Origin of the sequence: Salinigranum marinum, assembly GCF_024228675.1 — an archaeon.
In the GTDB taxonomy this organism is placed as follows: Archaea; Halobacteriota; Halobacteria; order Halobacteriales; family Haloferacaceae; genus Salinigranum; species Salinigranum marinum.
Genome location: NZ_CP100461.1, coordinates 173,014 through 229,452, shown reverse-complemented (window position 1 = coordinate 229,452; position 56,439 = coordinate 173,014). Strand labels below are relative to the sequence as shown.

The 56,439-nt window shown below is 64.8% G+C and carries 52 protein-coding genes (2 of these 52 cut by a window edge); 25 read left to right on the top strand and 27 right to left on the bottom strand.

Annotated features, from left to right (window positions below):
* On the top strand, positions 1–722 hold the 3' portion of the coding sequence (locus NKJ07_RS01000) for a lysylphosphatidylglycerol synthase transmembrane domain-containing protein (protein ID WP_318568755.1). It extends 415 nt beyond the left edge of the window; 722 of the gene's 1,137 nt are visible here — the last part of the coding sequence; its start codon lies off the left edge, out of view; its stop codon occupies positions 720–722.
* An 86-nt stretch (positions 723–808) separates the two neighbouring features.
* Here the strand turns inward: NKJ07_RS01000 and NKJ07_RS00995 are convergent, their stop codons facing one another.
* Positions 809–1,312, bottom strand: coding sequence for a metal-dependent hydrolase (locus NKJ07_RS00995; RefSeq protein ID WP_318568754.1), 504 nt, complete (start codon positions 1,310–1,312; stop codon positions 809–811).
* Positions 1,305–1,838, bottom strand: coding sequence for an OB-like fold-containing membrane protein (locus NKJ07_RS00990; protein WP_318568753.1), 534 nt, complete (start codon positions 1,836–1,838; stop codon positions 1,305–1,307). The genes NKJ07_RS00995 and NKJ07_RS00990 overlap by 8 nt, the downstream gene beginning before the upstream one ends.
* Positions 1,839–2,151: 313 nt before the next feature.
* On the opposite strand from NKJ07_RS00990, the gene NKJ07_RS00985 reads away from it, so the two are divergent.
* The 3 genes from NKJ07_RS00985 (at position 2,152) to NKJ07_RS00975 (ending at position 6,676) form a co-directional block, all read left to right on the top strand.
* Positions 2,152–4,017 carry an asparagine synthase-related protein gene (locus tag NKJ07_RS00985; RefSeq protein ID WP_318568752.1) on the top strand — a complete coding sequence of 622 codons (1,866 nt, stop codon included), beginning with the start codon at positions 2,152–2,154 and terminating at the stop codon, positions 4,015–4,017.
* Positions 4,018–4,120: 103 nt separating this feature from the next.
* Positions 4,121–5,038 carry a cobalamin-binding protein gene (locus NKJ07_RS00980; protein WP_318568751.1) on the top strand — a complete coding sequence of 306 codons (918 nt, stop codon included), beginning with the start codon at positions 4,121–4,123 and terminating at the stop codon, positions 5,036–5,038.
* Between the two features lie 84 nt (positions 5,039–5,122).
* Positions 5,123–6,676 (top strand): aryl-sulfate sulfotransferase, encoded by a 1,554-nt coding sequence (locus NKJ07_RS00975; RefSeq protein WP_318568750.1) that lies wholly within the window; start codon positions 5,123–5,125, stop codon positions 6,674–6,676.
* A gap of 48 nt (positions 6,677–6,724) precedes the next feature.
* On the opposite strand, the gene NKJ07_RS00970 is transcribed toward NKJ07_RS00975, so the two are convergent.
* The 4 genes from NKJ07_RS00970 to NKJ07_RS00955 are packed head-to-tail and all read right to left on the bottom strand — an operon-like array spanning position 6,725 to position 11,195.
* Positions 6,725–7,852, bottom strand: a complete 1,128-nt coding sequence (locus NKJ07_RS00970) for an ABC transporter ATP-binding protein (RefSeq protein WP_318568749.1) — start codon at positions 7,850–7,852, stop codon at positions 6,725–6,727.
* A gap of 2 nt (positions 7,853–7,854) precedes the next feature.
* Entirely contained in the window at positions 7,855–8,778 is a 924-nt protein-coding gene (locus tag NKJ07_RS00965; protein WP_318568748.1) for a carbohydrate ABC transporter permease, read from the bottom strand.
* Entirely contained in the window at positions 8,771–9,784 is a 1,014-nt protein-coding gene (locus tag NKJ07_RS00960; RefSeq protein WP_318568747.1) for a carbohydrate ABC transporter permease, read from the bottom strand. The genes NKJ07_RS00965 and NKJ07_RS00960 overlap by 8 nt, the downstream gene beginning before the upstream one ends.
* Positions 9,785–9,794: 10 nt before the next feature.
* Entirely contained in the window at positions 9,795–11,195 is a 1,401-nt protein-coding gene (locus NKJ07_RS00955) for an ABC transporter substrate-binding protein (RefSeq protein WP_318568746.1), read from the bottom strand.
* A gap of 412 nt (positions 11,196–11,607) precedes the next feature.
* Here NKJ07_RS00955 and NKJ07_RS00950 point away from each other — a divergent pair, with 412 nt between their 5' ends.
* The 3 genes from NKJ07_RS00950 to NKJ07_RS00940 all read left to right on the top strand — a co-directional run bounded on the left by NKJ07_RS00950 (position 11,608) and on the right by NKJ07_RS00940 (position 14,374).
* On the top strand, positions 11,608–11,907 hold the full coding sequence (locus tag NKJ07_RS00950; RefSeq protein ID WP_318568745.1) for a DUF8044 family membrane protein: 300 nt from the start codon (positions 11,608–11,610) through the stop codon (positions 11,905–11,907).
* The gene (locus tag NKJ07_RS00945; RefSeq protein WP_318568744.1) at positions 11,908–12,987 is read left to right on the top strand and encodes a DUF4350 domain-containing protein; all 1,080 of its coding nucleotides are present in this window, start codon (positions 11,908–11,910) and stop codon (positions 12,985–12,987) included.
* 1,105 nt (positions 12,988–14,092) lie between these two features.
* Positions 14,093–14,374 (top strand): HPr family phosphocarrier protein, encoded by a 282-nt coding sequence (locus tag NKJ07_RS00940; RefSeq protein WP_318568743.1) that lies wholly within the window; start codon positions 14,093–14,095, stop codon positions 14,372–14,374.
* An 11-nt stretch (positions 14,375–14,385) separates the two neighbouring features.
* On the opposite strand, the gene NKJ07_RS00935 is transcribed toward NKJ07_RS00940, so the two are convergent.
* From NKJ07_RS00935 to NKJ07_RS00910, 6 genes are all read right to left on the bottom strand, one after another.
* The gene (locus NKJ07_RS00935) at positions 14,386–14,847 is read right to left on the bottom strand and encodes a PTS sugar transporter subunit IIA (protein WP_318568742.1); all 462 of its coding nucleotides are present in this window, start codon (positions 14,845–14,847) and stop codon (positions 14,386–14,388) included.
* Between the two features lie 89 nt (positions 14,848–14,936).
* A complete protein-coding gene (locus NKJ07_RS00930; RefSeq protein WP_318570512.1) occupies positions 14,937–16,379 on the bottom strand; it encodes a PTS galactitol transporter subunit IIC in 1,443 nt (480 codons plus the stop codon).
* Between the two features lie 168 nt (positions 16,380–16,547).
* Positions 16,548–16,844 carry a PTS sugar transporter subunit IIB gene (locus tag NKJ07_RS00925; RefSeq protein ID WP_318568741.1) on the bottom strand — a complete coding sequence of 99 codons (297 nt, stop codon included), beginning with the start codon at positions 16,842–16,844 and terminating at the stop codon, positions 16,548–16,550.
* Positions 16,845–16,902: 58 nt separating this feature from the next.
* Entirely contained in the window at positions 16,903–17,580 is a 678-nt protein-coding gene (locus NKJ07_RS00920; RefSeq protein WP_318568740.1) for a triose-phosphate isomerase, read from the bottom strand.
* Positions 17,577–18,290 (bottom strand): class I fructose-bisphosphate aldolase, encoded by a 714-nt coding sequence (locus tag NKJ07_RS00915; RefSeq protein ID WP_318568739.1) that lies wholly within the window; start codon positions 18,288–18,290, stop codon positions 17,577–17,579. The genes NKJ07_RS00920 and NKJ07_RS00915 overlap by 4 nt, the downstream gene beginning before the upstream one ends.
* Positions 18,291–18,354: 64 nt before the next feature.
* Positions 18,355–18,780, bottom strand: coding sequence for a secondary thiamine-phosphate synthase enzyme YjbQ (locus NKJ07_RS00910; RefSeq protein WP_318568738.1), 426 nt, complete (start codon positions 18,778–18,780; stop codon positions 18,355–18,357).
* Between the two features lie 305 nt (positions 18,781–19,085).
* Here NKJ07_RS00910 and NKJ07_RS00905 point away from each other — a divergent pair, with 305 nt between their 5' ends.
* The 5 genes from NKJ07_RS00905 (at position 19,086) to NKJ07_RS00885 (ending at position 24,426) form a co-directional block, all read left to right on the top strand.
* Complete coding sequence (locus NKJ07_RS00905; protein WP_318568737.1) at positions 19,086–19,850, top strand: IclR family transcriptional regulator; 765 nt, start codon at positions 19,086–19,088, stop codon at positions 19,848–19,850.
* A 227-nt stretch (positions 19,851–20,077) separates the two neighbouring features.
* Positions 20,078–20,272 (top strand): hypothetical protein, encoded by a 195-nt coding sequence (locus tag NKJ07_RS00900; protein ID WP_318568736.1) that lies wholly within the window; start codon positions 20,078–20,080, stop codon positions 20,270–20,272.
* A gap of 616 nt (positions 20,273–20,888) precedes the next feature.
* On the top strand, positions 20,889–22,352 hold the full coding sequence (locus NKJ07_RS00895; protein WP_318568735.1) for an FGGY family carbohydrate kinase: 1,464 nt from the start codon (positions 20,889–20,891) through the stop codon (positions 22,350–22,352).
* Positions 22,353–22,951: 599 nt separating this feature from the next.
* Positions 22,952–23,968, top strand: coding sequence for an NAD(P)-dependent alcohol dehydrogenase (locus NKJ07_RS00890; RefSeq protein ID WP_318568734.1), 1,017 nt, complete (start codon positions 22,952–22,954; stop codon positions 23,966–23,968).
* A gap of 104 nt (positions 23,969–24,072) precedes the next feature.
* The gene (locus tag NKJ07_RS00885; protein WP_318568733.1) at positions 24,073–24,426 is read left to right on the top strand and encodes a DUF6713 family protein; all 354 of its coding nucleotides are present in this window, start codon (positions 24,073–24,075) and stop codon (positions 24,424–24,426) included.
* 251 nt (positions 24,427–24,677) lie between these two features.
* Here the strand turns inward: NKJ07_RS00885 and NKJ07_RS00880 are convergent, their stop codons facing one another.
* The 3 genes from NKJ07_RS00880 to NKJ07_RS00870 all read right to left on the bottom strand — a co-directional run bounded on the left by NKJ07_RS00880 (position 24,678) and on the right by NKJ07_RS00870 (position 28,073).
* Complete coding sequence (locus tag NKJ07_RS00880) at positions 24,678–25,202, bottom strand: DUF7342 family protein (RefSeq protein WP_318568732.1); 525 nt, start codon at positions 25,200–25,202, stop codon at positions 24,678–24,680.
* Positions 25,203–25,359: 157 nt separating this feature from the next.
* Positions 25,360–27,480: an outer membrane protein assembly factor BamB family protein gene (locus NKJ07_RS00875; RefSeq protein WP_318568731.1), complete on the bottom strand. Its 2,121-nt coding sequence runs from the start codon at positions 27,478–27,480 to the stop codon at positions 25,360–25,362.
* 218 nt (positions 27,481–27,698) lie between these two features.
* On the bottom strand, positions 27,699–28,073 hold the full coding sequence (locus NKJ07_RS00870) for a rhodanese-like domain-containing protein (RefSeq protein WP_318568730.1): 375 nt from the start codon (positions 28,071–28,073) through the stop codon (positions 27,699–27,701).
* A gap of 105 nt (positions 28,074–28,178) precedes the next feature.
* Here NKJ07_RS00870 and NKJ07_RS00865 point away from each other — a divergent pair, with 105 nt between their 5' ends.
* On the top strand, positions 28,179–29,735 hold the full coding sequence (locus NKJ07_RS00865) for an integrin alpha (protein ID WP_318568729.1): 1,557 nt from the start codon (positions 28,179–28,181) through the stop codon (positions 29,733–29,735).
* A 253-nt stretch (positions 29,736–29,988) separates the two neighbouring features.
* Positions 29,989–30,156 carry a hypothetical protein gene (locus tag NKJ07_RS00860; RefSeq protein ID WP_318568728.1) on the top strand — a complete coding sequence of 56 codons (168 nt, stop codon included), beginning with the start codon at positions 29,989–29,991 and terminating at the stop codon, positions 30,154–30,156.
* 642 nt (positions 30,157–30,798) lie between these two features.
* On the opposite strand, the gene NKJ07_RS00855 is transcribed toward NKJ07_RS00860, so the two are convergent.
* The 3 genes from NKJ07_RS00855 to NKJ07_RS00845 are packed head-to-tail and all read right to left on the bottom strand — an operon-like array spanning position 30,799 to position 33,259.
* A complete protein-coding gene (locus NKJ07_RS00855; RefSeq protein WP_318568727.1) occupies positions 30,799–31,515 on the bottom strand; it encodes a hypothetical protein in 717 nt (238 codons plus the stop codon).
* A 16-nt stretch (positions 31,516–31,531) separates the two neighbouring features.
* Entirely contained in the window at positions 31,532–31,849 is a 318-nt protein-coding gene (locus NKJ07_RS00850; protein ID WP_318568726.1) for a 2Fe-2S iron-sulfur cluster-binding protein, read from the bottom strand.
* Between the two features lie 6 nt (positions 31,850–31,855).
* On the bottom strand, positions 31,856–33,259 hold the full coding sequence (locus NKJ07_RS00845; protein WP_318568725.1) for a selenium-binding protein SBP56-related protein: 1,404 nt from the start codon (positions 33,257–33,259) through the stop codon (positions 31,856–31,858).
* A 140-nt stretch (positions 33,260–33,399) separates the two neighbouring features.
* Between NKJ07_RS00845 and NKJ07_RS00840 the strand changes: the two genes are divergently transcribed.
* Positions 33,400–34,131 carry a helix-turn-helix domain-containing protein gene (locus NKJ07_RS00840; RefSeq protein ID WP_318568724.1) on the top strand — a complete coding sequence of 244 codons (732 nt, stop codon included), beginning with the start codon at positions 33,400–33,402 and terminating at the stop codon, positions 34,129–34,131.
* Positions 34,132–34,314: 183 nt separating this feature from the next.
* On the opposite strand, the gene NKJ07_RS00835 is transcribed toward NKJ07_RS00840, so the two are convergent.
* The 4 genes from NKJ07_RS00835 to NKJ07_RS00820 form a co-directional block, all read right to left on the bottom strand.
* Positions 34,315–34,578, bottom strand: coding sequence for a hypothetical protein (locus NKJ07_RS00835; RefSeq protein WP_318568723.1), 264 nt, complete (start codon positions 34,576–34,578; stop codon positions 34,315–34,317).
* Positions 34,579–34,731: 153 nt separating this feature from the next.
* On the bottom strand, positions 34,732–35,853 hold the full coding sequence (locus NKJ07_RS00830) for a sensor histidine kinase (RefSeq protein WP_318568722.1): 1,122 nt from the start codon (positions 35,851–35,853) through the stop codon (positions 34,732–34,734).
* Positions 35,850–37,472 carry a bacterio-opsin activator domain-containing protein gene (locus NKJ07_RS00825; RefSeq protein WP_318568721.1) on the bottom strand — a complete coding sequence of 541 codons (1,623 nt, stop codon included), beginning with the start codon at positions 37,470–37,472 and terminating at the stop codon, positions 35,850–35,852. Before NKJ07_RS00825 ends, NKJ07_RS00830 begins: the two co-directional genes overlap by 4 nt.
* Before the next feature lie 88 nt (positions 37,473–37,560).
* Entirely contained in the window at positions 37,561–37,713 is a 153-nt protein-coding gene (locus tag NKJ07_RS00820; protein WP_318568720.1) for a DUF7331 family protein, read from the bottom strand.
* Positions 37,714–37,916: 203 nt separating this feature from the next.
* On the opposite strand from NKJ07_RS00820, the gene NKJ07_RS00815 reads away from it, so the two are divergent.
* Both NKJ07_RS00815 and NKJ07_RS00810 read left to right on the top strand, forming a co-directional pair.
* Positions 37,917–38,354: a hypothetical protein gene (locus NKJ07_RS00815; protein ID WP_318568719.1), complete on the top strand. Its 438-nt coding sequence runs from the start codon at positions 37,917–37,919 to the stop codon at positions 38,352–38,354.
* A 79-nt stretch (positions 38,355–38,433) separates the two neighbouring features.
* Positions 38,434–39,843, top strand: coding sequence for a PGF-pre-PGF domain-containing protein (locus tag NKJ07_RS00810; RefSeq protein WP_318568718.1), 1,410 nt, complete (start codon positions 38,434–38,436; stop codon positions 39,841–39,843).
* A gap of 94 nt (positions 39,844–39,937) precedes the next feature.
* Here the strand turns inward: NKJ07_RS00810 and NKJ07_RS00805 are convergent, their stop codons facing one another.
* Positions 39,938–41,746, bottom strand: coding sequence for a sensor histidine kinase (locus NKJ07_RS00805; RefSeq protein ID WP_318568717.1), 1,809 nt, complete (start codon positions 41,744–41,746; stop codon positions 39,938–39,940).
* A gap of 231 nt (positions 41,747–41,977) precedes the next feature.
* Between NKJ07_RS00805 and NKJ07_RS00800 the strand changes: the two genes are divergently transcribed.
* Positions 41,978–42,547: a response regulator gene (locus NKJ07_RS00800; protein WP_318568716.1), complete on the top strand. Its 570-nt coding sequence runs from the start codon at positions 41,978–41,980 to the stop codon at positions 42,545–42,547.
* A 27-nt stretch (positions 42,548–42,574) separates the two neighbouring features.
* On the opposite strand, the gene NKJ07_RS00795 is transcribed toward NKJ07_RS00800, so the two are convergent.
* Positions 42,575–43,279, bottom strand: a complete 705-nt coding sequence (locus tag NKJ07_RS00795; RefSeq protein ID WP_318568715.1) for an alpha/beta fold hydrolase — start codon at positions 43,277–43,279, stop codon at positions 42,575–42,577.
* A gap of 569 nt (positions 43,280–43,848) precedes the next feature.
* On the opposite strand from NKJ07_RS00795, the gene NKJ07_RS00790 reads away from it, so the two are divergent.
* From NKJ07_RS00790 to NKJ07_RS00775, 4 genes are all read left to right on the top strand, one after another.
* On the top strand, positions 43,849–44,127 hold the full coding sequence (locus NKJ07_RS00790; protein WP_318568714.1) for an amphi-Trp domain-containing protein: 279 nt from the start codon (positions 43,849–43,851) through the stop codon (positions 44,125–44,127).
* Between the two features lie 102 nt (positions 44,128–44,229).
* Positions 44,230–45,675: a DUF58 domain-containing protein gene (locus NKJ07_RS00785; RefSeq protein WP_318568713.1), complete on the top strand. Its 1,446-nt coding sequence runs from the start codon at positions 44,230–44,232 to the stop codon at positions 45,673–45,675.
* 85 nt (positions 45,676–45,760) lie between these two features.
* A complete protein-coding gene (locus tag NKJ07_RS00780) occupies positions 45,761–46,375 on the top strand; it encodes a DUF8163 family membrane protein (protein ID WP_318568712.1) in 615 nt (204 codons plus the stop codon).
* On the top strand, positions 46,372–47,373 hold the full coding sequence (locus tag NKJ07_RS00775) for a DUF7982 domain-containing protein (protein ID WP_318568711.1): 1,002 nt from the start codon (positions 46,372–46,374) through the stop codon (positions 47,371–47,373). The genes NKJ07_RS00780 and NKJ07_RS00775 overlap by 4 nt, the downstream gene beginning before the upstream one ends.
* A 186-nt stretch (positions 47,374–47,559) precedes the next feature.
* Here the strand turns inward: NKJ07_RS00775 and NKJ07_RS00770 are convergent, their stop codons facing one another.
* A complete protein-coding gene (locus NKJ07_RS00770) occupies positions 47,560–48,639 on the bottom strand; it encodes an AAA family ATPase (RefSeq protein ID WP_318568710.1) in 1,080 nt (359 codons plus the stop codon).
* A gap of 147 nt (positions 48,640–48,786) precedes the next feature.
* Here NKJ07_RS00770 and NKJ07_RS00765 point away from each other — a divergent pair, with 147 nt between their 5' ends.
* The 3 genes from NKJ07_RS00765 to NKJ07_RS00755 all read left to right on the top strand — a co-directional run bounded on the left by NKJ07_RS00765 (position 48,787) and on the right by NKJ07_RS00755 (position 52,392).
* Positions 48,787–49,827 carry an NAD-dependent epimerase/dehydratase family protein gene (locus NKJ07_RS00765; RefSeq protein WP_318568709.1) on the top strand — a complete coding sequence of 347 codons (1,041 nt, stop codon included), beginning with the start codon at positions 48,787–48,789 and terminating at the stop codon, positions 49,825–49,827.
* Between the two features lie 77 nt (positions 49,828–49,904).
* Positions 49,905–50,963, top strand: coding sequence for a DUF1616 domain-containing protein (locus NKJ07_RS00760; protein ID WP_318568708.1), 1,059 nt, complete (start codon positions 49,905–49,907; stop codon positions 50,961–50,963).
* 193 nt (positions 50,964–51,156) lie between these two features.
* On the top strand, positions 51,157–52,392 hold the full coding sequence (locus tag NKJ07_RS00755) for a glycosyltransferase family 2 protein (protein ID WP_318568707.1): 1,236 nt from the start codon (positions 51,157–51,159) through the stop codon (positions 52,390–52,392).
* A 679-nt stretch (positions 52,393–53,071) separates the two neighbouring features.
* Here NKJ07_RS00755 and NKJ07_RS00750 read toward each other — a convergent pair.
* Both NKJ07_RS00750 and NKJ07_RS00745 read right to left on the bottom strand, forming a co-directional pair.
* Positions 53,072–55,909: an outer membrane protein assembly factor BamB family protein gene (locus NKJ07_RS00750; RefSeq protein WP_318568706.1), complete on the bottom strand. Its 2,838-nt coding sequence runs from the start codon at positions 55,907–55,909 to the stop codon at positions 53,072–53,074.
* Positions 55,906–56,439 carry the final stretch of an outer membrane protein assembly factor BamB family protein gene (locus NKJ07_RS00745; RefSeq protein ID WP_318568705.1) on the bottom strand. The gene runs 702 nt beyond the window's last position, so only the last 534 of its 1,236 coding nucleotides appear in the window; the start codon falls outside the window, past its right edge; it ends in the stop codon at positions 55,906–55,908. The genes NKJ07_RS00750 and NKJ07_RS00745 overlap by 4 nt, the downstream gene beginning before the upstream one ends.

Here is a 56,439-nt window from a genome sequence, read left to right as displayed (position 1 = left end):
TGCTCGTGTTCGTCAGTGGACTGATGATGGTGATCACGCCGATGAAAGGCGGCGGCGTCTGGAAGGGCTGGCTCCTGAAGGACACCGACGACGTCCCGATCAGCCGCGTCGTCTCCGTCGTCGTCGCCGAGCGGGCGACCGACCTCCTGGCGCTGTCCGCACTGGCGTCGATCGGCGTCGTGCTGTACAACCGGTCGGCCGTCGCCGTCGGCGTGCTCGTCGCGTTCTTCCTCGCGATCATCCTCGTCGTCCAGTGGCGCGGGCTCTGCCTCGCCGTCTTGGAGGGGCTCGGGTCGCTTCCCGTCGTCGGCGACCACGCCGACCCACTGGTGACCGCCTACGAGGACTCCTACACGCTGTTCCAACTCCGGCCGCTCTCGGCTTCGTTCGGGCTGAGCCTCCTCGCGTGGGTGACCGAAGGGATGAGCCTCTGGTTCGTCCTCAGGGGATTCGACGTGCCCGCAAACCCGCTCGTCGGGCTGTCCGTGTTCGGCATCGGCTCGGTCGTCGGTGGCGTGAGCATGCTCCCCGGCGGCCTCGGTGCCGCGGAGGCGAGCATCGCCGGCCTGCTCGTCGCGTTCGGCTACGAACGTGCGACGGCCGCGAGCGCCACGATCGTCGTCCGCGTCGGGACGCTCTGGTACGGCGCGGCGTTCGGCGCGCTCGGATTCGCCCTGTTCAAACTCCGCCAGCGCGCCCGAGCACAGCCTGGAGAGTCCTGAGACGCGACGGTTGGTGGTGCCAGTCGCGGCCAGGGATGTGCGTCATGCTACTCCTGTCTCGAACACCGAAGCGTCCTCGTGAGAGGCTACTCCTGGCCTCCTGTCCGATCACGGATACGCGAGACGACGAAGACGCCGAGGGCGACCAGCGCAGCGACGACCGTCGGCTCGGGATCCGTGCTCAGATACAGCCCCGGGGTCGGCGGATGCAGACGCGAGATCGGCCACAGGACCGCATACGAGCGGCCCGAGGGATTCAACAAGAACGCGTCCGCGAGGAGGTGCGACGCCGCACCCATCCCCAAGAGGGCGGCGACGCGCCGGCGTTCCCGGTCCGTGACGAGGACGACGCCGACGGCGACGGAGACGGCGCTACCACCGAGCGTGTGGAGCGCGGACCACTCGAACGGGATCCCGAGCGCCGTGGCGGCGACGTCACTGTCGACGACGAGGCTGATCTTCACCAGGTCCGGGACGAACGCGCCGGCCATCGCCACCGTGACGTACGCCGGTGAGAGCCAGCGGAGCCGCCACGACAGGGCAGTCGCGAGCGCGTACGCGATGAGCGCGTGAGACAGCAAGTCAGGCATCCGAGTCGGTCACCTCCTCATGGGCGAACCGGCGACGAAGCCAGCGCACGGGCCGTCGCGGTGTCGTCCGTCGGACCAGCCCACGAGCGGGGTCGAACCGCCACTGTGTGGCGAGCCGAGCGAGCACCCACAGTCCCGCGAGAAACGAGATCGAGTAGGTGTACAGCGCACCAGCCGGGGACACGGCGAAGCTGTTCGTCGCACGGACGGCCCCCGACTCCCTCACCGTGCCGAACACCCTCAGCGTGTCCCCCTCCGCGACGGGGTGTGAGACGTCGGTGACAGTCACACGTCGGCTCGCCGTTCCGTACGACAGCTCGATCACGACCGGATCCGTCGCGACCACTCGGCCGCCGATCTCGACGTCGGTTCCCACGTACTCCGCCGGTGAGGGACCGATATCACTCGCATCGGGGTACGCGCCGACCGTCGGATCGGGCGCGAGCGATCCGAACCAAACGCAGAGGCCGAAGAGAACACCCAGAAGCACCACCACCGCGACGGCCTGTTGGAGGGCTTGTCCCATCGGTGTGAGCATGTGGTGGCTCTCACATGAACGCACCGTTCGGAGAGACGACAGTGGTGGGACGCCCAGACCCGCTCAGGCCACGAGTTAGCAAACGGATATTATCAAATAATTAACTCACGAGATAGTTTCAATGTTATTTCACTATCCGAGAAGCTAACTGTTTCCATACGAAATAAACTGATCAGTAGCGCTTTTGTCGGTCTTGTGCCCGGTATAGTTGGATATATGTCGCCATTCGGGGGAGGAGTTCGTGTAGGGTCAATTCATCGATAAAACAAGACTTTTGAGACAGCACCGTGGAATATCACAGATGGTAGGTCTGTGTGGTATCGTCGGCGATCGCGAGCACTCGATCGATGCGTTGACCGACGCACTGGTGACGACCAGTGACGAGGTGACTACCTCGTACAGCGACGCCCGTCTCGCGATCCGGACCCGCCACCATTCGAGCCCAGTGCCAAGTCCATTGGCCACGACCGGAGGCGAGACACTCGTGTGGGTCGTCGGGAACATCTGGGGGTACGAGGACTCGACGGGATATCACGCCCGTCAGAGTGGCGGCCCCGAGACGGTCGAACAGTTCTGTGCCCGACGGTATCGCGAGGACGGAATCGAGTTCGTCGAAGGACTGAACGGGACGTTCATGGCCGTGTTCTACGACCAGGCAGCCAGCGTTGTGTACATCGTCACGGACCGTCTGGCGACGCGCCCCGTCTTCTATGCTCGACCCAGTTCCGGCGAGTTCGTGTTCTCGACACACATCCAGTCGCTTCCCACCTATCCCAGTGTCGAGGCAGGGTTCGATGTCGAGTATCTCAGCGAGTACTTCTCGCTCGGATCGATCGGGGGAACAAAAACGCCGTTTACCGGCGTAGAGGAGTTGCTTCCGTCGTCGGTGACGGCTATCGATCTCGATACGGGCGATGTCGAGACGGAGCGCTACTGGCGACCACGGATCGAACCGCTCGACGAGCCGTTTTCGTACTTCGTCGACCAGTTCGTCGACCGGTTCGAAAAGGTCCTCTCGGAACGCGTTGATCCCGATCTACGGTACGGGTTACTGCTGAGCGGCGGGAGCGACTCGCGGGCGGTACTGGCCGGCCTCGACGACGATATCGACCTACGTACGTACCACTCGACGGGGTGGCAGAGTCGCGAGACACGGACTGCCAAGCGGGTGGCGGACGCCGCAGGCCGTGAGTTCCGATTGCTCACGCACGACCGTGACTCACACGAGCGAATGCTCGAAACCGTCCCCAAAACGATGAATTTCATCGGACGGTTCTGTGAGGCACACGTAACCACCTTCGACGAGCAACTCCGTGACGAAGTCGACGTTCTCATCTCCGGGCACGGAGCGGATACGCTGTTCAGAGATCACGCCTATCCGGTCTCACGGATCGAACTCGGCCCGCTCGGGGGTATCCAACTTCCGACTGTGAAGGAGGTCACGAGCGTCGAAGAGTTCGTCTCGAACCGCGCGAAAGAGCTGCCTGCGTACCTCAAGCACACCGAGAGCTTGACGGAGATTCTAGAGCGGAATATCACTGCCGGAGACGGTATCTCACACCACGGCGTTGCGTACGACTCGGTCAACGAACTCGTCTTCTTCGACGACTTCTATCCGTTTTCGAATAAATCTGACCACTTCTACCACGCGTTGAACGGAATAATGCCACATTGGAGCCCGTTCTTCGACAATCGGCTCGTCGACATCGCGCTCAAAATGCCGCTGAAACACCGGGGACGCAGGAATATCATCAACGCGACGACGGCGGAACTCGACGAGTCGATCGCCAAAATCCCTCATAGCTATACCGGCGTTCCGCTCACACAGTCGTTCCCTGTTACGTTCCTGTGGAGCCATGCAACTCACTTCAGACGGAGGTTCTTCCCGTCGGAGGAGCCGCCCGAACCGCACCTGTCACACGGGCCGTGGCTCGATGCCAACGGACTGATCCGCTCGCACTCGTTCGTCGAGGAGACACTCCGCGAGAAGGGCCCGATCCTCGACGCGCTCCCGTTCCTCAGCCGCGAGGATGCGGAGCGTTGCTATCAGGAACACCTGAACGGGGAAGACAACCACTTCGAGCTGTACACCTTGCTTTCGTTCCTGGAAATGCCCGCTGTCGAACGGCTGGCGGCGGTCGACGGACCGACTGCAGCGCCGAATTGACATCCTCTCTCGTCTGAAGACGTGAGCACCCCGGGCGTCGCCCTCCTGACTCTCCGACAGGACGACTCGCCGTACTTTTGATCTTCGCCTCCCGATAGCCCGCATGCGCGTCGTCTCGCTCCTCCCCTCGGCGACCGAGATCGTCCGTGCGCTCGGCGTCGATCCCGTCGGCGTCACCCACGAGTGCGACTACCCACCGGACGTCGAAACACTCCCGACGGTCGTCCACTCGACGATCGACACGACCGGGTCGAGCCAGGCCATCGACGACCAGGTACAGGACGCGACGAACGACGGTGGCGTCTACGAACTCGACCGTGAGCGCCTTCGCGAGTTGGATCCCGAGGTCGTCATCAGCCAGGGGCTCTGTGACGTCTGTGCCGTCGACGAGACGGTCGTCCGCGAGACCGTCGCCGACCTCGGACTCGACGCCGATATCATCGCCACCCATCCCCACAGGCTGTCGGATCTCTTCGACGACATCGAGCGGATCGGCCAGGCGATCGATCGAACGTCGAGGGCGCAGGCGCTCGTCTCGGAGCTCCGGACGCGCGTCGATCGGGTTCGGGCGTCGACCGAGGGAGTGGAGACGCCGACCGTGACGGTTCTCGACTGGCTCGATCCGGTGATGGTCAGCGGCCACTGGATGCCCGAACTCGTCGACCTCGCCGGCGGCGAGTTCCTCCTCGCCGACCCCGGCCAACGCTCGGGACCGGTCGAGTGGGCGACCCTGTGCGACGCCGACCCGGAGGTACTCGTGGCCGCGCCCTGTGGCTTCTCGCTCGCCCGGACGGTCGACGCGTTCGACGACCTCCGGATCCGCGACGGCTGGAACGAGTTACGGGCCGTCCGGGACGGCCGGGTCCACGCGATGGACGGCAATCACTACGTCAACCGCCCGGGTCCGCGGCTCGTGGACACGCTCGAACATCTCGCCGGTCTCCTCCACGCCGAGCGGTTCGATCCACCCCCGGAGGAGGTCGCTCAGTCGATTCCCAGCGCGACGGGGTATCCGAACTGACGACCGTCCTCACGCTCCAGGTGGGCCCCAGCCGCGACGACCGATCAGAAAGATCACACCGCTTGACCGACAATCACCGGTTCAATGAGACTCTCCCGCGGTGTGGTGTTCGTCCTCGTCGGCTGTCTCGTCCTCTCGACGACGCTCGCAGCCAGTGCCGCGACGGCACCGTCGCGCGACGTCTCCGCACGCACGCCAGGCGTCTCGGCGACCGACAGTAGCGACGACCCTGGATCGTACTCCTCCGCGGACGGACAGGCGACCGACCCCAGCGACCCATCGGCCACGACGCCCACTGCGAGTGACGCGCGCGGCCCACAGGTCCTCGTCGGTTCACAGGGCGGCGGCACGAACTGGCAGAAGCAGGGGAGCGTCTACCTGCTCGACGATCACGAGGTGGTCTGGAAGCTCAACGACCGTGACAGCTACTTCGACGTCACACGACTCGAAAACGGCAACGTCGTCGCGGCGTTCATGCACAACGGCTACGAGACGGGCTGTGACCCGTACGAGCCCCCGTGCACGAAGACTGGCTTCCGCGTCATCGACCCCTCGGCGGGCTCGCCCCCACCCGTCGTTTCGGAGTTCACGTTTCCCCTCCGCGGGCCGACCCACAGCGAGGTCCACGACGTCGAGCCACTCGGTGACGGCCGGTTCGTGTTCGCCGACATGGAGTACGAGCGCATCGCGATCGTCGAGAACGGGACCATCGAGTGGGAGTGGAACGCCGCCGACAGCGGCTTCTACGACGCCCCGCCCGACGTCACCCGGCGTGACTGGCTCCACATCAACGACGTGGACGTCATCGACGAGGACCGCTTTCTCGTCTCCGTCCGGAACGCCAACCAGCTCCTGATCGTCGAACGCGGCGAGGGCGTCGTCGAGGTGATCAACGCCGACACGGACGACACGGACGACGGCTCGTGTACCGTGGGCGGACAGCTCGCCGACTTCGACGACGACGGTCGCGTCAGGTGTGGCGACCCCAGCGTGATGAACCACCAGCACAACCCGCAGTGGCTCGGGCCTGGCCGGGTGCTGGTGGCCGACAGCGAGAACGACCGCGTCGTCGAACTTCGGCGAACCGACGACGGATGGGAGGAGACGTGGACGCTCGCGAACGCCGGTGGACTCCGGCTCCAGTGGCCCCGCGACGCCGACCGCCTCCCGAACGGGAACACGCTCGTGACCGACTCGCTGAACCGGCGGATCTTCGAGGTGACGCCCGCGGGCGAGGTCGTCTGGAGCTACGGCACGCCCCTGATCCCCTACGAGGCCGACCCGATGCCCGTCGGCGAGACCGCGGGAGCGTACGAGTCGCCCGAGGCGACCGTGACGCCGCCCGTGACGGACGCGACGCCGTGGAAGAACGAAACGACCCCGACCGGTACCGACGCGACCGGTGTGTCCACGTCTGCGTCACCGACTGAGACTTCCCAGCCGTCGCCTCCCGAGACCGACGGCGACTCGGGCATCAGCGCCGCCGACATCCCCGGGCTGTCGCTCCTGCTCGTCGGGATCAAGGCCGTGATCCCGCGGCTCCCGATCTGGTTCGGCGAGTTCCAACTCCTCGTCACGATCTGTTCGCTCGGCCTCGTGGTCGTCGGGGTCGTCGACCACAGGCGCGGCCGGGAGTGACCGACGCTACGAGACGGGCGGGGGAAAAACGCGGCCCCGCGCGGGCGATTAGCCGGAGACGAGCGCCGCGACGTCGGCGTCCGCGTCGTCCGTCTTCGTCTTCAGCGACGCACCCGTCTCCGGATCGAACAGGTACAGCGCCTCCTCTTCGAACGTAAAGCGGATGGTCTGGCCCGCCTCCGGGCGGATGGCGCTGTCGATGCGGGCGGTGAGTTCCTGTCCGGCGAGTTCGAGGTAGAGGAAGTTCTCGTTGCCCATGTGTTCGGCGACGGTGACCGTCGCCTCCGTGCCGCCCTCGCCGTGTGGGACGAGTCCCACGTCCTCGGGGCGGATGCCGACCCTGACGCGGTCGTGTCCGTCGAGCACGGTCGGGTCCGAGAGATCGTAGCTGAACCCGCCCGGTCCCGAGAGGCTCCGCCCGTCGACGGTCGCGGTGAAGAGGTTGATGCTCGGGCTGCCGATGAAGTCCGCGACGAACTCGTTGGTGGGCGAGAGGTACACCTCCTCGGGGCGGCCGACCTGCTGGAGCACGCCGCCGTTCATGACGGCGATGCGGTCGCCCATCGCCATCGCCTCGGTCTGGTCGTGCGTGACGTACACCGTCGTCGTGCCGAGGGTGTGCTGGAGTTCCTGCAGTTCGGTCCGCATCTGCGCGCGGAGTTTGGCGTCCAGGTTCGAAAGCGGCTCGTCCATGAGGAAAACCTCGGGTTCGCGGATGATCGCCCGCCCGAGCGCGACGCGCTGTTGCTGGCCCCCCGATAGTTCCTTGGGCTTGTCGCCGAGCAGTTCGGAGATGCCGAGCATCTCGGCGGTCTCCTCGACGCGCGTGTCGATCTCGGCGGATGATAACTGCGTCGAGAGCCGGAGCCCGAAGCCGATGTTCTTCCGCACGCTCATGTGCGGGTAGAGCGCGTAGTTCTGGAACACCATGGCGACGTCGCGGTCGCGCGCGCGGAGCGGCGTCACGTCGGTCGCGCCGAACATGATCGTCCCCGACGTCACGTCTTCGAGCCCCGCGATACAGCGGAGCGTCGTGGTCTTGCCACACCCCGAGGGGCCGACGAGGACGAGGAACTCCCCGTCGTCGATTTCGAGGTCGATGTCCTCGACGGCGACGACCGACTCGGCGCCGTCACCGAACTCCTTCCGTAGCGTCTGTAACTGGATTCCTGACATGGTTACTCCTTGACCGACCCCGCGAGGATCCCGCTGACGAACTGTTTCTGTAAGAATAAGAACAGGACGAAGATCGGCACGACCGAGAGCGTCGCCGCGACCATGATCTGGTCGTAGTAGACGCGCTGGGCGCCGACGAGCTGGTTGATCGCCACGGGAATGGTGTACTTGCTCTGTTCGAGGATGACCAGCGGGAACAGAAAGAGGTTCCACTGGAACAGAAAGAGGATGATCGCGAGCGCCGCGAGCGACGACTTCATCGTCGGCAGGGCGATCTTGTAGTACAGCTGGAACTCCGTCGCGCCGTCCATCCGCGCCGATTCGAGCAGCGCGTCGGGGATCGACTTCATGTTCTGGCGCATGAGGAAGATCCCCAGCGGGTTCGCGGCCCACGGGAGGATGATCGCCCAGTAGGTGTTGGTCATGTCGAGCTGGCTCATGAGCAAGAACAACGGGATCACCAGCAGCTGAATCGGCAAAATGAGCGTCGCCAGGATGGCGTAGAAGATGGGCTTTTTGAACCGGAACTCGTACTTCGCGAAGGCGAAGCCGGCCATCGAACACAGAAGCAGCGACAACAGCGTGTACACCACGGCGATGAAGACGCTGTTCTCGATCGCGCCGGGGTTCCACAGGTGCCAGAAGTCGTACGCGAAGTAGACCGGGCCGAGCTGGATGTACTCTTGCATCTGGCCGATAGAACCGACGAACTGGACGTTCTCGCGCGCCTGGAGCGACTGGAAGTTCGAGAGAAAAGCGTCCCCGGGCAGGAGCCGCGGGTCGGTCGACGAGAGGAACTCCGACTCGGGGAGCGTCGACGCGACGAAGATCCAGTACAGCGGCACCAGCGTCACCACTGTCCCCAGCAGGATGAACGTGTACGTGAGGAACTGCCAGGCGCCCTCCCGACGGGTCGACTCACGCACCGTCCTCACCTCCGACGCGCAGCTGGATCATCGAGAGGACGCTCACGACGCCAATGAGGACGTACGTCAGCGCGCTCGCGTAACCCAGCCGGAAGTCGATAAAGGCCGTCTGATAGATGTACTGGACGATGGTGATCGTCGACTCCAGGGGCGCGCCGCCGCCGTTGATGATGACGGGCTCGGAGAACAGCTTGAACGTCCCGATGGTGGAGGTGACGAAGACGAACAACAGGACGGGTCGCAGCTGCGGGACGGTCACGTACCGGAACTTCTCGATCCGGTTCGCGCCGTCGATCTCCGCGGCCTCGTACAGCTGCTGGGGGATGTTCTGCAGCCCCGCGAGCAGGATGATCATGTTGTAGCCCGTCCAGCGCCACGTGACGGCGCCGACGATGGTCATGCGCGACCAGAACTCGCTGGTGAGCCACGGGATCGGCCCCAGCCCGACCGACGTCAGGAGGTAGTTGACCAGCCCGGCGTCCTGCATCATCAGGAGGAACACCGTCGAGTACGCCACCAGGTTCGCCGACACCGGGAGCGCGAGCGCGGTGCGGAAGAAGCCGCGGAACCGGACGAACGACGCGTCCAGCGCGACCGCGAACAACAGCGCGAGCGCCACCATCAGCGGCACCTGCACGACGAGGATGAACACGGTGTTGAAAAGCGCCTGGTGGAACAGCGTGTCCGAGAACATCGCCGTGTAGTTCTGCAGGCCGACGAACTGGAGGTCGGCGATGCTGACGAGCCGGTAGGAGAGAAACTGCGTGTCGATCCACAGCAGCGTCTCCCCGCCGACGCCCTGAAACCGGAAGAAGGAGAGATAGAGCGTGTAGACGATGGGGAAGGCGAGGAAGACGGCGAAGAGGACGATAGCCGGCAGCAAGAACAGGTAGCCGACGGTCGTGTCGCTCGCGCTCGGCAGTCGCTCGGAGACGGCCTGCCGCAGGAACCGAACCCTGTCGCTCACCGAGGCTGGCACTGTGACCGTCGTCTCACGAATCGCCATGGCGACCGCCTCAGGCGAGGTCCCGACCGGTTCGGTCGGCGACCTGCTGTGCGGCCGCGTCGACGGCCTCCTTGGCCGTCTTGCTGCCCGTCATCATGTCGCGGAAGTGCGTGTTGATGGCTTTCGTCACTTCGGGGGTGTCGACCGTGAAGCGGTACGGCGAGATGTTCGGCGCGATATCCGCGAACAGTCGCCCGGCGGACTGCCCACCGAGGAACTCGTTGGACGCGTCGAACGCGTCGTTCTCGTAGGCGGGGCGGAGCGCCGGGAAGATGCCGAACTCCTCGTACATCGTGATCTGGTGCTCCGCCTGGCCGAGGGTGAACGCCATGTAGTCCCACGCGCGGCGGGCTTTCGCGTCGGAGACCTGCTGGGGGATCGTGACGTTCGACCCGCCCCAGTTTGTCGCTCTCGACCCGCCGGACTCGATGGCCGGCGGCTTGAACACGCCCCACTGCCCGGACGTGTCGCCGAGTTCCGCCTTGAGCGTCCCCTCCATCCACGCGCCCGCGGTGAGGCTCGCGGTCGTTCCCTCCCCGAACGCCGTGAACCACGACGACGACCACGACGCGAGGTCGTTGGCGACGCCCGAGTCGCGGATTCGCTTCAGGATGCGGGCGACCTGGAGGCTCTTGTCCGAGTTGATGTTCACCGCGCCGTTCTCGGTGAATGGCTGGCCGCCGATCTGGCGGTACATCATGCGCCAGAGGCCGTCGTAGTCGTTCGACGGGAGGTTCAGGAGGTACTGGTCGTCGGGGAGCTTCTGGCCCTCCTCGATGTACTGGTCCCACGTCTCCACGCTCGATACGTCGACGCCGTGTTCGTCCATCACGTCACGCCGGTAGAACGTGCCGACGGGACCGATGTCCCACGGGAGAGCGAACGTGCCGCCGTCTTTCTCCAGGGGGCCCCACTTGCCCGCGACGAACTTGTCCTTGATCCCGGCCTCGCCGAGCCACGCGGAGACGTCCCGCAACCCACCGGTGTCGACCCACGAGGCGGCGTCGACGCTCTCCATCATCGCCGCGGCGGGCGCCCCCGACCCCGACAGGAGCGTGGACTTGAACTTGTCCTTCATGTCGGCCCGGCCGATCTGCGTGATCGACACCTGCCCGCCGTTTGCCTCCTCGTACGGTTCGTCGATGAGGTCGAGCGATTTGGCCGCGACGTCCCAGCCCCACACTTTGATCTCGGAAGCCATCTGCGGTCCGCTCTCCGTCGACTCGCCACCGGACGACGCCGTCGACTCGCCGCCCGACGACTGGGTCGAACCGCCGCTCCCGCCGGAAGACTGCGTCTCGGTCCCTGGGGCCTCACCGGTCCCCGCACAGCCTGCGAGACCGGCGACGCCACCGACGCCGAGGAGTTTGAGTAGCCGTCGCCGGTCGATCGTGTCACGTGGCTTGGTCATGGTGATTCCGCTTTACCGTTTGAATTTCTACACTTATAGATAACGATTGTTCACTGACTTTCACGCCGTCTGTCACGGCGTCTCGCGCGCGCGAATCAGGTCTCTCACGGCCTGAAACGGCTACCCTGTGCGACTTCGATTAGCGAACTTCGCAATCGTCGGGTCTCGACGTACTCTCGCCTCTCCGGTCACGAGGGGGACTTCGGTGACGAGCGTCGGTCCCGGTCTCCGTCCCGACGGAACCACAGTACTCCCCCACCGTCGCGGCGATGGCGACGCCGAGGCCGAGCCAGTGTCTTTATAAAACGAACGGAGGATACCCACGACTTTACAATCCACCGTCGATCGTATACCCACAGAACACTGTCCACTCGACCGATGCGTTAACAATCGCGGACCGTAACTACCGAGTGTGGTAACGAACCGACGGCAGCAGTTCGTACACGCGCAGACGGCCTGGATGCTCGTCACGGCGCTCGTCCTCGCACTCCTCGACAGCCTCTCGTACGAACTGTTCTTCGTCGTCTCGCTCATCGGCTTCCTCGTCGTCACGGAACTCACCGAGCCGTTCCAGATCACGCCACGGTGGCGGCGACGGATCCGGTGGCTCATCCCGCCCGCGCTGCTCGGCTTTGCCTACATCGTCGTTCGGCGGATCCTCGCCATCCTGCCCGACGAACTCGTGTCGACCGCACTGGGGGTGCTCGTGTAGATGTCAGCCATACCGTCGTGGCTCCGGTCTCCCCGGGCGTTGCTCGTCGTCTTGCTCGTCGTCATGCTGAGTACAGTGGTGTTCGCCGCGAGCACGTCGACCGCGGCGTTCGGGGCGTACAACGCCGCCTGGGACGGCTCGTCACAACTCCAAGAGCAGGCCGCGGCGGTCGATACCCAGAGTCAGATCGCACTCAACACCTCGGTGTACGAAACGACCACCCCCGATGGAACAGTGGCGGTGATCCTCACACCCGATCGGGCGTACACCCCCCAAGAGGTCGCACGGGTGCGAGCGTTCGTGAACGACGGCGGGACGCTCGTCGTGGCCGAGGACTTCGGCCAGTACTCGAACCCGCTGCTCGACGCACTCGGCGTCAACACGAGCGTCGACGGGCGACTGCTCCGTGACGAACGCTACTACTACCAGTCGCCGAACATCACGGTCGCCACCGACGTAGAACAGAGCCAACTGACGACCGGCGTCGACCAGCTCACGCTCAACCACGGGACGGCACTCGTGGCGAACACGAGCGAGGAGAGCGAGACGGAGATCCTGGTGAACTCCTCGTCGTTCGCGTACTTCGACGAGAACCGAAACGCAGCGTTCGACGAGAACGAGACGATCGGTCCGCGTCCCGTCGCCACGGCCGAACCGGTCGGTGCGGGTCGCGTGATCGTCATCGCCGACCCGAGCATGATGATCAACGCAATGCTCGAACGCCCGGGGAACCAGCAGTTCGTTCGAAATGTCTTCGCCGACCACGACCGTGTCGTGCTCGACTACTCGCACAACGAGGCGCTGCCACCGCTCAGCCAGGCCATTATTTTGATCCGTGACTCGGGCCCCCTGCAAGCGATTCTGGGACTAGTGGGCGTTGCGGCCGTCGCGGTCGCGAGTCGTCAACGGGGACTTGTCAGGGCCGTCCGTGGCACGTCGGGTCAGGAGGACGCCGACGCGGATCCGGCCGAGATCGAAGACCTCGTTGCCTACCTCCGACACGAACACCCCGAGTGGGACGAAGACCGCCTCGAACGCGTCGCCCGGTCGCGACGGCAGAACGGGCGCTCCGAAGAGTGATCCGTCATTCTTCGTTCGGTGCCTCGAGGTAGGTCTCAAGCTCGTCGACGACGGTCTGGATTGTAGTACTCAAGCTCTTTTTTCGAAGGAGTGCCTTTCGGATGGCCGACAATTGTCCCGATGATGTTCGCCCGGGTCGTATCGTCGAGGACACTGAACGCCTCAATCGGGTTGAGGCCAGTCCTTTGACCCGTCGGAGAGAGTACGGAGGCGTCGGGTTAGGACATGCTATCCAGTAGTTTGTGGGTATCTCTGATGATCATTTCGGTGAAATACGAAGTGGTAAGGTAACCGCCTCAGTGTTTCGCACGATTGCGAGGCGGAAGCCCACGACGTCAGTCGTGAGTTACTGACCGATGGGAATTCACCAAACTCCACGCGCAGGTACGCTACGAGGCCACGGAGAAGGTCATCGACGTCGACGAATATCGCTGAGCGCAGAATCGATCCCCACTTTGACAGACGGCGAAACAGCCTGGAGAGAACCCCGAAGTACGGCGCACCGTCGAGTGAGACAATCAAATGTTTTTGGAATCATTCATACATTCGAGTGAGAGACCTAGTTCGGCTGTTCGGCAGCAGCATACTCTCAAATTGAAAACAGCGCCGATCACCGTCCGCGGTATCCATGCCCGAGACACGCCCGCCGCTTCGTCCGACAACGAGTGTGACTGATGGGCCGTATACCGCGGAGAAATCACGTCGCACACGGCTCAATTCATACGGAACGAGATTCGATCGATACGTATCCGCTGGCGTCGACCCCCACGTCTTTTTTGCCATCTCATCGAACCGCTCTCGGGCTTCAGGATCGGCTCTAGCGGCCGCTTGACGAGACCGCTACGACCGCAGATCCGCTTGCTTCACCACCTCGGAAGCTCGGGAGCAAGGCGTCGACAACAGGCACTTCACTGAGGGAACCGCGAGAAGTTACAGCGTCTACGTCTGCGCGTCGATTCATACGATAGCTCATATCAGTTGACGATATTTATCCAACTTATTTTGTCTAATACTGATTGGATCACCTACTCGGTTCAGGAGGACCGTTCGTCGACCGGAAAGATTAGTATATCCTAGTAATGACTTGCCACTGGTTGTCGCTCACATGCCTACTGCACAGCACTGCGTCACGGTCATACACGAGACGGGATTGCATGCGCGTCCAGCGTCGAAATTCGTTCAGACTGCAGCTGGGTTCGATTCCGAGATCCGCATCGGCCGGCCGACCGACGGCGAGACGGTGGACGCCAAGAGCAGTATCCAGGTTCTTTCACTCGGCATCGAGCAGGGGGAAGACTTAGAGATAACCGCCGACGGTGCGGACAGTGGAGACGCCGTCGAACGGCTTGTGGAACTCGTCGAGAACGACTTCGAGCTGGAGGGGTGAGTCGAAGTGCCTCAGGCGTCGCCCTCGATACAGCGGTCGACCACGAGGCCCAATAGTCCATCGCCGTCGCGTCGACGGACGAGCGTCGCGAACTCGTCCGCCTGAAACAACTTCGCCAGGTTCGACAGGAAGGTGGTGTATCCCTCCGTTTCGTTCACGAGGAGGAGGATCACGACCTCGACCTCGACCGTTTGATCGGGATCGTCCATACTTGTGAACTCGATTACCTCACCCGGGGGGGCGAGACCGACGAGAGCGGCCGCTTCGGTGACGAAATCCGGGTCGGCGTGTGGGATCGCGATCCCGAACCCCTTCGTGGGGACGTCGAGTCCAGTCGGGTGGTTCGCCTCGCGTTCGAGGAGGGCGTCGACGTAGCCTTCCTCGGCGTAGCCCCGATCGATGGCGTACTCGCCGAGCCGTGTCAGTACATCCTCGTCACTTCCGCCGGCTAGGGTAATACTCTCGGTTCGCATCGACTCGTTATTCACCGAGGCGGCAGAAAAAGCCACGCATCAAGAGCGCAACAGCGAGCAAAAAATACGTCTCCAGTCCCCAGTCGGGTTCAGTCGTCCGACTGTATCTCGGCGCCAGTGGTCTCGACCGGTCCCCCGATCTTGTTCGGGAGGAGGCCGCCGCCCTTGCCCGTGTGGCGGCGCTGGACCGTCTCCTCGGCCTTCTCCTCGGAGGCGCCGGCGACCATGTACATTCGCTTGGGCCACGTCCGGAGCGCGGCCCAGATACCGATGGCGGTGACGAAGCCGATGACCAACCCGACGGGCGCGGGGATGAGCGCGAGAAGGCCCGTCGCAGGTGTCCCCGCATCGCCGAGGGGTGCGGTGATAAGACTCCGTCCACCGAGGTCGAACCCAGCGCTTCCGGCGGCGCGGGTCAGCAGTGGCGCGGCAGCCGTCGCGATGTAGTGGGTTGGGATGAGGAGGATCGTCCCGGTGACGACCATCTTCACCACGTTCCCGTTCATGATCGGCACCATCAGCGCGAACATGAAGGGGAAGGTCGCGAGGTCGACGCCCCAGAGGACCTCGTTGCCCGGCAGGATGACCGACATGACGATGGCGATGGGGACGATCAGGAGGCTCGACGCGATGACGGACTCGTGGCCGATGAGGATGGCCGAGTCGAGGCCGATAGCCATGTCGCGGCCCTCGAACCGGGAGGTCATGTAGTCACGGATCGACTGCGACAGCGGGTTCAATCCCTCCATGAGAATGCCGACCATCATCGGGAGGATATGCATGACCGCGGCGAACGCAACGCCAGCACCGAGGATCGTGTACCAGTTCTCTGCCACGAAGAGCGCGTTGCTGTACGCCGCGATCCCGATAACCAGCCCGATGACGAGTCCGAGGAAGATCGGCTCGCCGAGGAGCCCGAGCCGGTCCTGGATGGCGTCGGGATCGGCCTCCATGTCGCCGAGCGGCGTCTTATCGACCGCCCAGTGGATCGGAATAGCGGCGACAGCGAACGGTGCCGACAGGCCGTGCGGGATCGAGATTCCCGGGGTGTCGAACGTCTCCTCAACCGCTGGCTGCGTCCAGTCCGCGGCGACGAGGACGAACACCCCGAGCACCAGCCCCACTCCGACCGAGTAGACCCAGTTGTTCGTGCTCATGTAGACGAGGCCGCCGATGAAGGCGAAGTGCCAGTAGTTCCAGATGTCCACGTCGAGCGTGTAGGTAAACCCGATGGCGAACAAGAAGAGATTCAACCCGACGAACAGCGGGATCATCCAGACGCCGATTTCGGCGATCCCGAACGCGATGGCCGCCCCGGCGGGCCAGCCAACGTCGACCGCTGGGAGCGTGATCCCACTCACGTCCACCATTCGCTGTGCGAGCGGACTGATGTTCTCTGCGAACAGTCCGATGACGAGGTTGATCCCGATGAAGCCTACGCCGATGAGGACAGACGAACGCGCCGCCTTCCCGGTGTCGACCCGAAACAACTTGGCGATGACGAAGATGATGATCGGCAACAGGACACTCACGCCGAGTCCCTGAATGACGCTGTTTATCGAGTTCAACAACGAATCGATGCCCGACTGCAGCAGGATCTCCTGTGTAACCATGATGTATGCTGTCACCCATCTAGCGAAGGTAGGACATCTGTGTTAAGTATTACTATCGATCGTGAAGGTCGCGGCCGACGGAGCGCATCACTCCGAGAGAGCGGCGGCGATCTCGTCGAGTACCTCGTCCTCGCCGATACCGGTCATGAACGCCGTCGTCTGGATGATCGGTACGTCGAAGCGGTCCTCGCTGAGCGACGTCGTCGTTACGATAAGGTCGAAGTCGCCCGACGAGACCTTGCTCTGTGCCTCGGTCGCCTTCCCCTTGGCGATCGTGCCGACGTCGACCCCGCGCTCGGGGAGCTGTTCCTTTAGCGCCTCTTTCACCACGGTCGACGTTGCAACGGACGTCCCACATACCACCAGAACGTTCTTTTTCGACATGTGTACACATCATACTGTGGCAGATCCCCTAATAAAACCCCGTACCGGCGCGGCGAGGTCAGGGGAACGCGGCGGCGATCTCCCGGAGTAGTCCTTCCGGGTCGGTCGCCAGCGAGACGGCCGACGCCGCCCCGGTCGCGTCGGCACCCTGTTCGAAGGCGAGACGGACGTCCTCGGCAGTCGAGATGCCGCCGCCGACGAGCACGCGCGTTCGTGGGTTCTCCTCGTCGATCATCGCGAGGAACGCGCGGACGCGGTCGGGATGCGTCTGCGTGATCGCACGGTCCGAGGAGATGTCGCCGGGCATCTCGTAGATCACCGAGTCCGGGTCGAACTCGGCGACGGCGCGTCCCATCTCGATGCTGTCGACGCAGACGATCGAGTCCATGCCGAGGTCGCGACAGCGCTCGATCTTCCAGACGAGGTCGGTCAGCGTGTCGCGGTTCTCCGCGTGGTTGATCACGACCCCGTCGGCGCCAGCGTCGGCGAGCGTCTCGGGGAGGATCTTCCCCATGCCCCGTCCGGGTTCGGTCGCGTGCATGAACGGGGCGGTCACGGTCACGTCAGTCTCCGCAGCGATCAGCCGCAGATCGGGGAGCTGTGGCGTGAGGACGAACCGTGCGCTGGTCTCGGCTTCCAGTTGTTCGAGCATCCGCGCGAACGCGACCGCGTGGTCACCCCAGGTGTCGGGGTATACCTTGAGGTTAACTTGGAAGTGTGGATACGGGAGGTTCATAGCTGGGTGGCAGCCTCCTCGACCGTCGTGTCGCCGTGAACGATCGACGAGAGCGCATCGATGACCGCTGCGGGATCGTCGCGTTGCCAGATGTTCCGTCCGAACATGACGCCGAGCGCGCCGGCGTCACAGGCACCACGGACCATCTCGAGGACCTCACGATCGGTGTCGACGGCCGGCCCACCGGCGATGTACATCGGCTGTGGCGCGTTCGCCGCGATGGGCTCGAATCCGGCCGTGGGGTAAGGACTCTTCAGGATGTCAGCACCGAGTTCGAAGGCGAGACGGTTCGCGTGCGCGAGCAAGTCGGGATCGAACTCGTCGGTCACACGGTTCCCCCACAGCGTCGGTTCGACGACGAGCGGGATGTCGGCCGCTCGGCACGCTTCGCTCGCCCGTGCGACGAACTCGGCGTTTTCTTTCAGGACGCCGGGCTCGTCCCGTCCGTAGACGAGCGCGACCTTCGCGGCGTCAGCGACTTCCGCAGCGTCCGCGGCGCTGAACACCTGTGTGTGAATCTCGGCGTCCTCGTGCTGGCCAGGGAGCGTCGAGTCGTACAACAGGTCGATCGTTCCGATAGTGTGGACGTCCGCAGCGGCGATGCGTGACTCGAACCGGCGCAGGAACGGGACCGAGGCGAGGATCCCATCGGGGTCCGCCTCGAGCACGTGGTCGAGCGTCTCGCCAGGGTCTTCGAAGCCGTCGTACACGCCCCAGTGGAGTCCATGGTCGAGTGCGACGATAACGGATCGTCCGAAGGACGCGTCCGTCATCTCACTGGAGTACCGTGACCTCGATCGTTCGCTCACGCGGCCCACACAGCTCGAAGAACATGACCTCCTCCCACGTTCCGAGGTCAAGTTCCCCCTCTCGCAGGAGCAAGAGGACGGGCCGTTTGATCGCTGCCGAGAGGAGGTGTGCGTGGGCGTTCGGTTGTTCGCCTGCGTTGATGTGGTCGAGATCGTGGTAATAGCCGTCGTCCGGCGGGGCGATCTCTTTGAACCAGTCGATCATGTCGTCCAGCAGTTTCTCCTCGTACTCGTTGGTGGACAGTGCCGCCGAAGTGTGTGGCGTCGAAACGTAGACGAGCGCATCGTTCACGCCCGATTCGTCGAGCGTCGCTTCGACCTCCGGCGTCACGTTCAGTATTTCGAACCGGCGATCGCTCGAGATACTAAGTTGGTACGTACTTAGCTCCATGTCGCTCAGAACAAGGGCGGCTGACAAATAACTTGTCGTCTCAACGCCGGCCGGAGTGTTACCTGGCTTCGCCGTCCTGCACCGATGAGCGGATCTCCGACCGCTCGGACTCCCCCACATGACTCGGCTCGACGAGTCCTCATTTCCTTTTTCAGAACGGGCTCTCATTCGGATTCACGCCGGTCGAACTACTGTTCGACTCTGATTCGCATCGGTTCGTCGCTAGATCCGCACTGCAGAAATACTGAACAAGTGTTCTGAAAGCAAGAACAACACTTTTTATGATTGAATCAAAAGGGACGTTCATGAAGAACGAGCCAAAAAACCCGGTCACGACGAGCCAGAAAACGATCCGTTTACTCGACGAACTCAGGAGGATGGGCAGCGCGGGGGTGACAGAACTCGCATCGGCCGTCGAAATGAACAAGAGCACCGTCCACAACCACCTGAGTACGCTCGTGTCCGAGGAGATGGTCGTCCAGCGTGGTACCGAATACACACTGGGTCTGCGGCTCCTGGAGTTCGGCGGACGCGCACGCGATCAGCAGGCCCTCTACAGTATCTCGGTACCGGAGATCGAACGACTCGCCGCCCAGACCGGTGAACTCGCGAACCTGGTCGTCGAGGAGTACGGCCACGGCGTCTACCTCGTCTGTAAAAAAGGCGACAAGGCGGTCAATCTCGACATCTATCCCGGCGTGCGGCGGCCGCTCCACCTCACGGCCTCCGGGAAGGCGATTCTCGCACACGTCTCCGTCGAACGACTCGACGAGATCGTCGAGCGGCACGGGCTCCCGGCGAAGACAGACAAGAGCATCACCGACAGGGATCAACTGCTGGACCAGTTGCAGGTGGTCAGGGACCGCGGATTCGCGGTCGACGACGAGGAACACATCAGCGGTCTCCGCTGCATCGGTGCGCCGATCATGGGTGAAGACCAGAGCGTCCTCGGAGCCGTCAGTATCTCGGTTCCCGTAACCCGGATGGACGACGACGAGTTTTATAACGAGATCCCGGATATGGTGCGGAGCGCGACGAACGTCATCGAACTCCACGTCCAGAACTCCTGACGCGGACGCTGCCCGTATTTTACGATCGTACGTCTGTAATGCCTTCGTCTGACCGCGTCGGGAATCTTTTTTCGAATACAGAACGATTATTCTTTTATCAAACACAGATCGCGGGCTGGCGTCCACCACACGGACGGCCAGACGCACGCGACGGAGGCGGTCCGGAGACATCATCGCACTGATCGAATCCTCAGAGGTGACCAACGAAATCGAGGCGCGTGAGGACGGTGCCGTTCGGGAGATACACCGTCCCGAGGACGGAGGAGACGGTCTACCACGGTCCCGCGAAACGGCGCGACGACGCGACCAAGGTCGTGGGTGACATCCCCGTGAGCAGTCCCGAGCAGACGACGAGCCACTGCTGTCCACAGGATCGGAAACCCGCGTCGTCAGCGGGAACGAACTTCGCCGACCAATTCTGACGCCTCGGGGCCGACGATCTGTGCGCTTAGTAATGTCCCACTGTCACGACCGGCGACGAGTCGGACGAACTCCGCGGTTCCGTCGGCGATCATAGGAGATCAAACGAGTGTGCTGAATTAGTGAGCACTGGACGCGACCATGTGGACCTCGATCACGATCGGGGGCCCGCTCTCACCGAAGAAGTTCCACTTCGATCCTGATCTCCACCTGCCCAGGAGGTGGGCCCCAACGAGAATGAGAGTTGAGGGTGTGGTGACCGCGTCAGGAACTCTGTACAACCATGTTGGTGTAATGTTTGGCGCACGCCGACATCGATCACGAGTGGTCGAAGTTCCTTGCGTCGTATCTCGTCGTGATCCACTCGGTCAATGCGGGTGAATTCGGTTTTTATATTACAGAATAGCTGTTCTACTTTGTGAATACTTGGTCTGTGCGTATTTTACATGTAGTAACCACGATATCTAATTATTCCGCAAATTAGTAACAGTATCTCTAAATATTATTCAATTATTTTACGATTTTGGTCGTTTAAATTTGCCTGCTGATATTTGATTCTACGAAACGTTTCCTCTGCTGCCGGGTAAAGTACATGAGTTTCCGGTGGGAGTTACCGGCATGGATTCGCCCCACCTTGTAGGGATCTATCTCAGCCCATCTACCATACACGTGGGAGCGTACGATCTGGACGGCGAGATGATCGCCAACGGGAAGGCGGAGGTGACGGACCAGACGACCGTCGCGTGGGAACGAGCACTTCGGGAGGCGACGCCGTCACTTCCGCGGAACGGGGTGTGTTCTGTCGCGAGCACGTCCGGGACGACGCTCCTCGTCGACGAGTACGGCGAGCCGATATTCCCACCGCAGATGTACTACGAGAGTGCACCCGAGCAGTCCGAGTATCTCGAGACCATGGTCGACACCGAGGACGTGAGCGGCATGGATATCGCGCTCTCGCCCACTGCCCCTCTCTCGAAGATACTTCGTCTCCGAGAGGAACACCCCGAGCAGTTCGCGAAGGTTGAGTGGATACTGAGTCCGACGACGTGGCTGTTGTACCGGCTCTACTACGGGAGTTCCACCAGATGGAGAGATATCGAGACCGACTGGACAAACGCCCTGAAGTTCGGAGCTGACGTGACGGCGTCAGTTCCCGAGTGGTTCGAGTCTCTCTACGAGTGCGTCGACCTCGACCCAGAGCTCTTACCGACCATTCGGCCACCAGGTTCGTTTGTCGGAACAGCCGACAGTGAACTCGCCCAGCGCACGGGATTGGACAACCTCCGTCTCTTTCAGGGCCTGACCGACGGAAACGCGTTCGTACTCGCGAACGGCTGTTTCGAACCGGGCGATTTCAGCGTCACGTTCGGCGGAGCGAGCGTGGTGAAGTACGTCTCCGAGACCATCAAACCACACGAGGCGCTGTACTACCACCGCCACCCGCTCAAGGGGTATCTCTCGGGGGCGGCGTTCGACAGCGGAGAGGCGCTGCGATGGTTCTTCGACAGAGTTCTCCAGACCACGCCAGAGCGCGGTCTCGAACTTGCGCGGTCGACGTCTCCCGGCGAAGAGTACGAGATGTTTCTCGAAGGGAACCGCGGCCCGTTCTTCGACCAACGGATCGGGGGTTCACTCCTCGGACTGCGGTATGACCGGTCGCTGTCGACCGAGACCGTTCACGGGAAATTGGCTCGCGGGCTCACGACGGGCATTATCCTCGCGGAGTGGACGTACATCTCGCTCATCGAAGAACACTTCGACACGACCATCGACGAGGTCCGCCTGCTGAACGACGACGCTCCGACGCCGGACGACACGTACGAGTGGTGGAACGAGCATCGGGCGTCGATCTGGGGCCGCTCGATCATCGAGATGGAGCCACGGACCATCGCAGGGCTCGTGATTCCGGCGACGCTCATTTCGTCGGTGTACAACTCACCCGAGGAGGCGAAGGACCGACTCCTCCGGCGACGAGACATCGTCGAACCGGAACGAGAGATCACCGAACACTACGCAGACACTCGAGAGTCGTACTTCGACCAGTGGCGAGATATCGCCACGCTCTATCGCCACGAGTCCTGACCAGAGAGTCTGGTGGTCTCAACTGATCGTGTACCGGATCGAAGACCAGGCGTGAACTACCCACGACTGACGTCGTGGGCTTCCGCCTCGAACTTCTGTGACCCGACCAGAAGAGGGTAGGTTATAAACACGGCAGCGCGGATTTTCGTGCCGTTCGGCGCGACCGATATCCGAGTCTGCGGGCAGTGATCTTGAATTAATCACGCAATATTATTCGAGAGAGTATTCCTGCACGGTGTCCAGTTCCTCGAACGGGATGGGGCCGATTAGGCGACCGAATGTGTCCAACTGCGTACTGAGAAATACGGCCTCTCAGTCTCCGAGTCATCGTGCAATGATGACGTTTATGTGATCGCTGTCTTCCGGTCTGAATCATTCGCGTGGCTGTATACTGACGAGCGAAACGTTATCGAAAATGAAATCATCACCCTCGTGAAGAAGGTGAACTACGTTCGTCATCCGTGGGTTAACAGTCGGGCTATTGCCATCCATTATATTGTTTTATCTGCGCATATCTATCTGGCTGTTCGATTTCGCCACGAAAACTCGTGAGCAGGGCAGCGGAGTTCATGCTCTCACACGTCGTACCGTACTCCGCGATGACAACGAGTGTCGGAGAGAAGTCAACCCAGGGCCGAACGCAGATGCGAGCCGTCGTGGCCGGGGCGTACGGCTCACCGGATGTCCTTCACGTGGACGAGGTGGCGAAGCCGGTGCCTGACGACGACGAGGTGCTTGTTCGGGTTCGGGCGGCGGTCGTCGGGCCGCCAGACTCGGCCGCGCGCGAGGGCAGTCCCTTCCCGATTCGGTTCTTCAGCGGTCTGAGACGACCCAACGGGATACCTGGCGACGTGTTCGCTGGGGAGATCGAGGCGGTCGGCCAGGACGTCGTGCAGTTCGCACCGGGCGACGCCGTGTTCGGCACGACCGCGCCTGGAAGCGGTGCACACGCCGAGTACCTCTGCCTGCCCGAAAACGGAGCCGTGACGATCATGCCGTCGAACCTCACGTACGACGAAGCCGCGGCCGTCTGTGACGGCGGATTGACCGCGATGGCGTTCGTGAAAGATCACGCGCACGTCCAGGCGGGCGACTCCGTCCTCATCAACGGCGCGTCCGGATCGGTCGGGACGGCCGCCGTCCAACTCGCGACGGAGTTCGGTGCGACGGTCACCGGCGTCTGCAGTACCGCGAAGGTCGAGTTCGTGCGGTCGCTCGGCGCCGAGACGGTGATCGACTACACGCGCACGGACTTCACGACGACCGGTGCGACGTACGACGTGATCTTCGATGCCGTGGGGAAGCGCTCGTACCCCGAGTGCAAAGCGTCGCTCACCACGGGTGGTCGCTACCTGACGACGGTCCCTTCCGTGGGGATCCTGCTCCGGATGGTCTGGACCCGGGTGGTCGGCGACAGGCGGGCGATCTTCGCGGCCACCGGGCTGTCATCGAAGCGCACGAAACGCTCACACCTCGTTGCACTGCGAGATCTCGTCGAAAGAGGACAGTTCCGTCCGGTGATCGACCGAACGTACTCGCTCGACGACATCGCCGACGCACACCGATACGTCGACGTCGGCCACAAGACTGGCAGCGTCGTCGTCACGATGGATTGATCGGCGGGTTCGGGCAGCCACTGGCGTGGAGAACGAGCCTGTGGTTGTGGCCGCGCCGACGTTGCCCGCTAAATCTCTTATAATTTAGCGAGCAACTCTCCGACATGGTCACCGTATCAGCAGTGCTGTTCTCGGGGGTGGTCGCGTTTTTGCTCGTCCACGAACTCGATGCGATTCGCCAGCGCGAATGGCGGTTCTTCTTCGCACCGATGGGAACTGACGACGAAACCGCGTATCGGCTGTTCATCGGTCTGCACGCGCCGCTGTTCGTCCTACTGCTGGTGTACGCGGAGTCACCAGCGTTTCAGCTGGGTGTGGCTTCGTTCGCGATCGTCCACGGACTCTTGCATCTCGGTCTCCGGAGTCATCCCCTGATCGAGTTCGACAACTGGTTCTCCCGGTTCTGGATCGTCGGTGGGTCTCTGCTCGGCGCTCTCCACATTGTTCTCGTGCTGTGACCCGATCAAGAACACAATCGAAGGGCCGACACGCGCCGAGTCGTCCTGCTTCACAAACCATCAGTACTCTGTATGATCGGTCGCACCGTATTCCGGGAGATCAAGTTCGACCCTGGGAGATACAGAGCGCATCTCTTCACGTACTCGAACGAACGCACAACTGCAGGTTAGCCGTCATTCAACCGCGAGACGTGGGGCAGTCAGTTGCTATCCCCTTCGGGGAATCCTCGCCCTTTAGGGCGGGGAGGATGTCAAGCCGGAAGCAGATGCCCGTCGTTCTGGGAGAGCTGGCGCGCGAGTTCGTACAGCTGGATGTCTCGAATCACGCCCTGCCACTCGCTGACTGCAGTCATCCGCTCGTGGATCGTTTCGTGATCACCCTGGTCGAACACCGAGACAGTTGCCGGATCCCTCGTCTCGAACCGTGCTTCGTACTCCGTCCGCTGCGCTTCGAGCGCCTCCACACGGTCGATGATCGCTTCGACGGAGAGCTCGGTTGCGATCCGGCTGGCGTCCTGCCATTCGAGGTATCCCTCGTTTCGTTCGTAGGTCGCCGGGCGACTCTCTCTGTTGGCTCGGGCGATGCCCATCTCCGTGAGACGGTCGAGGTGCTTTTTCGCGGCGTTTGGCGAGCAGTCGGCAAGCTCGGCGATCTCGGTGTACGCAGTCGGAGACGTCACCCCGAGAACGACGTCGTAGACGCGATCGAACGTGTCTGTTCCCGTCTGCCACCGTCGCTGGGTATCAGACTCGGGGGCTGGATCGAACTCGGTCATACCTCTCTCGGTGGTCGTTATCAATATATTTTCGTATTTCTCAGATATATGTGAGTAAGGGCTGTCTCGGAGATGACACCGATACTCGTCGATGCCGTGTCTCCGACCACACGTACCTGCGTGGAGTTCGATTGACCGGGGCCCAGGACGGGGTCTCTCACCGGTAGGCCAGTACGTTCCCGTCGGGACTCGTGACGTACAGTCGGTCACCAGTGAGGTACGGACCGGTGTCGATCCCCCCCCGGCCGGGGAGCGAAACGCGGAGTTCCTCCTCGCCGGCCGCAGCATCGAACGCGACGAGCTCGGCGCGCTGTGTCGTCGCGTACACTCGCCCCCCGGCGACGATGGGGTCGCGCAGAATCGACTCTGTCGGGCGTTCCCAGACGAGTGATCCGTTCCGTCGGTCCAGACCGTAGGCGACGTCCCCGCTCCCGGCGTACACCCGGTCGGTGTCGACCGCGGGGGCCGACCACCAGAAGTCCGCCTCGAAGTAGAAGCCTCGTTGGCCAGTGCCCGCGTCGAACGCGACGACGCCCCCGTTGGTGCCCGTGGCGTAGACAGTTCCGTCGGCGACCGCCAGCGCCGACCCGACACCGAAGGGGGCAGCCGTGCGCCACTGCTCCGTGCCGTCCTCGTGGTCGAGGGCCGCGACGGTCCCGCCGTGGGCGATGAACAGTGACCCGTCCGCCAGGCTGACAGCGCTCACGTCCCCGCGCCCGAGCACTCGTTCCCATCGGAGGGCGCCGGTGGTGGCGTCGGCGGCGACGACGACGGCGACATCGTCGACGTCGAGCGAGACGTAGACGGTGTCGTCGGCCACGACCGGCGACGCCACGTCCTCGTCGGCGAAGGCGCGCAGCCGCCAGTGTTCGGTCCCGTCCGCCGTCGAGAGTGCCAGCAGTCCCGCCCGCGTCGGTGCGTAGACGACCGGCCCCGCGACGGTCGGCGCCGCTCCGGGCGTCTGGACAGACACGGACCAGCGGGTCGTACCGTCCGTCGAGTCGAGTGCCGTGACCGACTCGTCAGCCGCCACGACGACGACCGAGTCACCCGCGACCGGCATCGAGGGGCGAAAGAAGTCCCGCTCGGAACTCCACTCCAGGGCCCCCTCGATGGGCCCGTCGACTGTCATCGACCCGGTCCGAGCCGCGTCACCGCGTCGGAGCGCGGCGGGTGTCTCGACCGAGGCGGGACCAGTGCCAACGGTCGTCGCCCGCCGAGGCTGGGCCCCGGCCGCGCGCGCCGCGAACCCGTCGTCACCGGTCAGTCCGACGTCCAGCACGCAGTCCCCGAGGAAGTCCGGGTCCCTGACGCCCGCGTCGAAGCAGGCCCGTTCGGCCGCCTGGCGCTTCTCATCGTCGAGTTCCGGTGGCGGTGCCGCGGGGAACGAGCGGTCGGTGTACGTCGCCGTCGACTCGCCATCGGCGTAGGCGAACAGCGAGCTCTCAGCGTCGATTCGCCAGTCCGCGGCGAAGTCGCCGTAGAGCCCCTCGAACGTCTCCGCGACGGCCTCGCCGCCGCGCGTGACGAGGTCGTCGCCCGCGTCTCCGTTGCCATTCCCGAGCAACCCCTGGAATTCGCCGGCCCGTCCGTCGGGGTGTGCGACCGTCAGGTCCAGGGATCGCCCGACGGTGACAGCGACCACGGTGCCGTCGGCCCAGACGAGGCCGACCACGTCTTCGCTCCGGAGGATGGCCCCGCCGTCGAGTTCGATGACCTCGCCGACTGGTACCACCCTCGCGACGCCGTCGACGAGCAACAGGTCCCGATCCCCGCCCTCGGCGGACACCTGGACCTCGCTCGCACCCACCCGGGCGGCGACCGCCGTGAGCACCGACACCCGCTCGCTGTCGCCCCATGGCTCCATCCGGACCTGGACGGCCAGGTCGTCGCTCGTCGATTCGAGCGCGACGAACTCGCCGGCGCCCATGAAGTCGTACCGGTTCCCGTCGACGGTGCGAACGTGAGGATCACCGAACAGCGTGCCACAAGTGCCGGCGGCGTCGCCGCCGGGCGTCCCTGTCGCCGTCACGACGACCGGGGAGTTCTCGTGGTAGGCCTCGAAGAGATCCCGTATCGGCTGGCACGGGTCGACGCCGGTGAGAGTGACCGTGAGCGGGCCAACCGACCCGCTCACCGATCCGCCGTCGCCGTCACTACCGCCGCCATCGTCGCCCGGCCCACGGGCCTGACAGCCCGCGAGCCCGCCCACGAGAGCCCCGCTTCCGACCGCTTTCAACAACCACCGCCGACGTAGTTGACCGTCCTCCCTGTACATACACCGCGTACTATCCTAGAAATAATATAATTTCGCGTGGGATAGATTTTCGAGCACAAGACAGAGCTGTTCGGCATCGAAGTCGAGGGAGTGAACCCTGCGTACACCAGCTAACGATGTTCGTTGTGTGGGTTCCAGTCTCGCGGACGGGCAATTGATCTGGGACGAAGACGGTGGCTTGCCACCCAATCGCCCGCCGACGGAGCTGTCGATACGGCCTACCGGAGGCTCCAGAGGAGCGACCGAAGCTTGTAGCCCAGCGAGCCGTTCTGGTACCCGGTCCACCCGCTCATGCCGCCGAGTAGCGTCGACGCGTCGTACCCCTCGTCTCTGAGGATCCTCGTCGCCCGCTTGGCGACGACGCCCATCTTGCACACGACGACCACGTCTCTGTCGGTCGGTATGTCGCTTAATCGGTCGCGCAGTGCCGACTCGTCCCCGCGGCGCAGATCGTTATACACTGGGACGTTGTAGCTACGGTCGATCGCACCCGAGTCGAACGCCGCCTCCGGGCGGATGTCGAGGAGGAACGGCTCGCCTCCCGACGCCGACCCGAGACGGTCGTCCAGTTCCGCTGGACGGATACTGCTCATCGAGTTAGTGTTGTATTTGGGAAACAAAACTGTGGTGTTTGCGACCGTTTTCAGCATCGAGTAGCAGGCGTATAACGAAGCGAGTGAAATGCCAACTAACATCATATGGCTGGGACCCAGCCCGTCCGTGTTCTCCTCGCACCCGTTGTGGTCGCCACACTGGTCGTCCTCGCGGGCTGCAGTGGCTTCGCCGGCGTCGCATCGAAGTCCACCGATTCGTCGACACCGGCGGCGCAGTCATCGCCATCGGCGAGCGCTGACACCGCGGCACAGGTCGACGGGGCGGTGTCCCGACTGCCAGCGGCTGAGCCCCTCAACGGGACGCGGAGCCTCGCCGACGCGGACGTCACCGTTCGCGGTGTCGGTGCGGACGAACTGGGCTTCGGGGCGGCCGTCGGTGACGTAAACGGTGACGGCACGCCGGACCTCGTCGTGGGTGCGCCGTTTCACAACACCAGCGAAGTCCGTTCGGGGGCCGTGTTCGTGTTCTTCGGACCGGTCGCCCCCGGGGATCTGACTGTCGAAGACGCTGACGTCCAGCTACTGGGCGAAGGCCGCGGTGACTGGGCCGGTAACAGCATCGCCATCGCCGACGTGAGCGACGACGGTGTCGGTGACCTGATCATCGGGGCACCCCGTCATGGTCCCGACAATCCCGGCGGGGTGTACGTCGTCTACGGTGGACCGTACCTGAACGGAACGGCCTCGCTCGGGACGGCCAACGCGACGCTCACCGGAGCCGTACCCGACTCGCTCGCCGGCTACTCGGTCGCTGCAGCGAACGTCACTGGGGGGGCCGCGGCAGATGTCGTGATCGGCGCGCCACGGGCGAACGATTCGGGCCCGAATTCGGGCGCGGTCTACCTCGTCGACGGACAGAACGTGGAAACGACGGGATCGCTGACCCAAGCGGACGCCACCTTCTCGGGCGCGACTGCTGAGGACCGCGCCGGGCGGGCAGTAGAGGTCGCTGGCGACGTCGACGGCGACGACCATCCCGACCTCGTGATCGGCGCCAGAGGGGCCGACGGCGCGTCGAACGGATCGGGCGCGGCCTACCTCGTCACCACGACGGCGTACCCCGAGCGCGCTTCGCTCGCCGACGCCGCGGTCACGCTCGCCGGGGTCGACTCGAACGACGATGCCGGGTTCGACGTGTCCGGCGCGGGTGACGTGAACGGTGACGGACTCGCAGATGTCCTCGTCGGTGCCCCGCTGAGCGATGCTGGTGGGAGGACCGCCGGTGCAGTCTACGTTGTCCACGGCTCGTCTGATCTCCCGGAGACGGTGAGCCTCTCGGACGCCGCGGTCAAGTTCCGTGGAGCGCCGGGCGACCGTGCGGGGTACTCGGCGAACGGCGTCGGCGACGTCACGTGCGACGGGACCGACGACGTCCTGGTCGGTGCCCCGGGGAACGATACCGGCGGGGAAGACGCTGGGGCGGCGTACCTCGTTGCCGGCGGGACGGGTGGCGAGAGGTCCCCCTCGAACGCGACGGCGACGCTCACCGGTGCGGCTCCCGGCGATCAGGTCGGGAGAGTCGACGCACTCGTCGCCGTCTCGGGCGAGGAGACGACGGGACTGGTCGTCGGTGCGCCGTTCGGGGAGGCTCCGCCCAGCGTCCACGTCGTCTACGCGGGGTGCGCTGCGTCGGATGGCTAGTGCAAGAGACGATCCCACAGGGTCGAACGCAGGGGGAGTCGATCGAGCCAGACGTGTCGCGGTGGACCTTGCCTGCGGTCTCGGTCTGCGCGGCGGACCGTTCGGTTATCGGAAACGTGTCGCCGCCGCCTACGACCTCCACACCACGAGTAAACGACTCGACGACGAAGATGGCGGCATCGACGCCGACGAATGGGACGCAGTAGCCCCAGCGGAATCGCATCCGAGCGAACGAGACGAGGACACGCAGTAGATGCAGCCAGAGCGCGGCGACATCGTCCGGAGTTCTGACGCGTTCAAACTCGGCGACGACCGGCAACGGCCGAGGCTCATAGTCAAGCTTGACGCCCACGAGGAAACCACGTTCGTCACTGAATACGAGATGGTACGAAAGACCCTCCGACCGGACGAATTTCGGTGACACTCGTCGTCGTCCCGCACCGCACGCGGGACGACGACTCGTTCTGTCTGGTCACAAACCGTGAGGTCTCGATTGAGTTCGCCGAACCACTTGCGGAGGCGTACCGGCGTCGCTGGGGGATAGAGACGTCTTACCGGAAGATCGGTGAGTTCCTTCCGCGAACGTCGTCGCCGACGTTCGCGGTGCGGTTGTTCGAGTTTCTGTTCGCGGTGTCGTTGTACAACCTCTGGATTCTAGTGTGTCTCTGTTTGGCCGAGAAGCGAGAGCTCACGGATCGACCAGCCGTGTCAACAGCTCTGTTTCGGCTGTTCGTGCTGTCGCTTCCGGACGGATAGGAAGAGATGCGGCGGCTGACCCGGGCGGCCCGGGTCAGCACGCCGCTTCCGACTGGCAAGGCTTTTTCAGCCTCTCTCGAGGCTCTCTGACCGCCTGACGAACGTGTGTGGCTACGGAGCGAACGCCGGTTGGTCGAGCTCGATACACTCATCTCGGTCGGTAATCGATCGAATCCGTTCCGAGGTTCGGCACCTACTGGTCAGTCGTGGGTCACTGACGAGCGAGCGGAATCACGACCAGTTCATCGTCCGGGCGAGGCTCTCGCCCCGAATTTTCCGTAACCGGGATGAGTGCGAGAAGGGTGACCTACGCCGGCATGATGCTCGCAACGTGTCGACGCCGTGCCTCCCGGGTGCCGACGGCGAGCAGGACGCCCCCGACGAGCGCCAGCAGGCCGGCTTCGGCGGTGGGCGACACGCCGGCGACGACTCCCCACCCCGCCGCGACACCGACGACGAACCCCGTCTGGACGGCGAGAACCGCGGCGAGGGCGTACCGACGGCCGGCGGGAGCGTACAGCGACCCGACGGCGGCCGTCTCGGCGGCGGCGTGCCCGGCGACGAGGAGGGCGCCCACCAGCCCGAGTGCCGCATCGGCGGCGTAGACGGTGGCGAGGACGACACCTTCGAGGCCGCGGTGGAGCGTGACGGCCCCCAGCGCGGCGTCCGCACAGGTACCGCAGTCCGTGATCGCCGCACCGCGGGCGAGGTAGACGACGCCAACGCCCGCTGCGAGGCCGACGAGGGTCGCTGCCGCCGCCTGGGTGACGGCGAGCGCCAGCGCCGCGGCGCCGAGCGCGAACACGAGAGCTGGAAGCGCCGCTCGTCCCGGCGACCACGGAAGCCGGCCGTACGCGCCCAGGACGAACCCGCCGCCGAGCAGACTGACGAGGACGACGCCAGCGACGACGAGCGGGAAGGAAAGCCCCGTCGCGGCGGCGGTCACGCCGTGGGCGGACGACGGTGTCGACAGGAGGGCGACACCGAGTGCGGCGGCGGCCGCGCGTCGGGCGATCGAACTCATTTCCACGGGGTCGGACTCATTTCCACGGGTTCGGCACGAGGTCGGCCTGGATCTCCGCACCCACCTCGATCCGGCAGTCAGAGCGCGGTTCAGCCACACAGAGCAGGAGGTACCCCTCCTGTCGGTGTTGGGGTTTCAGCCCCCGCGGGCGTTCGACGTGAACGAGGTCACCCTCCAGCAGGCGTCCGGTGCAGGTGGCGCAGGCACCGTACAGACAGCCGTAGGGGACGCCGAGGCCTGCACGCTCGGTCGCGTCGGTGACCGTCTCGCCCTCCCGGACCTCGACGGTCGCCTCCCGGCCGTCACGCCACTCCAGAGTGACTGCGTGGGGCATCAGTGGCTACTGCCAGACGTCGCTGGTACAGTCGCCACCGGGCCAGCGAATCTCGTGGGCGCGGGCCGGGCCCCCGGGGGCATCGCCGAAGTCGACGACGAACTCTTCGTCGAGTTCCATCCGGCCTTCCTCGGGGTACACGTCCGCTTTCATCATCAGCGACCCCTGTTCGCCGATCTCGGGGTAGAACTGGTTGTCCCACGAGGAGAACAGGGAGGTGGTCCAGTAGAGCCGTCGGCCGTCCCGGGAGAGCTGGAGCATCTGGGGCGCGCCGCGGACGTCGTGGCCGCCGACGGACTGGCGCTCGGCGAAGTTCCCCCCGACCCAGCACTGGTCGACCAACCGCGGGTTCCCCGTGTCGCTGATGTCGTACATCCGCACGTCGCCGTGGAGCCAGTTCGAGAAGAACATGTACTGGTCGTCGAGCGACAGGAGGATGTCCGTCACCAGTCCCGGCACGGGCATGTCCCAGTCGGGGTGCTCGCGGTCTTCGATGTCGATGACCTTCTCCCACTCCCAGCGTCCGTCCTCCGCCTCCCAAAAGCGGAGGATGTTCGAAGAGAGCGCGGCGCCGACGTAGCCCTCGGTCTCCTCGGGGTTGTGGGGCATCCGGATCTCGAGCGGGATGAGCCCCTCCTCGCCGAACGTCAGCGTCTGCTGGTGTTCTTTGGTCTCCCAGTCCCAGACGTGGATGCTGTCGCCGTACTTCCCGGCTTCGACGTCGTCCAGGTCGAAGCCCGGGTAGTAGGTTTCCGGCGCGGCCCACTCAGTCGACAGCATCACGCCGTGTCGGGGCTGATACCAGTAGTCGTAGTTCATCTCCATGTCGCCGCGGTCGATCTCCCAGTGGCCGTCGATGGAGAAGTCGTCCTGATCGAGCTGGAGGAAGCCACCGGGGAGTTCGCCGTCGGCGTTCCCGAGCATACTGATGACGATTTTCCCCTCGGGAACGCAGTGGACCGTGTGCGGCGCCGAGAGGTCGTGCTCGAACACCTCCTCCGGTTCGATGACCTTCTCGATCGTCGGGCTCCGCGGGTCGGAGGCGTCGATGATGTGGATTCGAGAGGAGCGCTGGCCGGGGACGATCAGGTGGTCCCGAACCAGGCCGTCGGCGTGACACGAGGACGAGCAGGTGTTCCAGCCGAAGTGGTGGAGTTCGTCGCCCTTGTTCGGCATCTCGACCGTGTCGATCAGTTCGCTGTACGTCTCGGACTCCGGGTCGACGTCGACGACGCCGACGAAGTCGGGCTCGTCCACGTCCGTGCCGACCCGGAGCCCCATGACGAAGGCAGTCTTCTCGCGTTCGGACTCGGTGCGCATCGCCGCCGGCGTCGGATATCCCGGCCCCTCTACCTCGTGATGTTCGTGGCTGTGTGCCTCGGTCGACTGACTGGGTTCGTCGGTGCTCATGGTAGGCACCAACAAGGCCGCATTACTCATAAATAATAGTTTAGTTGTCGACTGACAACCGAGGAGGGAAGTCTTTTGGGCTCGCCGGCGTAGTTCGACGGTGTGTTACCAAGTCTCCACGACGAACCGGAGCGTCCGTGATGCGCGAGTTCACGTTCAGCATCGACTACGAGGCCGGTACCGATCCGATGATGGACGTGTTCATCGACCACCCGTCGCTCGTCGCGCGGGGATTACACGGCTGTGTGAACGACGATGACTTCTGGCGCGTCGAACGTCTCAGCGGGCCGCCGGTGGCGCTCGACGCGGTCGAACGGCTCCACCTCGACGAGGACGTCCGGACGGAGTCAGTGACCGAGACGGACTGCCTCGCCACGGAACACCACGAGGTCATAGAGCGATCAGACGGGGAGCGGGTGTTCTACACGTACGTCGAGAGAATCAGCGGCGGCAAATCCGTCCAGACGCTCGCCGGTCAGTATCTCCCGCGTGGGTCGCTCCTCTGTTCCCGCCGGTCGGAGGGCCGACACGAGTGGCGCATCCTGATGCGGTCGGACGAGAAGGTCGGCCTGCTCTACGACGCCCTCAGCGCGAACTTGCGGTCCGAGCTCTCGTTCCACATGGGTCACCTCCGGGACGCCGACCGGTGGGGGCACGACTCGCTCGGGACGGTCTCGCTCGACCCCAACCAGCGGACGGCGTTACGCGCGGCCGCCCGCCACGGATACTACCGGGCGCCGAGCGAGATCACGCTCGAGGAACTGGCGTCGAAACTGGAGATCCCGCGGTCGACGCTCTCGTACCGACTGCGACGCGCCGAAGAACAGCTCGTCACCGAGTACCTGAACGGCGTATCAGTAACCCACGACTGAAGTCGTGGGCTTCCGCCTTGCGCTTGTGTGAAACGGTTCGCGCGCTCGACGAGGTGGTCCGTCTCTCACGACCGACGGCGGTCGTGCGAAGACATCGCGCGCCAGCGGGGTTCGTCACACTCGTCTGCAACTGCATCTGCGGCTTCGGTTACCTAGTCCATCGATAGCCCCGGCTGCCTCGTGTTACGCGTAGACTCCCGGTGGGGGGTACACGTCGTTCCCCTTCCCATCGAGCGATGCGTAGACTCCCGGCGGGGGGTACACGTCGTTCCCCTTCCCATCGAGCGACGCGAAGAGGTCATCCCCGTGCGGATCGTCGCCCATCCCGTCTATGGGTTCGGCCGCGACTGTCCCGACGGTGCCAGCGATCCCGGCCGTCAGCACGACCGCGACGAGGAGTGTTCTGAGTGCAGTGCGTCCAGCCGTGGTGTGAGTCAGTGCCGTCATCACAGATGTACCCAGGGAGGGGTACTCGATGGAGACGGATGCTTAGTATTGAAGCGTGTTTTCGGAAGTGATCTCTCGGTATCTAGACCGTGCCCGAGGACTGTTTCCACCCGCATCACCCACCGTGATTCGCTCCGCGTCGTCATCGATCGATCAGTCGACGAGCGTGACGCCCGTGAACTCGAATCTGGCTCCCGCGTCCGAATCGGCCGACCCGGAGTCGGGTGACGCGACCGATACTTGCCAGCCGTGCTCCCGTGCGATTCGATCGACGATGGAGAGTCCGAGCCCCCGACTCCCTGGCGTGGTCGACACACCGATCTCGAACACACGCTCGCCGATCTCCGGGGGAATGCCCGGGCCGTCGTCGACGACCGCGAACCCGTCCGGAAGCAGTTCGACGGTCACGGTCGCGTCGCGTCCCGCGTGCTCGACGGCGTTGCGAAAGAGGTTCTCGAACACCTGGCGGAGACGATCGATATCGGCCCGGATGGTCGGTGCCTTCGGGTCGATGACGAGCGTGGCCTCGGCCGTGTCGACTGTCGCCCACGCGGACTCGGCGGCGTCCCCCAGCGCGACCGTGTCGGTCGGGTCGACCCTCCCCGCACCGACCGAGAGGACGTCACTGACCAACTGTTCGATGCGGGCGAGCGCGCCCGCGACCTTCTCGAAGTGGACAGCCTCGTTCGTCTCCTGTGCCGCTTCGAGCCGGATGCTGGCAACTTCGAGGGGATTCCGGATGTCGTGACTCACGACGTCCGCGATTCGTTCGAGGCGGTCGACCCTCGCCACGAGTTCGCGTCGACGTCGTTCGAGGTCCGAAACCTCGGTGAAGCAGAGACAGCCGTCGACGTCGTCGGACTCCGCGTCGTTCGCCCGAACGTCGATCGCCCGGACGTGGAAGTGACGGCTATCGCCGGGGTGATCCTGCGTGAGTCGAAGCGTCGAGTCGGCTGTTCCGCGGACGACATCGAGGATCGCTCTCACGGTCGTCGTGTCGTCCGAACTGCTGTCGTCGACGTCGGCGTCGTCCGTGTCGGACGCGATCCGGCCGGCAATAGCGACGTGGTCGAGCGGCGCGCCGACCCGGTCGGGCTCGACGTCGAACGTCGAGACGAACGCGGGGTTGGCCGCGCGAAGGACGAGCGAATCGGGGCTCGAATCCGACCCGCCTGCCCGCTCGCTCCCGTATACCAAGAGCGGGTCGGGAAACGCGTCGAACAGCGGAGGCTCAAGCGAGTCCCGGTCCGACCCGACACTCGTGTCCTCGGTCATTGGTTATCCTCCTCGTCACCGTGCCACGCGTCACGCTCGTCGCGGTGTGGTCGATCCGGGTCATCGGCGAGGAACGCGTCGACCAGCTTCCACTGGGCGGCCCGGAGGTGGTAGTGGAGCGTGGGCGAGGTGATACCGAGCCCCTCGGCGAGTTCCTCGGCCGTGCTGTCACGCGGTGACTGGAAGTAGCCGCCGTGGTACGCCACACGCAGTGCCGTCTGCTGGCGGTCGGTGAGTCGCTCGTGGAGCGAGCTTCGGAACTCCTGGGCCGTCTCGACGGCCCGCTCTCGCTCCCGCTTCGCGAGGAGATCCGAGCCGGGAAACCGATCGCCGACGGCCTCGACGACCGCGCGGACGTCCTCGTCGGGGGCGAGTTCCGCGACGACCCGGCCGACACCTTCGGTGAACGTCGCCGTACGGACGGTTGCGCCGCGCTCCACCAGGGTCAAGAGCGGTGACGCGTCAGTGATGGAGAGTTCGAGCAGTCCACCGTCGGTCGCCTCGTCGGCTGCGGTCTCGTGGACGACGCGGGCGTCCGCGAACCCCGTCGAGTCTGTCACCGTCTCGTGGACGTCTCCGGGTGGCGCTCCCTCGATACTGACGAAACAGCGCAGCGCGCCTTCGGCGAGCGGAACGATGCCTTCCACCGCGAGCGAACACGCCAGTCGGGACGACGTCGCCACCAGGGCGTCCTCGGGATCGGTCACGCGGAACGTGAGTTCGACGACAGTGTCCGACAGGAGGAGGTTGCGCTGCCGAGCGGCGTTGATGACGAACCCCGTTGCGACGCCCAGCGTCTCCAGGCTCTCGCGCTCGCGCTCGCTGAACGCGTCCGGGCGAGCGGCGTACACGCCCAGGACGCCGTAGGTGGTGGTGCCGTACCGAACGGGGACGGCGATGGCGGACTGTAACCCGCGCGCGAACGCGACGCGCCGTATCGGGTCGGGGACTGACTCGTCCTCGACGAGTTGCCGAACGAGTCGTGTCTCACCGGTTCGGACGACGGCGTGTTCGAGCGACTCCGGCCCATCGGACGTCTCGCTCCCTTCGACGAGCAACTCGACGACACCCTCGTACTCGCCGGCGGCACTCCGGTGGATGAGTCGGTCGGATATCGGGTCGCGCTCGCCGACCCAGGTGAACGCGTAGAGATCGCTCGCGGCGAGTCGGTCACAGACCGTCCGCTCGATCTCCTCGCGAGTCGTCGCGCCCACTAACTCGCGGATGATCTCCTGAATGGTCGCGTTGATGCGCGTGAGCCGGTCCAGTTCCGCCTCGCGGTCGTCGATCGAGCGTTCGAGGTCCTTGCGAGCGGTGACGTCGTGGAAGACGACCACTGCCCCGCCGTCGACGGGGACCGTCCGGACCGCGAACCACGCCTCGAGATCGGGAAAGTAGTCCTCGAACGCGACCGCTTCGGGCTCCGAGTCGTCGTCAGCGACGGACTCGTGGAACGTCGAGTCGACCGACCGGGGAAAGACGTCGCGGACGTCGACGCCGGTCAGCTCCGAGGGGTCACGGCCGAGGTGGGTCGCCGCGACGGCGTTCGCCCGAGTGACGTGCCAGTCGGCGTCGACGACGAGCACGCCTTCGGTCACGTGATCGAGGGCGTCGTTCATACTACCGTGTTGGATGGTATCAGTAGTCAAGATTCGGACCGACCCGCAGGAGCACTCGCCCTGTCCGTCCGGACATCGGCTAGCGAGGTTACCGCCAGTCCGCGAGAGCGACCGCGTGGTCGGATTTGAGCCACCCGGACGGCGTCTCGACGTCGTAGATGACGACGCCGTCGTCCGCGGGCAGGAGGTGGATTCGGCCGTCGGGCTGGCTCCGGTCGTGCGTGTCGTGGCTCGAGGTCATCGTGATCACCGTCCCTGTCGTGGGGCGCTGGTCCCCATCGGGTACATGTGTTCGGTCGTCGACCATCCCCCTGACAGTACCTGCGAAGTATTGAGCCGCCGCGCCGACGGCTGTCCTCTAGATACTGAGGGTGTCGAGAATCATGGCTCCCTCAACACTGAGCAACTGTTCTCATCGCCGTCTCCGACCGAGCAGTAGATGTGATGATGGAAGACACCCACATCGCCGATGGAATCGCCCTCACACTGCTGCTGGTCGGCGTCGTTCTCACGAGCGGTGCGGCCGGTGTCGTGGGGTTCGCACCCGCGACGGCCCACGCGGACGGACCGAGTGGGCCACACGCGTCGGCGCTCGCGTTCCCGATCGATAACCTGACCGCCGCGACGGGCACCCCGCTGACCGTGCTGGACGGGAAGGGTAACGACCCGTTCCCGGCTGCGTTCCCGATCGACAACCTGTCCGTCATGTTCCCGATCAATAACGTGACCGTCCGCGCGGGTCCCTGGGACGTGCGAGACACCGACCCGATCGGCGTCGCGGGCGCCGCCGACGTGACCATCTCGTTCCGGATGCAGGACATGGACCCGTACGCGCTGTCGCGGGGTCCCGACGGACTCCCCCAGGACATGGACCCGTACTAGAGCCCGACTCGGAGACACTACGGCCGCTCTGGCAACCTATTTGTCGTATGTTAGCATACATCGACGAACGGCAACGATCATGAACCTACACGTCCCCGGGTGGACCGTACGGGTGCTCCTCGTGGTGGCGGTCGTGCTCTCGACCGCCGCGGTCGGGGTGGCAGTCCAGCCCACGCGCCAAGTCTCGCGGCAGGTCGACGCGACACCGGATATCGCGGTCCAGCCCGAGGTGCTCCGCTTCTCGAACGCGACGGACGAGTCGGACGCGCGGACGCTCTCGATACGGAACGTGGGCGACGCCCCGCTGACGATCGACGCGGTCGCGATCGTGGGGCCCGACCGGGCGTCGTTCGAGCGAGCGTTCGAGGGGCCGGTGACGCTCGGCCCGGGCGAGCGACAGAACGTCACCGTCACCTTCGACGCCCCGACCGCGCGCCCGCAGTTCGCGACGCTGCACATCCTGAGCACCGACCCGGACGAGCCACAACGGAACGTCTGGCTCACGAACACGCGGACGGTCGCGGACGTCTCGCCGTCGCGCGTGTTAGAGCGGAAGACGCTAGTGAACGCCACGATCACGGACGCCGAGGCGAACACGACGCAGTCGCTCAACATCTCGTGGCCGTTGACGCGCGACGACGTCGTCGCCGTCGACGCGCTCTCGTTCACGCCCGAACGTGCCGGATCCGTCACGCTCAGCGTGGCGACGAACGTGAGTCGGTTCGGCGACGTCCCCGCGTTCGCCCCCGCCGACGGAACGGAACCCGCGGGATACGTCCACGTCGATCACAGCATCGCGAACGAGGACGTCGGTAACGTCACGTTCCACGTCCGTGTCCGGAAAGACCGCCTGGCCGGGAACGAGACCGGCCCGGAGGACGTCGCGCTGTACCGTCACGAGGCGGGCGGGTGGGTCGAACTCCCGACCCGGTTCGTCGACGAGGGTGAGACGCACTACTTCTTCGAGGCGAGGGCACCCGGGCTCTCGGACTTCACGACGGGCGTCAAGCAGGCGAAGTTCCGCATCACCGACGCGCTCGTGACCGTCACACGGATCAGCACACACCAGGGGACCGAGGTCCGGGTCCGCGTGCGGAACGTCGGTGGCGCCGACGGCACGTACACGGTGAAACTGCTCCTCGAAGAGACCGTGGTGGACCGCACGGAGCTATCTATCGCCCCGAACGGGACCCGACAGGCCACCTTCGAGCGCTCCTTCGACGAGCCCGGGACGTATCAGGTGTACGTCAACGAGCGGTTCGTCGGGAACGTGACGGTCGAGTCCGGGGACACCGTGACGACGGGTGCATCCACACCGGGACGGACGGGAACCCCCCGAGCCGAGACCACGGACGACGCGCCCACGGCGCGTCCCGAGGCTGGTGGGACCACGAGCGGCGAGTCCGTCCCCGGACTCGGATTCGGGACGACTGCTGTCGCACTGCTCGTGGCGGCGCTCTCCGTCGCCGTCCGCCGTCGTCACCGGTAGTCCAGTTCGGTCCGATGCGATGCGGTCGATTCTCGGCCACAGCGGGCTGTTGACCACGGGTGACGGGGGAGCGCGGAGCCGATCTCTATCGTCTCTAGCGTCCTCCGGCCGGCCCCCCGTCCGAGTCGGGTGTCGCCGTCGTTGCAGCGACCCCCGGCAGCAGCAGTTCGACGACCGTCCCCCGAGGTGACGCGTCGTGGAACCGGAGATGGCCACCGGAACGGTCGACGACCCAGTGGGCCAACCAGAGACCGAGCCCGCTCGCGTGTTCGAGTTCCGTCTCGCGTCCCTCGGTGATCGCAGTTCGCTCTTGTTCGGGGAGACCGGGGCCGTTGTCGGCGACCGCGACGCGGACCCAGTGGTCGCTCTCGCTGTCGGCGACACCATCGTCCCGCGCAGGCTCGACGGCCTCACCACTGCGCTGGTCGGGCCCCTGGACGCCGTGATCGGCGGGGTCGGGCCGGGTCGAGTCTTCTATGCTCGTTCCGGGCTCACCCGTTCCGTCGACGACGGAGACGGTCACCTCGAGGTGCGGATCCTCGGCGTCGTTGTGCTGGCAGGCGTTCTCACAGACGCTCTCGATCGCCATCCGGAGCGAGGGGAGGGCGCGCACCCAGACGTCGTCCGGGAGCGACGTCTCGATAGCCACCGCCGGATACGCCTCGCGGAGGTCGGCGACGACATCGGAGACGATGTCGCTCACGTCGACCCGCGACGGCGTCTGGTCGTCCGCGAGGGCGGTCTCGATCTGACGCGCACGCTCGCTGAGATGCGTGAGCGTTCGGCCGGCGTCGCCGATAGACCGGGCCGCCCTGCGTATCTCGTCGTCGTCGGTGACGTCGGCGATGACGTCTGCGTACGTCAACAGGACCGTCAGCTGGTTCCGGAGGTTGTGCCGCACCACGCGGTACATGACTTCCAGTCGCTGTGTTCGTCGACGAAGCGCCGCCTGGCGCGCTCGGAGCGTCGCCGCAAGGTCGTTGAACCCGTCGCTGATCTGCTCCCACTCGGTGCCGCCACTGAGCGAGACGGTACGGTCGTACTCTCCAGCCCCGAGGTCGCCGAATCCTCCGAGGAGGCGCTCCGTCTGCCGAAGGCTCGCGGCGTACTGCCAGTAGCCGAACCCGGCCATTACCAGGAGGACGATCCCCAGCTGGCCGAGCTGAAACAGCCCCAGGCGACGGAGTCGGGCGTCGAGCGCCGAGCGGTCCCGAACGACCGTGACCGTCCACCCGGTCGCCTCGACGGTCGCGGACGCCTCAATCGACGCGGCGAACTGGCGGTCTCCCTCGCGGAGTTCCATCCCGTTCCCGACGACCCGAACGGTCTGTCTGCTCGTTTCTAGGGGCGGGAGTGCGCCGAAAACGGTCTGTGAGTCGAGATCGATCGCCCCCGCGAGCACGCCCGTGACCTCCCCGCCCTCGAAGATGGGCGTGCTGAACACGAGGACGTGCCTGTCGGCGCCGTCGACTGCCTCCCCCTCTCCCACGAACGAGCGTCCGTCGAGCGCCGCCCTGACGTAGGGCGCGGCGCTCCGGTTCGATCCGAGGACGGCTCGCCGCTGCTGAGCCGTGATGTCTCCGCGGAAGGCGATGACGGTCCCGTTCGCGGCGACGATCTGAGCGGCGTAGAACCGGGAGTTCACCAGCAACGCGTCGAGGAACGGGCCGCGCTGCTCGAACTGGCGTGCGCCCGGCCGGGACGCGACGAGTCCCAGGTAGTCCTGTCTGTCACGGATCGATGCGTCGATCTGCTCGGCCGTCAGGGTCGCTGTCTCGTCGACGTTCACGCGGGACTCCTCGACCGCGTCGCGCCGGTAGAAGTCCACGGCTGCGAGAACCGACCCACTCAGTACGAGTGTCACGACGATGAAGACGACCGCGAACTTCGTCCGGAGCCGCATGTGTCGAGTGTTGTCAAGGAGCACGATAAGGATTCACACTGGACCGGGCGCGGAAGCACACACCCACTCGAGGCGGACGCTCGCGGGGTCAGTCGTGGTTGACATCCTCCCCGCCCTAAAGGGCGAGGATTCCCCGAAGGGGATAGTAACGAACTCGAGCACGAGGCCGCTATTCGAGTTTCGCACGAAAGTATAACAGCTCCAGTGACGAACCCCGTTACGTGTGATACCATGGCACAGGAAAGGGAGGGAACGATTCTCGTCGTCGACGACGAACGCGAAGTCGTCGATGCGTACGCGCTCCGGTTACGGACGCGATACGGAGACGTCCGAACGGCGTACGGTGGCGAGCAAGCGCTCGCGGAGATGGACGAGTCGGTCGACGTGGTGCTGTTGGACCGTCGGATGCCCTACTCGGGCGACAAGGTGTTGAGAGACCTCCGAGACCAGGGGTACGACTGTCGGGTCATCATGGTGACTGCGGTCGACCCCGGGTTCGGAATCACCGACATGCCCTTCGACGATTACCTCTGCAAACCGATCGAGAAAGCGGACCTCTTCGCTGCTGTCGATCAGCAACTGGAGGCGGCGTCGTACGACGACCCACTCACGGCCTTCTTCAGTCTCACCGCGAAACTGGCCGTGCTCGAGGCCGAGCACGCGTCCGAACAGCTCGCGGAGTCCGGTGAGTACCTCCGGATGCAGCGGCGGAGCGATGAACTCCGCGAGGAACTCGCCGTCTCCGAGGAGAACTTCGCCGAGATGCGAGAGACGTTCACCGCGATCAACCGGGCCGGCTGAGGTCGACTCCCGAGGCATCCGCCTCGTTCATCCGAGGAGTGCTGTACACCGCTTCGGGTGATCCAGAAAGGGGATGTGTCCGGCGTCGACGGTCTCGAACCGGACATCCGAAATCAACGCGAGACCGTTGCGGACGTCATCGGGTCCACCCAGCGTGTCGTTCTCACCCCAGACGATCGTCGTGGGGGGCTGGATACTCCGTAACTCGTCTGGACTGAGCCTGACGGACGGACGCCATCCCCGTACCGAGACGAGCGCGTTGAACTCGCTGAATCCCGCCTCGGCCGATTTCGGCTCGGCTTCGTGGGCTGCGATCGCCCGAATGAACGCCGGATGGGCCCGGATCGCGTCGCGTTCTCCGAATGTTTCCGCGATATCGAGGACGCCTTCGTCACCCGACTTCTGCAGCCGCCGTATCACCCGATTGAGCACGGGAACTGTCAAGAGTCGAATACGAAACGGCGGATGCGTTCCCGGGAAGCCTACCACGGCTCCGATCAAGACGAGACGCCGAACCCGTGCCGGATGCATGAGTGCGAACAGTATCGCCGTCTGACCGCCCATGGAGTGCCCGACGAGATCGATCCGGTCGGCTTCCATCGTGTCGAGGACTTCCAGGAGGACATCGACGACGGTGCGTCGAACGTTGGCTTCAGTGTAGACAAACGCGTCGCTGAGACCGTACCCCGGTCGGTCGAACGCGATCATCCGACGGTCTTCGACCTGGGTCATGAGGGGAGCGAAGAACGCACCGAACGCAGCCGTGCCATGAACGAACACCACCGGCGGTTGGTCGTCGGGAGGTCCAGCCTCGACGACATGTATCCGTCCCGCCGGGCCGTCGACGAACCGTGACCTCGTGGCGATGTCGACAGCGTCGAAAAGGTCCCCCTGTGCTGTCTCGAAGTCGATCGGTACGGATCGACGTCCACCCCGACCGACTGGCGACCCTGCCCCTGACGACGGGGTCTTCGGTGACATGGTACTGCCTCGATCTACGCTAACAACCAACATAAACATTCGTTAAGATTGTTGGAGGGGTAGACGGTCGTCGTGGACCACCGACTGACTGGATCGGAGGGTCGGAAGACTGCTACTGCGCCTGCTCCCGTCGGAGTTCGCTGCGCGTGCACACTGTATCGTGCGTCCGAGGTTTTCATCTATTCGTTCGACGACGATTTCGACCGGTTCGACGACGTCTCCCGGCTGACGACGCCCGAAGACCCGTTCTCGTAGCCGCAAACACCCTCACTCGTCGAGCACACGGCAGGATCAATACTCTCGGGAGCGTAGATCGAGGGATGCCCGAAGAAACACTGTTCGAGTTCGAGCGGGACATGGAGACGGTCGAAGTGGCACAGTACCTCCGAACGGTCGCGGACCATCTCGAATCCGGCGACGAGTTCACCCTCGACTCCGGCGACCAGTCGGTGACACTCACTCCACCGGGGCGCGTCGAGTTCGAGGTCGAGGTCGAACGCGAGACGTCGAAGTCGGGCGACGCCGCGGAGATCGAGATCGAGTTCGAATTGGAGTGGGACGAGCACACGACCGATACTGGAGAGCTCACGATCGAGTAGCTGATCGGTCGATTGCGCGCCGGTGACGACGCCGAGATCCGGTTCTCAGTTCGGACTACCGGACCAACAGCTTGATTTTCGGGCGGATAAACTGGAAGACGAATGGAGTTCAGCCGGCGAGCAGTCGAAATCGGCGGCCTCGGGGTGGTGCTGGCGCTCTGTGCGGTGGCGTTCGCCCAGCCGCTGTTACTGTTCGGTGCCGCCGGCGTCGGTGCGTGGCTCCTCGGTCGACAGCGCGCGTTCGTCAGTGCGGCCGAGACGCTCGACCGAACGCTCGACATCCGGACGACGCCCGTCGAGCAGTCGACGTCGGTCGACAGCGAACTCACGGTCGTGGTCACGGTCGAACTCGACGAGCCGAGTTCGCTCTCGCTGGAGATCGAGCCGATGGGTCCCCTGGCAGCGACCGTGACACAGCGGTCGATCGCGACCCTCGGTCCGGCAGCGACGCAGGCCGAGCTGACCTATGCGGTGGAGTTCCACGTCGCCGGACAGCACGAACTCGCTCCCGTCAGGATTACGCTCAGCGACGAGCGTGGCCTCTTCGAGGAGACGATCGAGCGCGGGCCAGGAACGGAGGTGGTGGTCGGATCGCGCGGCCCCGCGCAACTCCACGTGGGACGGGGCGCGTCGAACGTGACCGAGGAGTTCGGCGAACTGAGCAGACAGACGACGGGCCGCGGCCTCGAACCACAGGAGGTGCGTGAGTACGTCCCCGGTGACATCGCGAAGAACATCGACTGGAACGTGACCGCGCGGAGCGGCGAACTCCACGTCCGAGAGTACGGTCGGGAGAACGACCGGCACGTACTGGTCATCTTGGATCAGCGCGAGGCGATGAGGGTCGGCCCGCCCGGCGAGACCAAACTCGACTACGCTAAGGAGGTAACGCTCGGCTACCTGAGGACCATCGAGTCCGTGTTCGACTCCGTCTCCCTGTACGGCGTCGACGACGACGCCGTCACGTCGCGATACCACTCCCGGTCGGCCGAAAAGGCAGCCGGGACGCTCCGCGGCCCGCTCTTCCAGCTCCAGTCGTCGGGGGCGCAGAGCGGGTCGACGGGGACGACGCGATCCTCGCGCTCGCGCGTGTCGAAGCTCCCTCCCGGTCGCACGACACGCCTCCGCGACGGGACCACGGCGTTCGAGCGGAAACTCGGGCCGTACTTCGACTCGCACGGCCGCATCGAGACGAATCGTGACGATCCGATCCAGGGGGCGATTCACCGCGAACGCGTCGCGACTGACAAGGAGTTCAGCGTGGTCGTGCTCACGGACGACACGGAGCCGAAACGCGTCTGGGATCTCGTCCGATCCACGGGCAGAACCATCGAGGAGATCACACTGTTTCTCACCCCGCACGTGCTGTTCGAGCCCGGAGGACTGGACGACCTCGAAACCGCGTACGAGCGCTATCTCGAGTTCGAGGAGTTCAGACGAGAACTGGACCAGTTCCCCAATGTCTCGGCGTTCGAGGTCGGCCCGCGTGACCGGTTCGACGCCGTGCTCAGATCCCAACGGATGCGACGAAACGACGGTCACGAATGAGGAGACCGGACAGTGGCTCCGTCTCACGCGAAAAAAGTAATAGGAGTGTTTATTCATCTGGCACGAGAGGTCACAGTCGAGATCGATGTCGCTTCGTACCGGGAGTGATCGACTCCGTCTCCCCGAATGGTCGGCGCTCTCTCTCGAGCCGCGCCCGCTCGCGGACTGGACGTTGCTTGGGCTCTTCGGCGTGGTGCTCACGACCGCCGTGTTTCTCCTCGTCGGGGGGCTCGTCGGCGTGTTCCTGACGATCGGGCTCGTCGTTACGTGGATGTACCTCCCGACCGTGTACAGCTACGCCCTCGGGCACGTCTTCGCACTCGGCGCGACGGCGCGTGCGTTCACGGTCGTCGAACTGCTCTTCGTCGAACTCGGATTGATCTGCGTCCTGCTCGGCCCCTTCACCCGCGCGACGCTCACCGACCGGGGATCGATCGCCCGGTCGACGCTCGGGTTCGGATTCACCCTCTTCGGCGTCATCGTCGTCGGACTCGCCTTCGCCGACCGGCTGTGGATCACGACCGTCTTGATTCTCCTGGCGGGTGGCGCGCTCGTCTACGGGCTGCATCGGTACGAACTCGCCTCGCTCGGGCTCGTCAGCGATGACGACGAACTCGGGACCGTGACCGGAGGCGCTGCCGGGCGTGGACGCGATGACACGCCGGCCGAGACGACAGACCGAGGGGGGAACCCGACGTGAGCGAGACCGAGCGTGAGGTCGCGAGCGGCGAGTCGGAACAGACGGACGCACAGCCGGACATCAGCCTCGACGAGCCAGTCTCCGAGCGAGACCAGATGGCCATGGCGTCCGAACGAGTTCAGCAGCTCCGCGCGGAGAACGGGCGGCTCAGGCGCGAATATCAGCACGCGAAACGCGTCGAATACGGCCGGACGGCGATCGGCCTCGCCGCGGTCGGAGTCGTCGCGGTCGGGGGTGCAGCCCTCTTCCCGAGCGTTCGTGAAGTGCTTCTCATCATCGGGAGCATCGGCCTGTTTTCGGCCGTGCTCACGCGCTTTCTCACGCCGGAGCGCTTCCTGCCCGTCGACGTGGCCGAGGGGATCTACGACTCGGTCGACGAGACCCGTGGGGCGCTCGTCGCCGAACTGGAACTCGTCGGTGACGCGCAGTACGTCCCGACCGAGGGTCCAGGGGTTCGGCTGTACGTTCCACAGCGCGAGGCGGCGTCGCTTCCCGACTCGGCGGACCTCCAGTCGACGCTCGTAGTGCCCGAAGACGACGACCGCCGCGGCGTCGCCTTCTCTCCCTCGGGCAAGACGTTGTTCCGGGAGTTTCGGCGAACCCTCAGTGGATCTCTCGGTGATACCCCTCGGTCGGCCGCGAGGCAACTCGCCGAAGGCGCGTCGGAGGGACTCGAACTGGTCGACAGCGCGAACGTCGAGGTCGACACCGCGGGACAGCGGGTCACGATGCGGCTCTCGGGCGTGCCGTTCGGTGCCGTCGACCGGATGGATCACCCCATCGTGTCGTTCGTCGGCGTCGGCCTGGCAACGGGGTTACAGACCGCGGTGTCCGTGGCTGACGCGCGGCGCGACGGCGACGAGTCGGTCGTGACGTTCACCTGGGACGGGGAGCTCGAGACCGAGCGTGGCGACGCGGAGACAGAAGTGGGCAGCGACGACGACGCGACAGAAGTGGGCAACGACGACGACGCGACACCAGAGGGCGAACCCCGATAACGACGACATGTCCGTGCTTGACGCGGTGGGGGGGACTCCCTGCGTGCCCGTCGAGCACTCTCTGATCGACGCTGTGTGTCGGTCGGCTCGTCTCACCATCCGTACAGAGGTCGTCAAGCGAAGCACTGCGTGTTCGCGTCGGGGTGAAAAAGAGAGTGGCCTGCTCGAGACCGGCCAGCGACTCACTTAGTCGTGCTGTTGCTGGTCGTCGGAATCATTGAACTCTCGCTCCTCGTCGACGTCTCCGCCATCGCTGACGGCCGAGTCCTCGAAGATGATGTCGGAGTCGCCGTCGATCTCCGCCTCCGGGTCGGCGCTGATCCGGCTCCCGGGCGTCTCGATCTCGTCGACGAGTTCTTCGACGACGTCACGCGGCGTCCGACCGCTGAACTCCGCGTCGGCTTCGAGGACCAGCCGATGCGCGAGAACGGGCTTCGACAGCGATTTTACGTCGTCCGGGATGACGTACTCTCGACCACGGATCGCCGCCTTGGCTTTCGCCCCGTTGAGGAACGCGAGGGTGGCCCGCGGCGAGACACCATGTTCGATGAGTGAGTGATCGCGCGTCGTCTCGACGATGTCGAGGACGTACTCTCTGATCTTCTCGTCGACGTACACCCGACTGACCGTCTGTTGGGCGTCGTGGATGACCTCCGAGGAGACGACTGGAGTGACGTCTTCCGGCGTGAGATCCGGCTCCGCGTTGAACCGATCGAACAGTTCGCGCTCGTCTTCACGCTCCGGGAGTCCGACCTGGAGCTTGAACTGAAAGCGATCACGCTGGGCGATCGGGAGTTTGTACGTGCCTTCGGTCTCGATCGGGTTCTGGGTCGCGATCAGGAGGAAAGGACTCGGAAGCGGTGTCGTCTCCGAGGCGACCGTCACCATCTGCTCTTGCATCGCTTCGAGGAGGGCACTCTGCGTCTTCGGCGTCGCGCGGTTGATCTCGTCGGCGAGCACGACGTTCGCGAACACCGGGCCTTTCTGGAACGTGAACTCGCCCGTCTCTTCGCGGTACACCTGCGTGCCCGTGACGTCGCTCGGGAGCAGGTCGGGCATGAGCTGGATCCGGCTGTACTCGAGATCCGTCAGACTCGCGAACAGTCGGGCGATCGTCGTTTTGGCCACCCCGGGTGGCCCCTCCAACAACACGTGTCCTTTCGTCAGTGTGGCGATGAGGACGTGTTCGAGGACGTCTTGGTTACCGATGAGTACCGCCCCAGCCTCATCGCGAATGGCCTCGAACACCTCCGCCGGTGTAACCATTGCCACACGTTTCGGGTCCTGATACTTAAATTAATTTTGTACTATCGGTGGATCACCCCAACACCCTCGCCCTCATATGGGCCGCATCTCGAACAGGACGGTCCCAGGCTAGGCACGTTCAAGTGTCGCTGGGTGTAGCGTGAGAACGTGTCATTACATCTCGTCACTGGTGGGGCTGGCTTCGTCGGGAGTCACACTGCCGAGTACCTCCTCGACAGTGGAGAAGACGTCCGTCTGTTCGATCTGGCACCGCCGTCGATACCCGGAACCGATCTCGAAGACCGCGTCGACTACGTCCGCGGCGACGTCCGCGACGTCGGTGCCCTTCGAGAGGCGCTGCACGGTGTCGACTACGTCCACCACAACGTCGCGCTCGTCCCGCTCACGAAAGCCGGCCGGGAGTTCTGGGAGGTGAACGTCAGGGGGACGGCGAACGTCATGCGTCTGGCCGGCGAGGAAGGCGTCAACGGCGTCGTTCACGTCTCCTCGAGCGCGGTGTACGATCTCTCGTCGATGCCGGTCACCGAAGAGACACCCGTGAACCCCATCGGGCAGTACGGCATGTCCAAACTCGCGGCCGACCAGGTGGCCTTGGAACACGCGGCCAAAGGGGTCCCGATCAACATCATCCGGCCGCGGACCGTGGTCGACGAACGCCGAGCCGGGATCTACCAGATCCTCTTCGACTGGATGGACCGCGACGCGCGGGTGTACATGCTCGGCGACGGCGAGAACCTGTTCCAGCTGGTGAGCGCGCGCGACCTCGCGGACGCGTCACTCCGCGCCGCAGAGACCGACGTGACAGGCGAGATATTCAACATCGGCAACGCCGACTACACGACGCTCGGTGAGGACCTCGAACACGTCATCGACTACGCGGGGTCGAACTCGACGATCCAGTGGATCCCGGCGACTCCCGCGAGCCTCGTGCTCCAGGCGATGGATAAACTCCGCCTCTCGCCGCTCGCCCCGTGGCACTACAAGACGGTCCACCGGCCGTACTACTTCGACATCTCGAAGGCCCGGGACGTCCTCGGGTGGAACCCCGTCGACAGCAACTTCGACGTGTTCGAGCGCGCGTACGACTGGTACGCGTCGAACGACATCCAGAACGTCTCGGACCACGGGAGCGCGCACCGAACCGCACCCAAACAGCAGGCGTTACGACTGCTGCGGAAGGTCTCGTAGGCCTTCGCTACTCTTTCAGCCCGCGAAACACTCCACTCAACCGACTGATTTTTGAGTCGTGGCCGATTCGATGAGGTATGGCCCCCGATGCTCGGTGGCGTCTCATGGTCCCCCGGTGGGCGCGACGCATGCCCGCTGATCTCGCCGCCATCGTCGGTCTCACGCTCTTGACGATCGGCGCCGTGTTTCTCCCGTTCGTTCAGGAGACACCGCTGCGTGTCGTCGTCGGCCTCCCGTTCGTGCTGTTCGTCCCCGGCTACGCGCTCGTCGCCGCGTTGTTCCCCGAGCGCGGGCCCCCCGAGGACACCGACGAAGCGGAGCTCGACTCCGCCGAAGGGGGGATCACGGGTCTCGAACGGGTCGCGCTCTCGTTCGGTGTGTCGATCGCCGTCGTCCCGCTCGTCGGGCTCGTCCTCAACTTCACGCCCTGGGGAATCCGGCTCGTCCCGATCGTCGTCTCGCTCACGGGACTCGTGGTGGGACTCGTCGTCATCGCCGCCCGCCGCCGAGCCGAGCTCGACCCGGATCGGCGCTTTCGCGTGCCGTGGCGAGCCTGGCTGACGAGTGCCCGCGGCGAGCTATTCGAGCCCGACACCCGCACGGACGCCGCCCTCAACGTGTTGCTCGTGGTTTCGATACTCCTCGCAGTGAGCAGCGTGGGCTACGCGGTCGCGGTCCCACAACAGGGCGAGTCGTTCAGTGAGTTCTACCTCCTGACCGAGGGCCCGGACGGCGAGTTGGTCGCCGACGACTACCCGACGGAGTTCAGCCCTGGACAGGGACAGGAACTGGTCGTGGGGATCGGCAACCAGGAACACGAGAACGTCGACTACACCGTCCTCGTCGAGATTCACGAGGTGCAGGTGCAGAACAACTCGACACGGCTCATCGAGCGAGAGGAACTCCGGCAGTTCGATCCCAGCCTCGCGCACAACGAGACGTGGCAGCAGCCCCACACCGTCACCCCGACGATGACCGGCGAGCGGCTACGCCTGACCTACCTCTTGTACCGTGGCGCGCCACCGCAGACGCCGACGACCGACAACGCCTACCGCGAACTCCACCTCTGGGTGAACGTCACACAGGAAGGGGGCGCGACCGCGAACGTTCGGCCGGTGGCGCCAGCCTCGTCGTAGGACGAGGCATGCTGGGAGCTTAATCAGACGTTACCAGGATCCCGCCGAGTATCAACTGTTTGTTGATCGTATTATTCCTAATATCATTCTGTCCTTCGGAACAGTAAGCACTATATGTTCGCTCTATGACTTTACATGTAGAAATGAGTGTAGAGGTCCTGAGAAGCGACATATCTCCCATTATTGTACATTAATGTCAACTGAAAGACAAGCTAGCGAGCCGCTACCAGGATCCGATTCGTTAACCAACGGTGAGGCGGCGGCGTCTCACAAGTCAGGTGACGAACTCCTGCTCACGGCCGACAGCGAGGAGATACCCGTGCTCTCAGTGGTGATGCCCACACTGAACGAAGAAGACGGCATCGCCGAATGTATCGAGCGGATCAAGAACGCCCTGGAGGAAATGCAGGTGTACGGCGAGATCATCGTCTCGGACGACTCCACCGATCGGACGCCCGAGATCGCCGAGGAGATGGGAGCCCGAGTGGTCCATCCGGACGGGAAGGGATACGGCTACGCGTATCTCTACGCCTTCGACAAGGTCCGCGGCCAGATCATGGCGATGGGCGACGCGGACACGACGTACGACTTCGAGGAGCTCCCCAAGCTCTTCCGCTTGGTGGAGTCCGGTGAAGCGGACATGGCGATGGGATCGCGTCTCGGGGGCGAGATCAAGTCCGGGGCGATGCCCCCGCTCCACCAGTACATCGGTAACCCGTTCCTCACGAGGTTTCTGAACTTCTTCTACGGCGCTGGTGTCTCTGATGCACACTCGGGCATGCGCGTGTTCACCCGGGACGCGTACGAGCGGATGGATCTGAAGACGACCGGGATGGAGTTCGCCTCCGAGATGATCATGGAAGCGGGCGCTCGTGATCTGACGATCAAAGAGCTCCCTATCACCTACCATCCCCGCGAGGGTGAGGCGACGCTCGACTCGTTCCACGACGGCTGGCGACACGTCAGGTTCATGCTCGTCAACGCGCCCGGGTATCTGTTCTCGGGGCCGGGGGTGATTCTGGCGGCGACCGGCCTGCTGGTGATGCTTCTCGCCCTCACGAACGCGTCACTGGGCGGGCTGAATCTCGGTGTCAACTCGATGGTCGCCGGGAGTCTGTTCACCTTGGTTGGCTCGCAGGTCTCCTGTTTCGGTGCGTTCGCGACGCTGGCCGGCGAGCCGATTCGCGAGGCAAACGACCCGATCAGCAGGATGCTCCAAGGGACGGTTCGCCTCGAACACGGTGCGACTGCCGGGCTCGTCCTGTTCGTGATCGGTGCGAGCTACTTGGCGTACGTCGTCTTCGAGTGGGCCGCGGTCGGCTATTCGGCCGTGCCGTTCACCAAGTTCAACGTCGCCGCCCTCACGCTCGTCGTCTTGGGCGTCCAACTGGTGTTCACGTCGTTCTTCCTCAGCGTCATTGCGGACTGAGGCTGAACGAGATTCGAGTCGACTACGCGGCCGACGCCCTCTCGGAGGGCGGGCCGGTACCCCACGACTGAAGCCCTTCTCTTACCCACAGATCGAGCCGCCAGTATGGGATACACTGTCCGGCGACTGAGAGCGAAAGAAGCGGTATGTGTGGAATCCCTGCGGAGAGGAAACGATCATGGATCGCCGAGCGAGCCCATATTCGACCATCTCTGTGGCTACCAGCTGCGGTAATGTTTGGCGCACGCCGACATCAATCACGAGTGGTCGAAGTCCCTCGCGTCGTATCTCGTCGTGATCCACTCGGTCAATACGGGTGAATCCGGTTTTTATATTACAGAACAACTGTTCTACTTTGTGAATACTTGGTCTGTGCGTATTTTTACATGCAGTAACCACAATATCTAATCATTCCGCAAATCATTGATACCTCTCCCCACTTGCTCTCTTCGAGCCGATGTCACCGGCGAGACCGCCTGAAACGCGACGCTGGAGTTCCACGAACGGATGGGTAAGAGACAGGGCTAGAGCCGTGGACTTCCTCCTTGAATCTCTGTGATGGAGGACAGCAACGACGACGAGATCCCCCAGCGGGTTCTCGCGTGGTCCTCGTCAGCCGACCGGGTGTCGAGAGTACCAGTCCAGGGCGACTCGCCCGAGAACCCACACCCCGGAGGCCTCACTCGTCGCTCGAGGGGTCCATCGCGTCGATGAGTCGCTCGCGGAACTCCGCAGGCGTTTCGAACCGCGCCTCCGGATCGACGGCCATCGCGCGTTCGATGATCTCGTCGACCGCAGGGAGGAGCGTTCGTTCGATCTCGGTCGGTGCCGCGAGGTCGCCGTCGCGGATCGCGTCTCGCGGCTCGTCGGCGTCCGCGAACGGGGCGGTTCCGGTCAGTACGTGGTAGGTCACGGCACCGAGCCGGTACACCTCGGTCGCCGGACCCGCGGACTCCCCGTCGAGCTGTTCGGGTGCCGTGTACGGCGTGGCCGGTCGATCGCCGACCGCCTCCGCGACGGCCGATCGGAGCCCCCAGTCGGCCAGTGTCACGCGGAGATCGTCCTCTTCGCCGGTTGTCAGGCAGACGGCCCCGGGGGAGAGACTGGTGTGTGCACCCGAATCGTCGGCCTGGACGGCCTCTGTGAGGCCGAGGACGACGTCCGTCCGGTACGACCTGTCGAGGCTGTCGACGGTCTCCACCAGCCGAGCGGTCCCGGGATCGAACGCGATCCACGGACGGGGCTGCTCGCCGGAGTCGGACACCGTCGCGACGCGAGCGTCCTCGTTGAGGGCACGCCAGCGTTGGGCTGCCTCGACGAAGGCGGCCACTGCGTCGTCGTCGGTCGCGAACTCCGGCGCGAGTGCGAAGAGCAGACAGGGCTCCTCGTCGTCCCCTTCCACGAGCCGCCCCTCGTAGGTGTGGACCGGCGCGTCCAGTTCGACCGGGGCGGCCGACGCGAGCTTCGGGCAGTCCGCGACCAGTTCCGACGCCGGCGTGGGTTCGTCCGTCCCGTCCGTCCCGTCTGTCGTCTCCGTCTCGGAGTCGTCGCTATCCTGTCGGCCCGAATCGCCGTTCCCCGTCCCTCCGGCTGGCTCGGCGTCGTCGACGGCTCGTTCGTCACGCGAGGAGCCACCGAAGGGACCGAGCGAGGCGAACCGCGCGACGGAGACGCCGGCCAGGAGGGCGGACGCGGCCCAAAAGCCCATGTCGTAGAGTGTGGGGAACAGGGGGGTGCTCCCCACGTACTGGACCCAGCCGTAGCTGGTCACGACGACGCCGTACCCGATCGCCCCGATCGCCACGGTCGGGCGGCCGGCCCGGCGTCCGAGGAGCGCACTCCCGCAGAGCCCGGCGAGCAGGCCGGCCGTGGTCCCCAGGGCGATCAGCGCGCTGTCCGCTCGGACGGGGAGCGACCCGTCGAGCAGCGAGACGACGTTGACTGCCCCGAAACACAGCCAGGAGACGAGCACTAACCACAGCGCGGTTCCATCGAGACGCGTCGTCCGCGACGCGGCCTCGACGCCGCTCCGGCGCGCGTGGAGGTAGCCGCCGAGCGAGCCCCCGCCGACGATCCCCGCGACGACACCCCCCTGCCACAGCGGAGATAAGGTGCCCGATCCCAGCGCCTCCCCCCGTGCAGGGGGCGTGATGACGGTCCGCGTCGTCTCGGTCGCTCCGGTGTCCGTGGTGAGCCGGAGCGTAATCACGGGGTTCGCCTCGGCGGTCGACTCCGTGAGCCGTATCTCCTCTCCCGTCCGGTCGAACCCGGCGTCTTCGCCCACCGCCCACTCGTAGCGGACGACCTCGCCCGTGCCGACGCTCGACTCCGACGCCGAGAGGACGACCGACTCGCCGCGTCGCTCGGTCACGATCCGGCCGGTGATCGTAGCAGACGGCGACGGCGTCTCGACCGCGGAGGCGTCGTCGACGACGCGGACGCTGTCTTCGGTCGCCGTGTACAGTCGGCCGTCGACGAGCGCTGGCGTCCAGTACGCGCCCCCGTCGTCGATCCACCGTTCCTCCCCCGAGGCCGCGTCCACGGCGTGGAGGCTCTCACCCGTTCCGACGAAGACGGTGTCGTCCGTGACGACCGGACTGTTCCAGTAGACGTCGTTCCCGAGGTCGTGCTCCCACTCCACCGCGCCGGTGGCGGGGTCGAACGCCCAGAGCGAGCCGACGCCGGAGACGTAGACGCGATCGCCGTCGACGGCGGGCGAGCAGTCGACGCGGTCGGCGAACGAGTGGCGCCACCGTTCGGAGCCATCGGTCGCCAGCGCGTAGAGGTTCCCCTCGACATCGACGCCGTAGACGCCGCGTTCGCCGACAGCCGGGCTCGGGTACACGTAGGTTCCAGTGCCGAACTGCCAGGTTCGCCTCCCTGTCGCCAGGTCGACCGCGGTGATCCCCCGGTTCGTCCCGACAAACGCTTGCCGGCCGTCGCTGCTGGGGGGACCGGTTGCGGTCGCGATCGGCGTCGTCCACTGCTGGGTCCCCGTCGACGGGTCGAACGACCTGATCGTCTCGGCGACGGCCAGCAGTCGGCCGTCGACCAACGTCGGCCCGGAGACGACGGGCGCGTCGAACCGAGCGGACCACACCTCGTCGCCCGAGCTCGCGTCGAGTGCGGACAGCGTCCGGTTCTCCGAGCCGACGTAGACGTGTTCGTCGTCGACCGCCACCGCTGACCGGATCCGGTCGCCGACGTCTGCGGTCCAGACCGTCGCGCCCGACTCCCGCTGGAGCGCGTAGAGGCGTCCGTCGAGTGTCCCGACGTACACGCGCTGGGCGTCCACCACGGCCGCGCCTCTCTGGGCGACACGGCCGACCGGCTTCGTCCACGCCTCCGACGGATCGCGTGGCCCCTCGCGGGACGGGACGAATCCGCTGTTCGCCGCGTCGAACTGATACTGGGGCCACCGACCGGTGGACCCCGCCTGTCCCGCGGCGGTGTCAGCCGCGGCGATGCCGGCCGTCAGCGCCACACCCTGGAGCACCGCCCGCCGAGTCAGCCTCACGACGGATCACTCCACCAGTGGGCGACGCCGGCGACCGCGAGGCCGGCGGCGACGCCGATCCCCATCCCGACTCGGTCCCGTTCGCGTATCGGCCCCGGTTCCAGCGCGATCGTCCGGTCCTCGCCGTTCACGATGAGTCGGCGTCCGTCGTAGGCGAACGTCTGTTTGTACACCCTCGTGGGCCAGTCGAACACCGGCGCGAGCCAGGTCGACGACAGGGTCTCACCCGTGTGGACGTCGAACGAGACGATCCGGTCGCCGCACAGCGCCAGCACCGTCCCCGGTGTGGCTCCGACGGACGTGATCGACACGCCGTCTGCCCCCGACGGCCCGAACTCCCGGATGACCGTTCCGTCGGTGACGTCGAACTGGACGAGTCGCTCCGCGGTGCGCGGCCCGCCAGCGACCTGCTGGACGACGGTTCCGTTGACCACCGTCGGAGCCTGATACAGCTCGCTGAACCGGTCGGTGTACCGCCACAGTTCCGCTCCGGTCGCCGCGTCGAGCGCGATCAGGCCGTCGACCCCCGG

Excerpts from the sequence above, each read along its gene's own strand:
- NKJ07_RS00995 (WP_318568754.1), bottom strand. The coding sequence starts at position 1,312 with ATGCCTGACTTGCTGTCTCACGCGCTCATCGCGTACGCGCTCGCGACT.
- NKJ07_RS00990 (WP_318568753.1), bottom strand. The coding sequence starts at position 1,838 with ATGGGACAAGCCCTCCAACAGGCCGTCGCGGTGGTGGTGCTTCTGGGT.
- NKJ07_RS00985 (WP_318568752.1), top strand. The coding sequence starts at position 2,152 with ATGGTAGGTCTGTGTGGTATCGTCGGCGATCGCGAGCACTCGATCGAT.
- NKJ07_RS00980 (WP_318568751.1), top strand. The coding sequence starts at position 4,121 with ATGCGCGTCGTCTCGCTCCTCCCCTCGGCGACCGAGATCGTCCGTGCG.
- NKJ07_RS00975 (WP_318568750.1), top strand. The coding sequence starts at position 5,123 with ATGAGACTCTCCCGCGGTGTGGTGTTCGTCCTCGTCGGCTGTCTCGTC.
- NKJ07_RS00970 (WP_318568749.1), bottom strand. The coding sequence starts at position 7,852 with ATGTCAGGAATCCAGTTACAGACGCTACGGAAGGAGTTCGGTGACGGC.
- NKJ07_RS00960 (WP_318568747.1), bottom strand. The coding sequence starts at position 9,784 with ATGGCGATTCGTGAGACGACGGTCACAGTGCCAGCCTCGGTGAGCGAC.
- NKJ07_RS00955 (WP_318568746.1), bottom strand. The coding sequence starts at position 11,195 with ATGACCAAGCCACGTGACACGATCGACCGGCGACGGCTACTCAAACTC.
- NKJ07_RS00945 (WP_318568744.1), top strand. The coding sequence starts at position 11,908 with ATGTCAGCCATACCGTCGTGGCTCCGGTCTCCCCGGGCGTTGCTCGTC.
- NKJ07_RS00940 (WP_318568743.1), top strand. The coding sequence starts at position 14,093 with ATGCCTACTGCACAGCACTGCGTCACGGTCATACACGAGACGGGATTG.
- NKJ07_RS00935 (WP_318568742.1), bottom strand. The coding sequence starts at position 14,847 with ATGCGAACCGAGAGTATTACCCTAGCCGGCGGAAGTGACGAGGATGTA.
- NKJ07_RS00925 (WP_318568741.1), bottom strand. The coding sequence starts at position 16,844 with ATGTCGAAAAAGAACGTTCTGGTGGTATGTGGGACGTCCGTTGCAACG.
- NKJ07_RS00920 (WP_318568740.1), bottom strand. The coding sequence starts at position 17,580 with ATGAACCTCCCGTATCCACACTTCCAAGTTAACCTCAAGGTATACCCC.
- NKJ07_RS00910 (WP_318568738.1), bottom strand. The coding sequence starts at position 18,780 with ATGGAGCTAAGTACGTACCAACTTAGTATCTCGAGCGATCGCCGGTTC.
- NKJ07_RS00905 (WP_318568737.1), top strand. The coding sequence starts at position 19,086 with ATGAAGAACGAGCCAAAAAACCCGGTCACGACGAGCCAGAAAACGATC.
- NKJ07_RS00895 (WP_318568735.1), top strand. The coding sequence starts at position 20,889 with ATGGATTCGCCCCACCTTGTAGGGATCTATCTCAGCCCATCTACCATA.
- NKJ07_RS00890 (WP_318568734.1), top strand. The coding sequence starts at position 22,952 with ATGACAACGAGTGTCGGAGAGAAGTCAACCCAGGGCCGAACGCAGATG.
- NKJ07_RS00885 (WP_318568733.1), top strand. The coding sequence starts at position 24,073 with ATGGTCACCGTATCAGCAGTGCTGTTCTCGGGGGTGGTCGCGTTTTTG.
- NKJ07_RS00880 (WP_318568732.1), bottom strand. The coding sequence starts at position 25,202 with ATGACCGAGTTCGATCCAGCCCCCGAGTCTGATACCCAGCGACGGTGG.
- NKJ07_RS00875 (WP_318568731.1), bottom strand. The coding sequence starts at position 27,480 with ATGTACAGGGAGGACGGTCAACTACGTCGGCGGTGGTTGTTGAAAGCG.
- NKJ07_RS00870 (WP_318568730.1), bottom strand. The coding sequence starts at position 28,073 with ATGAGCAGTATCCGTCCAGCGGAACTGGACGACCGTCTCGGGTCGGCG.
- NKJ07_RS00865 (WP_318568729.1), top strand. The coding sequence starts at position 28,179 with ATGGCTGGGACCCAGCCCGTCCGTGTTCTCCTCGCACCCGTTGTGGTC.
- NKJ07_RS00860 (WP_318568728.1), top strand. The coding sequence starts at position 29,989 with ATGCAGCCAGAGCGCGGCGACATCGTCCGGAGTTCTGACGCGTTCAAA.
- NKJ07_RS00855 (WP_318568727.1), bottom strand. The coding sequence starts at position 31,515 with ATGAGTTCGATCGCCCGACGCGCGGCCGCCGCCGCACTCGGTGTCGCC.
- NKJ07_RS00850 (WP_318568726.1), bottom strand. The coding sequence starts at position 31,849 with ATGCCCCACGCAGTCACTCTGGAGTGGCGTGACGGCCGGGAGGCGACC.
- NKJ07_RS00845 (WP_318568725.1), bottom strand. The coding sequence starts at position 33,259 with ATGAGCACCGACGAACCCAGTCAGTCGACCGAGGCACACAGCCACGAA.
- NKJ07_RS00840 (WP_318568724.1), top strand. The coding sequence starts at position 33,400 with ATGCGCGAGTTCACGTTCAGCATCGACTACGAGGCCGGTACCGATCCG.
- NKJ07_RS00835 (WP_318568723.1), bottom strand. The coding sequence starts at position 34,578 with ATGACGGCACTGACTCACACCACGGCTGGACGCACTGCACTCAGAACA.
- NKJ07_RS00830 (WP_318568722.1), bottom strand. The coding sequence starts at position 35,853 with ATGACCGAGGACACGAGTGTCGGGTCGGACCGGGACTCGCTTGAGCCT.
- NKJ07_RS00825 (WP_318568721.1), bottom strand. The coding sequence starts at position 37,472 with ATGAACGACGCCCTCGATCACGTGACCGAAGGCGTGCTCGTCGTCGAC.
- NKJ07_RS00820 (WP_318568720.1), bottom strand. The coding sequence starts at position 37,713 with ATGACCTCGAGCCACGACACGCACGACCGGAGCCAGCCCGACGGCCGA.
- NKJ07_RS00815 (WP_318568719.1), top strand. The coding sequence starts at position 37,917 with ATGATGGAAGACACCCACATCGCCGATGGAATCGCCCTCACACTGCTG.
- NKJ07_RS00810 (WP_318568718.1), top strand. The coding sequence starts at position 38,434 with ATGAACCTACACGTCCCCGGGTGGACCGTACGGGTGCTCCTCGTGGTG.
- NKJ07_RS00805 (WP_318568717.1), bottom strand. The coding sequence starts at position 41,746 with ATGCGGCTCCGGACGAAGTTCGCGGTCGTCTTCATCGTCGTGACACTC.
- NKJ07_RS00800 (WP_318568716.1), top strand. The coding sequence starts at position 41,978 with ATGGCACAGGAAAGGGAGGGAACGATTCTCGTCGTCGACGACGAACGC.
- NKJ07_RS00795 (WP_318568715.1), bottom strand. The coding sequence starts at position 43,279 with ATGACCCAGGTCGAAGACCGTCGGATGATCGCGTTCGACCGACCGGGG.
- NKJ07_RS00790 (WP_318568714.1), top strand. The coding sequence starts at position 43,849 with ATGCCCGAAGAAACACTGTTCGAGTTCGAGCGGGACATGGAGACGGTC.
- NKJ07_RS00785 (WP_318568713.1), top strand. The coding sequence starts at position 44,230 with ATGGAGTTCAGCCGGCGAGCAGTCGAAATCGGCGGCCTCGGGGTGGTG.
- NKJ07_RS00780 (WP_318568712.1), top strand. The coding sequence starts at position 45,761 with ATGTCGCTTCGTACCGGGAGTGATCGACTCCGTCTCCCCGAATGGTCG.
- NKJ07_RS00770 (WP_318568710.1), bottom strand. The coding sequence starts at position 48,639 with ATGGTTACACCGGCGGAGGTGTTCGAGGCCATTCGCGATGAGGCTGGG.
- NKJ07_RS00760 (WP_318568708.1), top strand. The coding sequence starts at position 49,905 with ATGGCCCCCGATGCTCGGTGGCGTCTCATGGTCCCCCGGTGGGCGCGA.
- NKJ07_RS00755 (WP_318568707.1), top strand. The coding sequence starts at position 51,157 with ATGTCAACTGAAAGACAAGCTAGCGAGCCGCTACCAGGATCCGATTCG.